This window comes from Undibacterium sp. TC9W (assembly GCF_049339865.1).
Classification (GTDB): domain Bacteria; phylum Pseudomonadota; class Gammaproteobacteria; order Burkholderiales; family Burkholderiaceae_D; genus Undibacterium.
In genome coordinates this window covers 229,675-287,345 of record NZ_JBMPPJ010000002.1, presented here as the reverse complement: position 1 = coordinate 287,345, position 57,671 = coordinate 229,675, and the positions used below count along the sequence as shown (strand labels likewise).

Here is a 57,671-nt window from a genome sequence, read left to right as displayed (position 1 = left end):
GTCAAGGTCAGGTTTTCTACATTGGCGGCCAGTGTATAGGTAACTGAGCTCTGTACCAGGTCTGTACCTTCACTGGCGTTTTCAGTAACGATGTCAGCGGTGTTATCTACCACATAGGTATCATTACCTGCACCACCGATCAAAGTATCAGCACCTGCGCCTCCATCCAGCAGGTTGTTAGCGCTGTTGCCTGTGAGGGTGTTAGCCAGTGCATTACCTGTACCATTGATTGCTGCAGTACCTGTCAGTGTCAGGTTCTCCAGGTTTGCTGCCAGGGTATAGGTAACCGAGCTTTGTACCAGGTCAGTGCCTTCATTGGCATTTTCAGTGACAACATCGGCTGCATCATCGACTACATAGGTGTCGTTGCCCGCACCACCGATCAGGGTGTCTGCTCCGGCAGCACCGTCGAGAACGTTATTGCCGCTATTGCCGGTGATGGTATTAGCCATAGCATTGCCGGTACCGTTGATGGCTGTCGTGCCGGTCAGGGTCAGGTTTTCAACATTGGCAGGCAAGGTAAAGGTGACTGAACTCTTTACAATATCTGTACCTTCACCGTTGTTTTCAGTGACGACATCAGTTGCACTATCGACGATATAGGTGTCGTCACCAAGACCACCAACCAGGGTGTCATTGCCGGCACCACCGTCCAGGGTATCGCTACCTGCATTACCGCTCAGCTTGTCATTACCAGCCAGACCATTCAATGTGTCGTTACCAGCACCACCATTGAGTGTGTCTGCACCACTGGTACCGTTCAGTGTCTGGTTCTGAACATTGACGGCAAGATCGAATACATCTGAAGTACTCAGACTACCCTTGTCTTTGACGGTGACTTTGACACTGATCGTACCTGTTGCCGTTGGCGTACCGCTAAATACCCTGGTACTGGCGTTGAATTGCAGCCAGGCTGGCAAGGCACTGCCGTCAGCCAGGGTAGCGCTGTAAGTCAATACGTCGCCACTGTCAGTATCGGTAAATGCATTGGCAGGAACGGTGTAATTGAACGCAACGCCCTGCCCTGCAGTTTGATCAGCCAGAGGTGTAGCCAGAACTGGCGCATGATTGACCGGGCCTGCTGTCATAGTTTTGATGGTTTCTGCATTCCAGACGGTGCCATCGGCGAATTGTATGCTTTGCGCCATACCAGCATTAAGCTCTGTGCCATTGAAGTAAGAAGCAATCCGCAAGACATTGCTTACACCTGCAATAGACAGCGCCAGGGTGATATTGGCTCCGGTTCCTTCGCGTTTAAGAGTGACATCGGCTGGTTTGATACCGGTCTCAAGCAAGACCACGTCACGTTGCACCTTGTTTGCACTGTCACCATCGGTAATGGTGTCATTCCCAAGGTTTTTACCGAATTTGTAGGTATCAAATCCGGCACCGCCACGCAATTCGTCGTCGCCAGCACCACCATCAATGACGTCGTCGCCGTCACCGCCGATGAGGGTATCATTACCGGCGCCGCCGATAAGCGTATCTGCACCGTCACCGCCATCAAGTACATTATTGGCGCTGTTGCCAGTCAGGGTGTTGGCGATATTATTGCCAGTACCATTAATCGCGTTAGTACCTGACAGCGTCAGTGCTTCAACATTGGCGAGCAAGGTGTAACTGACAGAACTCTGTACAGTGTCATTACCTTCACCGGCCAGTTCTGTCACCACATCAGCTACATTGTCAACAATATAGGTATCGTTGCCTGCACCACCTATCATGGTATCGGCACCTGCTCCACCGCTCAGCGTGTTATTACCGGCATTACCGGTAATGACGTTGTTGAGCGTATTGCCCGTGCCATTGATTGCTGCAGTGCCGGTGAGCGTCAATTTTTCTACGTTGGCTGGCAGGGTATATGTGACCGAACTCATGATCGTGTCAGTACCGGCTTCAGAACCTTCTTTGACGATATCGGCAGTATTATCAACCACAAAAGTATCGTTGCCGTTTCCACCGATTAATTGATCAATGCCACTGCCACCATCGAGCGTATCATCACCATCGCTACCATCGATGGTATCGTTGCCGCCCAGGCCCATGATGACATTGTTGTTCATGTCGCCGGTCAGTGTATCAGCCTGTTCGGTGCCATTCATTACCTGGGCACGTTGCAACAAGTCTGCCGCTGTCCAGACAGTGCCGTCAGCAAATTTGACGAGTTCTACGCCATTTGCATAAGTAGAGTACTGTGTCCAGGCAATCTTTTTGTCGCCAAACATCTGATCACGCAAAGTGATCTGGTCGCTGGTTCCCTTGATTTTAATGATGATGGTAGATTCGCTGGCATCGACACCTTTTTCTACAGTGACGTCTGCCACGGCAATATCAGCACCAAATTCGATGACATCAAGCTCTGTGGCAGATGGACTTCCGACTTCTTCGATAATATCAACGCCAAAACCACGCGAGAACTTATAGACGTCTGCACCGGCACCGCCAATGAGCAGGTCGTTACCAGTGCCGCCAGTCAGTGTATCGTTACCTGTGCCGCCGAAAACCAGATCATTGCCGGCACCGCCGGCAAGTTGGTCGTTACCAGCGTCACCACGAATTACATCATCTCCAGCAAGGCCATCGAACGTGTCGTTACCAGCATTGCCAGTCAACACATCACCGTTGGCAGTAGCCGTGTTGACGTTCCCCCCCTGGACGCGCGCCAGAATGGATGTCAGATCCCAATAGCTACCGTCGGCAAATCGCAGGCCTTCAATAGTGTTATTGGTTGTCCAGGCAGTATCATCAGTAAAGAAATTGGCGACTTCAATGACGTCTTGCGTGCCACGAATTTGCAGCTGCAGGGTCTGGCCTGAGCGGTTCAATTGCAGATCTGTTGCAACAATATCCGCCTTGAGCAATATTTCATCGTCATCATATTGGCCTGCCCAGTCTCCTGCGTCACTGGTAATGACGTCGTGACCGTAACCAAGGCCAAAGACAAACTTGGTTGGACCTTTACCACCAATCAACTCATCATCACCTGCACCGCCATCCAGCGTGTCCATACCACCGTAGGAAACCAGCTTATCGTTACCCAGACCACCAGACAGCAGATCTGAGTCGTTCACCAGATAGCTGGTATCACGCTCGCCACGGCGGCCGCCATTTGAGTTGTCGTAGATGATGTCATTACCATCGCCGCCGAACAACTCATTGTTACTGGCATTACCGGTGATCGTATTGCTGCCAGCATCACCTGTCAGTTTCGATGCACCACTACTGTCTTCCAGAGCGATATTCTCTATGTTCTGATAACTGGCTAATGAGAACATGCCTTCAGGTGTATTGGCGATGGAAACAGTATCGCTGCCTTCACCGGCGTTTTCATGCACGACATCGCCAACACCGACGATATAACGGTCATCACCTTTTCCACCATAAAGATGGTTAACAGAACTGTTGACACTGCCATCAAGGACGTTATTGAGATCATTACCTGTGCCATTGATTTGCGCAGTACCAGTCAACACCAGGTTCTCTATGTTTTTACCCACGGTATAAGAGACGCTGGCTTCAACAGAGTCTGAAGGGCTGATATTGTCTGCATCGGTGGAGTTGACCAGACGGTCAATGACAACATCACCGATATTGTCCACAATAAATATGTCATTGCCGGTACCACCAATCATGGTATCGGCACCCACACCGCCATCAATTCTCTGAATGCCACCGGTAATACCGGACGCATCAATGACATTGTTCAGGCTATTGCCGACAATTTTATTTGTCACGTATTTAAAGCTGATGCGATTATCGAAGTAAGCATTCCCGGATACCGTCAGGTTCTCAACATTGTCTGGCAGATCAACGTGATACGCATCAGTAACGATAGTATCCGTACCTTCATTCGCATTTTCTATCACCGTGTCGGCAAGATTATCAGCATTGAGATCATCCAGCGTGAAGCGGTCACGTGTCATTCTACCTTTGACAATATAGGTATCGTCACCAGCTCCGCCTATCAAAGTATCAGGGCTAGGATTAATCTGCGTTGAATATCCACCGTACAAGGTGTTGTTACCCGAGTTACCTTTGATGACATTAGAACCAGCATTACCGGTAGCATTAATATTGAAACTACCCGTCAACTCAAAGAATCTTACGTTGGGTACATAGGATAAATCCGGCAAAGTATAAGTAACGGAACTGACTACCTTGTCATTGCCGCCAACAACACCAGCATTGATTTGATCAAGAGGATGATCGATTACAAAAACGTCATCTCCGGCGGTACCCACCATTGTCGAAGGTGTACCTGTGCGATCGACCAGACGGGCCAGGATAGCTGCTTTATCCCATGCAGTGCCATCTTGAAAAACGATGTTTTCAATCGCCATATCTTCGGTGGTACTGAAGTAATCGCCAACACGAATTTCCTGGCCAGTTACTGTATTGACGATAAGCAGGTCATCAATAATATTGGAGTTCGGTGTAGTTGTCACATCGGTAGGTACCCGGTGCAAGCGGATGTCCCCAGGTTTTGTATTAGCATCAAATACTATACTGTCATTGCCACCATTATTGTTTTGAAATGTGCTTTCAAAAATATAGTCATCGCCACCGTCACTGCTTATGAGATACGTATCGTCTCCCAGGCCACCTCTTAAAATATCATTCCCGAGGCCACCGACAAGTGTGTCGTTACCGGCTCCGCCAGTAAGTGTGTCAATTCCGCCATTACCAAGCAAAACCTCGTCAAGTGACGTGCCAGCAATGTAGTTATTGCCATCATCTCCACGCAATCTTTCTTGCAAGATCGAATTAATATCCCAGACCGTTCCGTCAGCAAATTCGACTTGAGTCAAAGCCAGGCTATTGTCACTTCGTCGTCCTTTGAAGATCGAACTGATTTCAATTTTGCTACCGATTGAAAGTTCTTCCAGAAACAGACTGTCGCTAGAAATACTTAATCTTATTCCTGATGGTGAAATATCTTCTGCAAATTTGATAACATCACGACCTGTACCGTCTGTGCCGTCAATGATATCACTGCCCCAATTACTTGCAAAAATATAAGCGTCATCGCCCTCTCCGCCTGATAGTAGATCATTGCCTGCGCCACCGATGAGCGTATCGGCACCAGTACCGCCAAACAATCCGTCGTTTCCTGCGGCCCCCAGAACATAGTCACTCCCACCACGGCTATAAATAGTATCGTTTCCATCTCCGCCATCAATAGCGTCGTCGCCGCCAAATCCATATATGATATCCCTGCCATTGGTTGATCGCAGAGACTCATTTTCTATCACGGTTGTGTTCCAGATGGTGCCATCCGCAAAACGAATCTGCCCTACCATTTGAAGCAAATCAGTACCCTCCTGAGTGAATGCGTCTGGGATGCTTAAAGTGTCATCCGTTCCTTTTATCTTCATTGTAAGATTGACGCCATCATTTGAAACAATAATATCTTCTGGGCGGACTCCTGGTCCAATCTGGATAACATCGAGCTCGTCACCTAGTGGAGTAAAATTGTAGATTCGATCTTTACCACTCCCTCGTCCCCAAATATAAGTATCGTTGCCCTTTCCACCAACGAGGACATCGTTGTCAGCCCCACCGTCCAGGATGTCATTGCCATCACCACCATACAAAGTGTCGTACCCAGCTCCTCCATGTAAATAATCATTCCCTTGATCACCGTTCAGCAAATCTTCACCACTACCAGCAAAGAGAATATCTTTGCCATCATTCCCATAAATGACATCGTTCCCAGCAGTGGCAACAATAATTTCATCCGATTGGGTTCCATTAAATATACCAAATAGTGTCTTCTCAAACAAAACTGCTTTGTCAGTAAACAGCGCTTTTAAATCAGGTGTCAAAGTGACTGATTGCAAATACTGTCCCAACAGTTCAGAACCATCCCAACTAGTTCCTGCCAGGCGGGGTGAAATAAGCCTGTTGAAATCGATCAAATCGGCAATCGCATCGATAGAGCCAGTGGCTAATGCACTTTCAAAATAATTTTTTGCTTTCAGACTATCTAAATGCGCCGTAGCACCATCTTCGACAAAATCAAATTGTGCAAGCAAAGTCTTCATACGTGTTTGCAACAACAAGACTTCGTAAACTGAGCTACTTAATGCAGACCATGAAGCATCCAGGAATGCAAGCCTTTCATTTTCAAGAACAAGGTTGTAGCCACCACCTGCGACACCAGTAACACGCTGAGTCAGTATATTGCTGCCATTGAATTTTTCTAATGCATCAATTTTTTGGAAAGTATTTGCCTGATTATTGGCAAATTGCTGGATAACGGACCCACCTTTGAAATTGGGATCGCTACTTAGCACAAAACTTGTAGCCATATTGCTGGTCGCGGCCCAGGCAACAATCAAATCCTGCAGTAGATTTTTTTGTTCTGTATATGTTTTTGCATTGGCATAAGCCGTAAACTTCGCTTTTAAAGCACGGCCTGCATCACTATCAATACTTGCCGCCTCTTGTATACTTCTGACTTGCCCGGAACCGTTCATGCCCGGCAATGCATCAACACCTGGGGCAAGGGTTATGTGATCGGTAAATTTACTGGTAAATGTGTCTTCAATCAGATTCACATCTGCAACCTGACCAACTTCGCCCAGGGTTCCGGTTTTTCCATCAGTTCTGGTAAAAGTACCCAGATCCGCTACCTGATTGCCATTAGGGAGGAATACACTGTTTGCTTTTTTTGTGACATCAAAGCTGGTGATGCCAATTTGATCCAGACGGAATAACTCATCAGCCTGTGAAATGCCATCCTGATTCAAATCACGCCAGACGCGCAATTGACCCCAGGCGTTGTCGCCTTCATCAACTTTTCCATCATTATTGCTGTCCAGATCTTTAAGTGCGGCGAAACCGTCAGCAGCTTTTCCACCGGAAGACAAAGGGGTGGAATCTCCAAAAAGCTCGGCACCACTATCAATTGTGCCATTCCCATTCCGGTCCAGAACCAAAAACCCGTCTTGCGGCGCTACCCATCCGGTAGCTGTCTTAATACCGTCATTATCGTGGTCAAACAGAATTGGATTATTCGCATTAATGCCTATGGTATCCAGTCCATTTCCATCCAGATCCAAGATGAGTGGATCCCGGCGAGGCTGCCATCTCTGGGCGTTAGTAAATGAAGTTGAGGTTTCTTTTTTCGGGTCTGAAGGTGTGATCCAGCTTAATTTGATCCCCAAGTCACCATCTTTGAAGTGCTTGATTTTCAAATTGCCATTAATAGTCAGGCCAGTTGAATCTATTTCATAGACAAATTTTTTGTCATCACTAACCCAATAACTTGCGCCTATCTGAGCCTTTCCACCAGTCAGAACTGTCCCGTCAAACCTAACTTCACCCTTACCGTCTGAATCCAGAATGACGTCTTTGCCCTCTCCAGTGTTATAGACATAACTATCCTTGCCATCGTTACCTTCAAGATAGTCGTCACCCTGACCGCCAATGAGCGTGTCATTTCCACTACCGCCATATAGATGGTCACTACCGACACGTCCAACAATTGAATCATCTTTTTCACCACCAAAGATAATGGTCAATGAATTTTCTGGACGAGAGGCCCCTATAGGATTATTGATAACAGTGACATTGCTTGCTGTATCTTTGATGACTGTCGTTTGACTAAAGCGAACACTGTTTCTACTAAAAATATATCCGCCAACACCATCATCCGACTCACTCGTAAAATCAACACCCTGAGATACGTCTAGAACAGTTTGCAAAGCCATCGCACGGTCTTCAAGCCACTTATCGCTAAAGTTGCGCTTACTCAAATTACCTTCTTGAGTAAAGACTTGATCTTGCTGCCATTTACTGTATAGATTAGCCTGATTTGTTTGTAATAACTTTAGCGATTCATCACCAGTAAAACTAAATATGCTCTGGCTATTTAGGGCAACCAAACTTCCAAAATCTGACCTTGCTTTAGATCGCAAATCAGTGCTGTTCACAACCTTTTCCAATTTCAGATTTTGAATATTGCCAATTTTCTTGAAAAACTCAGTTGAATTTGCGTTGAAATCAGCTTCAGTTTTTGAGTTCTTTATATCTTGACCAAAAACACTACGACGCAACATATCCAACAAAGCGTTGTCACTGGCTTCTCTCGTGCTATGTACTATGCTATATGCTGGGCTACCAGAGGGAAACAAGGCAGCAAAGGCATTACTGGATTTCATTCCACTAAAATCGAAATACTTGATTGTGTCCCATGCCACGCCCATGTCAATATACAGTTGCAATGCATCTTGTGACTTCTTGGGCATTTGAGAATAGACAACAGCGGTACCAAATTCACGTATTCCCTGCTCGACAGATGCTTTCAAAGCGACAAAAAAAGCCTTGCGTGCGAAAAGAAGATTTCGAAGATCATCGACGGTGTCAAATTTTGCAATACCTTCGTTTTCAGGTATGTCAAGGAGTCGATATGTCTGATCTGAACCAAGCCCCGAGAACAAAGTGGTACCTGCCCAACCCGAGTTCTGCTGCTTCTTATATGCGCTATCGTTTGGTATGGTGACAAACAAAGTTTCACCTACACCAACTGCGTCCGCATTGGCAATATCATTAATGTTTGGGGCAAGGACACTACCATCAGACCGAGCAGCCCGCACTCCAGCAGTCGTTCGATTCATACCGAGAATATCTTTAAACGCATTTGTTGCGACTGCATTTGAAGCCTGTTGCATTAAGGAGTCATTGAATGGCACCCCTCTAAGTTCCATTTGCTTTTTGCTGTATTCCCTAATAAAAACCGAATACACTCCAAGACCGCCGTTTGCCAGAGATGCAACATAAAACCATCTCTGCTCACTTGTACCCTGGGGCAGAATTCCTGAAATGTAGCTATAGATATGGCTAAAATTGCCATCACTATTCGTACCAGCAGCAAACATTGTGCGAATTGTTTGAATTTGTCCTGCTGTAAAATAAAAAGCCATCTAAATTTTTCCTAAATTATTGAACTACTAAACGATCTGTAACGTTGTTAATTTCCGAGAGAATTTCATGCCAATATGGCAGTAATCCAGAGTCAAACGAATAGGTAACTGACAATCCACCTGCGCGCCTAATATGACTGGCACAACTGGATGGTCTTTGGTTATTAAGACTCTTAGCGCCACCGACATGACAACCTATCAATATTTTTTCGCCCTCAAATCCTTTGATATTTTTGTCCAAAGGAACATATAAATACCCGCTAATATCCCCATTAGCTGTTAACTGCGTGTACTCTCTTAACTTAAGTTCTGGTTTGTCTTCGAAAGGACGTGTGTTGGCAATCGATTCTTTAAAATTGGCTTCTATATACTCAGGTGTAGGAATGCCACCATTAGCAGAAAATTGCACGCCTAAGCCTCCAAGTAGTTGATCCTCTGCAATACTCTTTTTAGGGACTAGTTGCATTTTTTTAGTTAGATCGAGTCCAATCCTTGCATTATTTGCGTACCCTTTTCTAATCAAGGTTGGCTGTTCCGGCGCATTCCAGCCTAAAGTTTCGACTACTACAGAAATCTCAGGTGGAAACCTTAACTTAGTTTGAAAACTATTGATGTCATTGAAAAGTACAATTTCATTTGTAGTTTTTCCATCATTGACTATCCCATGTAACTCGTTATGTGCCCGTGTTCCAGAATGCGGTAGTTGATTTCTTTTGCACGCATACAAATTCAGGGCGATCAAACAGAAAGCCATGACTTGTAATAATTTGATTGAGTTTCGCAAGTTATTGACTCCATATCGTTAGATTTATCACCACATTAATCTTCTTCACTCTTCTTCATTTATTCTTCTTTCAAGCTGCGTATCTTGTAATACAAAATCTCTTTTTTCTTTCGACGTTGTACTTCCAAACTCATCAAAATTTACCTCTCCCGCCCCGCCTCACTAACTGCCTTCCTCACTGGAGACAACAAGTACTCCAGCACGCTACGCTTGCCCTGATTAATCTCCGCCACCACCTGCATGCCTGGCGTCGTGCTGAGCTTGTTCCCTTGTCCATCAATCAGTGTTTGCTGGTTCAGTTGCACTCTGGCTTTGTAGGTCGCGATGCTGGTGTTGTTACTTCCATCAACAAAAGGGGTCAGCATCGCTTTACTTTTCACATATCCCATTACTTCAATATCTCTCTCAAAATCCAAAATCCGTTTGCTCCTTCAAATTTACTTCTTTAACCAGCTTGACTGGTCTTCCACGTTTTGGTTGTGTTCTTCTCACTCCGCTTGCTGCACTCATTGCATCTTTAAATTTTTCATTTCCAAATGCTTGCCCTTGTACCAGCGCCACACGTAAATCGGCTATCGCTGCCTCATCAAGCTCATAGCGAAATAAATCTCTATACGCTTGCATTCTGGTTTCTGCATCCAGTCCCAGCGCCAGATACTGGGGATGTTGACATAACCGTTGTTCTGTCTTGCCAAGTGCGTGATGGCGATAACTTGACCACTGATACATGGCAGGGTCATCGACCATCCTTGCCCTGACCGGGTTGAGTTCTATATAACGCTGGCACAACAAAAAGTAGTCTTCTGTCTGCACCAGGCTTGATTTAAAACGCCCTTCCCACAAGGTGCCGCTTCGCTTATAAAACCGGTTCACATACTGCACATACCGCCGCCCTATCGATTGCATCATTTTGGCTAAGGCATCTGGTGTCGCTGGTGTCACCAGCAAATGCACATGATTCGTCATCAACACGTACGCATGTACCTGACAATGCCAATCGGCAGCCGATTTAAATAACCAATGGAGGTCACACTGACAATTCTCATCGGCAAAAAAACACGGCTCTCGATTAACACCTCTTTGTACGATATGCTGCGGAATTCCTGCTAGCTTGATTCGTGGACGTCGTGGCATGATTTATTCGCGTTCTCAGTTTAAAAACAATGCGATGCTGACCCCTTTAGTTAATTCAACGACTCTCGAACCCCAAAATGAGTTGACCTACCGAGTCCTGCATTTGCTTCCACTCAGACAAAAGGCCACGGCGGTAAGAAAGCGTGATCTTCGCTTTTGCCCTTGGCAGCAAGAAAAAAAATTGCTTACATGGCGCAGCATCATGATTGATATTTGTGCATTCTATATAGGTTTGAACAACGCCATTTTCATCTCGAAAAATGTATAAATCTTTGTCGTCATCAATATGCTTTTGCGGATTGCGTGTTTGCGGATCTACACCTATAGGTGTGTAAACTTCGAGGCCAAACTGCTTTTCTTTCTGTTTTTCAAACTGAAGAGAACCCATTTTCCCCATTGATTCGCTCATACGCTGCAAAAACCCCCCGTCGCCAAAATTGACTCCAGTTGTAACAATGCCCCTTAACCACGGTGTATTGAAGATAGAAAATGCTTCCTTATTTTTTCTGAGATCCGGGCTCGACAGACCAGCCATATCTGGGTAACGAATATCAAAACCAAAGCTAACTAATTTTGATTTAGTATCTCTAATAGGTGTAGGGCCTATCCGCTTTCCACTCCACCCTGGATCACCTTCATATTCAGCATATTTGGCAAAGTGAGATGGAATACGCACAGAAATACCCCCCAAATCACCCACAACTTCGTGCTTCGCTAGACTAGGATGAGCGCTTGAGCTTGCTAGTGCTAATTTTTTATTTTCATTCTGATTCGTCTTGCTCAAGAAAATAAAGAAGATTACTCCAGTCAACAATGGGAAAAAAACTGCAAGCGCAGTCATGGCAATTGCTGCTTTCTTCGGATTTTTTTTTGAATTACCTTGATTTATTTTTTTCAATTTTTTCACTTCCAGAATCAAAATTTTCTATATCTTTCATCTTCACCAGACTTTACTGAAGTCAATAAGATTAGGATGAAAAATTTTGAGCAATATCATTTTTTAAACTAAAATCATGCAAAAGCTAATTTGCATTTGTTCGATATTTTTGATTAGCATTAAATTTCACCTCTCCCGCCCCGCCTCACTAACCGCCTTCCTCACTGGCGACAACAAGTACTCCAGCACACTGCGCTTACCCTGATTAATCTCCGCCACCACCTGCATGCCTGGCGTCGTGCTGAGCTTGTTTCCTTGCCCATCAATCAGTGTTTGCTGGTTCAGTTGTACTCTGGCTTTGTAGGTTGCGATGCTGGTGCTGCTACTTCCATTACTGCCGTTGCTGTCTGCGTTTTGATTGCTGTTTTGCTTGTTGACTTCCGTCGCATCTGCACTGACATGTATCACCTTGCCGTGGAGCATGCCGTAACGCTGGAAAGGGTAGGCAGCAAGTTTGATCTGGGCTTCTTGCCCGACTTGTACAAAGCCGACATCTTCATTCTTGATTTGTACGTCGGCATACAGTTGCTCGTCTTTGGGGACGAGGGTCAGTACCACGCTGCCGGGTTGCACGACTGCGCCGGGGGTTGTCGTGGCGAGGTCTTTGATGATACCGTCTTGCGGGGCTTTGAGTTCCATCAGGCCTTCTTTGTAATTGCTTTTGTCCAGCGTTGGCTGGAGCTGGGCGATGCGTGCACGGATGTCGGCCAGTTCTTTTTGCAGTTCAGACTGGTAGTTGCTCTGGATCTGGCTGAGCTTTTTTTGCTGGGCATCAATGGTGGCATTGAGTGCCGCTACGCTGGCGTGCTGGGCGTCAAGGTCTTTGGATTTTTCCAGTGCTTCGCGTTGTTTGTCGGCGCTGGCGAGGTTGCCGACATAGCCTTCTTTTTCGAGCTTGCTGTAAGCGTCTGCAGTCTTTTTATAAGTGGGCAGGGTTTGTTCGAGCTTGCTTAAAATTTCTGTGGCGCTTTTGCGTTCGTGCTCTGCACGGCTCAATAATGATCTCTCCTGATCAAGGCTGTCGAGATAGGCTTTGCGGTGGGCGTGGTACTGGCTTTGCACTTGCGCGAAACGGGTAGCGTCATCCCCTGCCTTGATGAGCATGGGCTGGTTGCTGAGTTCTGCTTCTATGCGGCGCACTTGCAGTTGCTGGCTATTAAGGTCGCTGCTGATGCTGGTTTTGTCGGCACTGGCGAGGGTGGTATCGAGCCTGGCGAGGACTTGTCCGGCTTTGACGCTATCACCTTCTTGCACCATTATCTCTTTGAGCACGCCTGCCTCTGCCGGTTGCACGATCTTGACCAGGGTCTGGGGCGTGAGTTTGCCTTCAGCTGTGGCGATGATGTCGAGCTGGCCTATGGCTGCCCAGACCAGCAGGATGAAGACGAGTGCGCAGACTGCCCACAAGACGATGCGGCCTATGTGGCTGGGCTGCTGGGTTTGTATGAGATGCAGAGGGTCATGCCAGCGGCTGGGTGGGCGCAGGGGGATGACTTTGGCGGTGCTGGGAGCGGTCTTTTCTGGTGCTGTGGTTTGTGCCGCTGATGCCGCATTTGGCGTTGTCATGCCCTGGTCGGGCTGGGGTGTTGGTACTTGCTGCATGGGTGCTTACCTGTCTTATTTTTTACTTGCTCAATTTTGGATTTTTTTGTCGGGCTTGTCTTATTTCTTTGCCCTGTTTGCCTTGCTCTATGCGGCGGTACTAGCCTGCACCGCTACTGGTGCCGGGTGCATTTGCTGGGCACCGTCATGGGTCAGGCGATAGACAGCATCGACCTTGAGGCCCTTGGGCAAGCCATGGGTAATGAAGAGCATGGTGACTTTGCCTTTGAGGGCATTGATCGTTTGTGCGAAGTGTTCTGCCGTGGTGGTATCAAGGGCGCTGGTGGCTTCGTCAAAGATGAGGATGCTGGGGCGTTTGAGCAGAGCACGGGCGATGGCAATGCGCTGCTTTTGACCGCCTGAGAGACCGGCACCGCGTTCACCGATTTCTGTCTGGTAGCCTTTGGGCAGGGCTTCGATGACGCTGTGGATTTCTGCCATCTTGCAGGCGGCGACGATTTGTTCAAACCCAGCATTGGGGCTGGCCATTTGCAGGTTGTCGTAAATAGTGCCTGAGAACAGAGTGGTCTCTTGCGGCACGACGCCAAAGTGGCTGCGCAACTCATTGGCAGACAGGTAGCGTATATCAACATTGTCGATGAGGATGCGGCCCTGGCTGGGTTGGTAGAAGCCTTGCATGAGTTTGGCAAGCGTGCTTTTACCGCAGCCAGACGGGCCCATGATGGCGATGGTCTGGCCTTGTGGAATATGCAGATCAAGGTTTTGATACACAGTGGGCAGGTGTTCGCCATATTTGAAGGCGAGATTGTGGATTTGTATGCTGCCTGCCTTGTTGCTGTCGCGCGCAGGAATGACCGAATAAGGTTCTACCGGTGCGTTCATAAGGTCGCCAAGACGGTCTATGGAAAGGCTGGCTTGCTGGAATTGTTGCCACAGGCCGACCAGACGCAACATGGGTTGTGACAGACGGCCTGAGAACATCTGGAAGGCCACCAGCATACCGATGGTAAAAGCGGTGTCATGCATGACAGTGTAGGCACCAATTGCCAGTATCAACAAGCTCATGATTTGCTCAAGCAGGTTGGCGAATGTGTTGTAGGTGTTGGCCAGTTGTTTGGTAGCGAAACCTGCCTGCAGGTAGCTGGCGAGGAAGCCGCTGTATTTGCTGTTGAGTTGAGGTTCCAGCTGCAGCGATTTAACGGTTTCCAGGCCAACAATGTACTCGGTCAAAAATGCCTGATTGCGTGCGCCGAGCTGGAATTGTTCTTGCAGCCTTTGCTGGAACAAGGGGGCGACAACAGTACTGAGTATGACGATGGTAGTCAGTATGGCTAAAGCGATCAGGGTCAGGGTGACGCTGTAGTAGAACATGATGCCGACAAAGATCAGCAGGAATGGCAAATCAAGCACGAGAGTAACGCCAGCGCTGGCGATGAATTCGCGTATGGTCTCTACACCATGCAGACGGGCGGCAATGACGCCTGTGGGCCTGTGCTGGAAGTACATGGGTGGCAGTTTGAACAGACGCTCAAACACGGCGGAACCGAGTACGGCATCGACGCGGTTACCGGTGTGCAAAATCAGATATTGACGCAGCCATGACAAACCCGCTGAGAACAGCATGAAGACCGCCATGCCGATGGCAATGACGATCAAGGTGCTTTGGGTGTGATGCACCACGACCTTGTCGATGATGGCCTGGGTGAACAAGGGAGTGGCCAGGGCAATCAGTTGTATCACCAGAGAAGCCAGCAAAATTTCTTGCCAGAGCTTTTTATGCTTGAGCAATTCAGGGATAAACCAGCGAAAGCCGAATTTGCGTTGCTGGCTGGTGGCCTGGTTACTGTCCGGGTCTGCCGCCGGATCAGCTTGCGGGGTAATACGGGTAATCTGCCCCTGGTATCTCTGCTGAAATTCAGTCAGAAGTATGCTGCGAGGGCTGGTGTCTGAAGGTTCTACGATGAGGACTTGGCTGGTATCGGCTTGCAGGATCAGGGCGGGGACTAGCGTAGGGCCAGGTGCGGAAACAGGCTCTGACTTGTCCGGTCGTTCACCCGTCGCCGGACTTCGCTCTTCGGTTTGAAAGGCGACATCGCTGATATCGCTTGTTGTTTCTGGTACAGGACTGAGCCAGGCGATGAGGGGAAATGATTCGTGCTGTAATTTGCCAGCCTTGCATTTGCGCGTGTCGGCATTGAAGCCATAAGCCTTGACGGCTGCCAGCAAACCATCACTGGTGTAAGGGGCAGCAAACTGTTGTGCCGCCAGTTCAGGGGAATATGGCTTGCGATGGAGCGCACAAAGCCCCTGTAATGCCCAGAACCAGGCATTACGGTCTAGAGAATGGGAGATCATGAAGGATGGATAAAATGAGAAATTGGTTTATGCCGTAGGATAGAACCTACAATATGTATCGTATTGTATCTTTATATTCAGAACAAATGCAATATTTTGTTAATTTCTTGCGCGAAGATCAATTTCTGCATAGAAATTTCCATTAGGGAACTTTTCACTCTGCTTACTCCTGTTCGTATTCTGCGTTTACCGCACTACCAGCCCCAAATAGCTTCGCGCTGCCGGTCAAAATAATTTCATAGAAGCTGTAAATTTTTCTTATCCCCTGCGAATAACAGAGCAAGGGTTTAGCGAAGCTGTGCATCAAGCTCGCTAGACATGAACTCATTATTCCTGGGAGATATCATGTACGGGTTGATTTTAATGCGCAGTTTTATACTTGTCTTATTTTATGCATGCTGGTTTTGCAGCGCATTTGCGCAGCCTGCCAAAGCCAGCTTGCCAGCGACTGCCAATGTGACGCTGGAGCGCGTGATGCAAGCGCATCTGGCGGCGCTTGGGGATGTGGGCAAGTTGCAGTCGCGCCGCGTTAAATTGCGCATCATAGGGATGGCGCCGTTTGAAATACCAACGACAGTAGAAGCAAAACGCCCCAACCTGTTACGGCGGGATGTGCTGGTGCAAGGGCAAACACAGGTATCGGCTTATGATGGTAAAGATGCGTGGAAGATAGACCCATTTCTGACTAGCGGCAAAAAGGCGGTTGATTTATCAGCCGAAGAATTGCCTGCAATGCTGGAAGAAAGTTATTTTGACGGCATACTAATGGCGGCGCAAAAGCTCGGCTTTCCTTTGCAATATGCGGGGATGGAGAAGCTTGATGAGCGGCGTGTGCATGTGCTGAAGGTCAGCATTCCTGCTACGGGTGAATCGACTATCTATCTGGATGCTGACAGTTTTTTGGAAATCAAGCGCCTGCAAAAGCGCCCTGTCATGGGCCGCATGACTGAGCTGGAAGTCTATACCAGTGACTATCGCCTGCATGATGGCCTGATGGTGGCTTATCGTTTTGAGATAGGTACCAAAGGCTCTGCGCAACGCATGAGCATGGTGGTGGATGCGGTGGAAAATAATCCGGTCATTGCCGCCAGCCGTTTTCAACGCGCTGCTAATTTGGCGAACTGAGCCATCATGCAAAACGATGCCACTATTAATGCAGGTAATGCAGGCCTCTCTGCAATCGCACCCGCGCATGCCCAAGCCACGCAAACCGCAGCAACTGGCGAACGCCTGCATGGACTGGATGCATTGCGTGCCGGGGCCCTGCTGTTGGGCGTGTTTTTACATGCGAGCATTTCTTTTTTGCCTGGCGCCAAATTCTTTTGGATGGTCAGCGACAATCAAAAAACCGCAATGCTGGGGCCAGTGTTTTTTGTCATCCATATTTTCAGGATGCCTTTGTTCTTCATGCTGGCCGGTTATTTTGCCCATCTGGTTTTGCAAAAGAAAGGCTGGGCTGGTTTTATCAAGGACAGGCTCAAACGCATCACCCTGCCCTTGCTGCTTGGCTGGCCTGTGATATTTGCAGCGATCGTTGCCGCCATTGTACTGGCTGCCTGGGTGCGCAATGGCGGCAGCCTGCCGCAAAAGTCACCGCCTCCACCGACCTTTACGGCTGACAGTTTCCCGCTTGCGCACTTGTGGTTTTTGTATATGCTGACACTGCTGTACGCGGTGTATCTGGGCCTTTGGGCGGTCTGCAGGCAACTGGGTATCCTGCCCCAACTGAAGCGTTGTGCAGACTGGCTCATGCCCGCAATGTCAGGCTGGTTTGGCCCCATGTTGCTGGCACTGCCGGTGGCGCAGGCCTTGTTTTATACGCCTTACTGGGTGAGCTGGTTTGGCGTGCCCACGCCAGATCAATCACTCTACCCTGGCCGGGCAGCCTGGGTCAGTTTTGGCATGGCGTTTAGCTTTGGCTGGATGTTGCAGCAATCAACCGCTACATTGCCACGGTGGCAGCAACGCTGGCGCTGGCACCTGGGCTTTGCACTATTGATGACGGCTATCTGTCTGTATCTGGGCGGTCTGGTACCAAGACTGGTGCCGGCAGTGCATGATGAAAGCAAATTGATTTTTGCCTGGCTATATGCGGCGGCTGCATGGCATTTTTGTTTTGGCCTGACTGGTCTGGCGTTAAGCTGCATGAGAGAGGCAAATACCAGGGTACGCTATCTGGCTGACGCGTCTTACTGGATTTATCTGGTGCACCTGCCTTTGGTGATGGCTTTGCAGGCCTTGGTGTCGCGTAATGAGTGGCATTGGGCCATCAAACTGGCAGCAGTCTTGCTGGGGACACTGGCTGTGGCTTTGCTCAGCTATCGCTATCTGGTCAGATTTACCTGGATAGGCAAGCTCTTGAATGGCCCGCGACCTGCGCAGGCCCAGGGTGTATGAACGAGTATATGAACGGGCATATGGACGAAGAACTCTTCTTGCAGCAACTCGCCGCACATAAACGCCTGCTATATAAGCTCGCCTATAGCTATTGCCGCCAGGCAGAAGACAGGCGTGATCTGGTGCAGGACATGGTCATGCAGTTATGGCGTTCTTTTCGCAGCTTTGATCAGCGTGTACTGTTTTCTACCTGGATGTACCGCATTGCCATGAATGTCGCTATCTCACACTACCGCAGTGAGACGCGACAGGTGCGCGATACCCTGCCGCTGGAAGAATTTGGTCTGGACATTGCCGAGGCAGACCAGCTCTACAACGCCCAGAGCGACAATATGCGCACACTGGACAAACTCATCAGCGAGCTTGATGAACTTAACCGCGCCCTGATCCTGCTGTTTATGGATGGCCACAGCAATGACGAAATCGCCAGCATCATGGGGCTGAGTGCCGCCAATGTTGCCACGCGCATGACGCGCATCAAACAGAAATTGCAAACCCGTTTTGCAGAAAGTAGCTGACATGAATCTCGATCTCTTGAAAGCCGAATGGCAAGCCCGCGACCAGCGCCTGGAACAAGCCGTCAGAATGAATACCCAGATGCTGCGCCTGTCCTTGCTGGAACAGCACAGGCGTGACATTGCAAAATGGGGCTGGGTCGATAAATATGAAATCATCGCAGGCACCCCGGTTTTTATTTATCTGATCTGGTTCCTCGGGCATTACGCCGGCGTATGGCAATTTGCCCTGCCCGCCTTTGCCCTGCTGGCCTGGACTATCGCCCTGCCAATTCTCAATCACAGGCTGCGCCATGTCCTGCAGGATATGGATTTTGGCCAACCCGTGACCGAGGTACAAAAGCAATTGGCCGTGCACAAGGCCAGACGCCTGCACCTGTTCAAATGGGCGTTCTTGCTGGGCCAGATAGTCTGGTTCATTCCTTTTCTGCTGGTATTTTTTAAAGGCGTGTTCGGAGTTGACTTGTACCTGAAAACCGAGAATTTCATAGGCCCCAGCCTCATCGGTGGCGTCTTGTTTATTCCGCTGGCAATTGGCATTTCCAAACTACTGTCAGGCCGCTTGCAGCACTCTGCCCGCTTCCAGGCTTTTACCGATACGCTGGCTGGCAAAGACATTATCCAGACACGCCAGTTCCTGGCCATGATCGCGCAGTTTGAAGAAACGCCGGATGAAGCCAACACCCCGGATAGCAATTAAAGTGTTTAAATTTTTTGTGTCAGTTTCTCATCACCAGTGCAAAGCTTGCCGCCGCCCTTAATCTGATCAGGCACCGCCGCGCACTTTGGGTATATGAGTCCTGGGCAAGAGCAGGCTATGCAAGAATTTGTTCTTTTTGACCAGCATCAATAACAACAGCGGTAGCAATAGTCCAGCCACAAATGCCAGGCTGGCATTCAGGTAGGCATTTGTGCTCACCCGCGACAGCAGGCCAAATATTTTCCACTCTATCCATGAGTGAAAAATCATGATGAATAAACTGCAGGTACCCAGATAGGCCAGCGCTTTGCCCGGCTGGCCAGCGTACTGCAGACAGCTTGATAGCGACAGTACCAGGTATATACCGAGGATAGCCTGGGCGGTCGAAATCCACCAGTTGCCATACAGGCGCATATTCAGGTCTATGGTTTCGTCAAAAAAGAAATGCAAGGCAGCAAAAAGGAGCAAGGCAATTGCAAACACCCAGGGCTGGAACCTGAAACGCATGACATGCTCATGCATGACATAACCAAGCAGGATGAAAGCCGTACTGATACCTGCCAGATCCAGGCTCCACGGCAAGCCGGGGAAATTATGCTGCCGGTTACCCAGCACAAGATTGAGGCCTTCAAACTTCTGGGTTTCCATCCCGGCAAATTGATGAGTCATGATGATGCCCAGGGCTAACAGGATGGCAATACCAAGAGCGGGCAACAACATGCCGGGCCGCAGACGGTGCATCAGACGCAAAAGTATCCAGGCCAATATGATGACCAGAAACAAATGCGGCAGATACCACAACGGCACCCATTCTATGGTACTGCCTGTGCCATACAACATACCCAGAAAATAGCTGCGGGCATCGATACCCGACCAAAGTATGCGCGCCAGACCCCAGGCTGACAGCACGACGAAAAAGGGTTTTAACAGCGCATCAATCTTGAAGGCCAGGAAGTCTTTGAAACCAGTATCCTGGTGCAGGACGGCCCCGGACAAAAAGAAAAACAGGGGCATGTGAAAAGAAAAAATAATGCGGAACAGCTCACCATGATCATGCGCGATGATCCAGTTATGTCCAAAGACAACCAGGATGATGCCTATGCCTTTGGCAATATCGATGCTGGTGTTGCGTTCTGACATGGATCTCCGTAGAGGGAAACAAGTGGGCTGAGGGCTGCGAGCTACTTCCCGCTTGCTTTTATTTTTGTACCAGATAATTCAATTCGGCATGCCAGTCTTGCGGCAATAATGCGTGCACGGCAGCAGTCACTGGCACACCGCCGACCACCAGGCGGTTACGTGCCATGCATTCCAGTTGCGCACCAACTTTTTTTGCAACGGCAATGCTGGCAACATTGCCTTCGGCAGCGACGATCTCTATGCGGTAAAAACCCAGTTGCTTAAAGCCTGCATCGGCCAGTAATATCGCCGCCTGACTGGCAATGCCCCGCCCTTGCGCAGACTGCCTTATCCAGTAACCGAGATTGCAGTAATTATGCAGTTTGCTGATCATGTTCAGGCCTGCACCACCGAGCAATTCCTTACCATCTTCGCTGAAGATACCAAATTCATAGGCTGTACCTTCTTCCCGCCCTTTGTCGCATACCGCAAACCATTCACGTGCATTATCACTATTAAAGTCAGCATGACACCAGCTCATCCAGCGACCAACGCTCGCTACCGATTCACGTACTACGGCAGCAAACATGTCAGCATCGTCAGCTTCATAAGCACGCAGGCAGATACCGGGGGCAGTGATTTTTTTCATTATAAATCGTTAATATATACACAGCACGAGTATAGCCTGAGCAAGACACCCGGATGAATTGGATCAATGAAAAAAGCCCTGTTGTTCAACAGGGCCTCAATTTATATCCAGACGGCGAAAGAAAGCAGCAGTAGGAGCAGCATCCACAGCAGCAGCGCCCGCCACACCAGGCCGACTGCGCTTTGCAGGGCGCGTGGCGAAGCTTCTGCACCTGGCTGGCTTTCCAGTTCGAGGCTATCAACATCGACTGCCGTTGCATCAGCCTGCAAGACCATGGCTTTTTCTTCTGGCTCGCCCAAACGCACGCCAAGGGCACCGCCACCGGCAGAGAGGATGATACCGACCAGCTCATCTGACCAGCGGTCAGCATAATTACGCCAGGAGTAAACCGCATCTTCAAAATTGCCGACCACGGCAAAGGCGACGGCGGTCAGGCGGGCTGGCACCCAGTCTATCCAGTAAAAGACTTTGGCTGCATAGATACCAAATTCTTCGTTTTTCATGTGTTCCGGCTCGTTCCAGGCACGCGACAGATATTCAGCCGCACGGTACATGACTGCACAAGCGGGGCCGACAGGCATGAGAAACCAGAAGAACACGCCAAATACATTGCGGTGGGTGGCGATCAACGAACGTTCGACGGCAAGGCGGGAAATTTCTGAGACTTCCATGCCAGTGGTATCCAGATGCGTCCACTCAGCCAGGTAACGTCTGGCGGTATCTTCATCGCCTGAACTCAGGGCCAGTTGTATCGAAGTGAAATAATGGCTATAGCGACGGAAACCCAGGGTCAGATAGACGATGAGCACATTCCACAACAAGGCGGCAATCGGGTTCAGGCGCAGGCACAGCCAATAAATCAGTGCGGTTGGCAAAGTCAGCGAAGCAATGACTATCCACCAGCCCAGCCGGCCATGCTTGACCTTGCCTGCATTGAAGGAGGCTTCGATTTTGTCAGCCAGTGTCTGGATTTGCGTATAGATGGGGTTATCTGCCCGCAAGGGCTTGAGCTGCTCAATCAACAGCGCCAACAGAATGGAAATAAAGGTCATGATAGACTAGGCTTATGTTGCAGCGCAATGCTGCAAACAATCAATTTGCAAATGCGGCAAGTGTAAACCGATTTGCCCAGATTATGAAGCTTTGTTCTGTCAGGCAAGTCTATAACTGTCATGCACGCAGGAAATGAAACAGATTGCGCAGCATGCCCGCCGTTGCACCCCAGATAAAATGCTGCTCGTACGGCATGGCATAAAAATGCCGTTTGCCAGCATTGTCGGGTAAATCAAAGCTGCGGCGCTGGTGATTTTTGCCATCCATCAAAAAATCCAGCGGCACTTCAAAAACCGAGGCGACTTCTGAGGGATCGCTACGAACCGGAAAACCAGGCATGATCAATGAAACGATGGGACTAACCTGATAGCCAGTACCTGTCTTATAGTCTGGCAGGCGACCCAGGATTTCAACATAGTCGCGTTGCAGGCCTATCTCTTCTTCTGCTTCGCGCAGGGCCGTGGTCACCGGATCAATATCTTCTTCCTCAAAACGCCCGCCAGGAAAACTGATTTGCCCGGGATGATGGTTCAGGTGCGCAGCTCGTTCAGTGAGAAGCACAGTCAGGCCGTCATCATGCATGACGATGGGTATCAAGACCGAGGCCAGTCTGAATGGCAGGTTTTTGGAGAAAAAACTTTCATCGACAACTTCTGGCGTCCATTCATGCTGTTGCAAGAAGCGTTGGCGCAGCCAGGCTGGTGACAGATGTGCCGCAGGCACAGCCGTTTCTTCACCCAGGGAATGGATAGGGAAAGTCTGGGGGTCAAAAACCGGTTTACTCACAATGACAATTAACTTTATTGTTGGTCTGGCTATTTTGGGCAGGCATCGCAAAAAGCATTTGTCGCCTATTTTCCAATAAAAAAAGGATGCCGGAGCATCCTTTTTCAGTACGGCTAAACCAGATATTACTCTGCTTTTGCTGCAACAACTTTACGTGCTGGCAATTTCTCTTTGATACGAGCAGATTTACCAGAGCGTTCACGCAGATAGTACAGTTTTGCACGACGTACATCACCGCGACGTTTCACTTCGATAGAAGCGATCAGTGGGGAGTACAACTGGAATGTACGCTCAACGCCTTCGCCGGAAGAAATCTTACGGACGATGAAGTTGGAATTCAAACCACGGTTACGACGGGAGATAACTACACCTTCGTAAGCCTGTGCACGTTTGCGAGTACCTTCAACAACGTTGACGCTCACAACTACTGTATCACCTGGCGCAAAGTCAGGGATGTTCTTGCCGAGGCGAGCAATTTCTTCTTGCTCTAATTTTTGGATCAGATCCATTTTTTACTCCTATGACCATCTTGCCGACGCTGCAGAATCTGATTCTGGCTGATGCCCGGTAGAGGATGGGGTTTAACATGTGAATCATTGAAGATTCACGCTTATATATTTCAGCTCAAGAGCTGAAATTACTACAAACTGCTTAAAAACTTTTCGTCAGCACGGCTTAACAAGCCTGCCGCACGCGCTGCGATGATTAAATCCGGACGCTTTAACTGACTGGCTTCCAGTGCTCGCTGACGCCGCCACTTTTCAATTTCAGCATGATTACCACCCATTAACACGGCTGGCACAGCCTGATCTTCAAAGACTTCTGGCCTGGTGTAATGCGGGCAATCCAGCAAACCATTGACAAAACTGTCCTGCACTGCCGAGGCGTCATCATGCAAGACGCCAGGAATTTGCCGTATGACAGCATCCATCAGGGCCATGGCTGGCAATTCACCGCCAGACAAGACGAAATCGCCGAGGCTGATTTCTTCATCGACGTAATTATCCAGCAGACGCTGATCTACCGCCTCATACCTGCCACACAACAAGACCAGACCCGGCGCTGCCGCCAGTTGCATGACCTTTTCATGTGTCAATGGCTTGCCCTGTGGTGACAAATAAATCACTTTGGGTGTCGCTGCAGACAAAGCAATCTGGCGTGCCTTGGCAGACTCGATTGCGGTTTGCAAGGGTTTTGCCAGCATCACCATACCAGGGCCACCACCATAAGGCCGGTCATCCACAGTACGATGCCTGTCAGTCGTAAAATCACGCGGATTCCACAGCTTTAATTCGCATTTTTGTTGCTCGAAAGCCCGCCTCGTTACACCTGATTGTGTAATGGCAACGAACATTTCGGGGAACAGCGTAATGACATCAAATTGCATGCTTATGCCTTCTGATTGCATCACGTTAATAATCACTACCCCAGTCGACCTGGATTTTGCCTGCTTTTTGATCGACTTCCTTGACGAAAGCTTCTACAAAAGGGATCAGGCGTTCGTGTTTCGCCAGTTCATTTTCATGTACATCCGCTGCCGCCACCCGTAAAATCGGATGCGCACCGTTGTCCATCAAATCCCTGACCACACCTAAATTCTCACCCTGAAGATTTTCCACCTGCAAACCTATCAGATCGAGCCAATAGAATTCACCGGATGCCAAAGCAGGAAAATGCTTGCGAGAAATTTGTACAGTTGCACCTTTCAGTGCTTCTGCGGCATTTCTGTCAGGCACACCCACCAGCCGCGCAACTACGTCTTCGCCCTGGATTTTAACTTCCAGACGATCGACATCACGCAACTCAGGCTTATCCAACCACCAGGTTTTTACTGACATTAATGCGTCAGCATCAGCAGAATAAGGACGTATCCTTACCCAGCCGTGAATACCAAATGCTCCCGAGATATAGCCAACCAGGACCAGATCATCAGGAGCATGGACTGCAGCAGTCATGATACAGCTTGCAGCGATTAAGCTGCTGCTTTACCGGACTGAGCTACCAGGCGAGCAACTGCTGGAGACAATTGAGCGCCAACACCTTGCCAGTAAGCCAGGCGATCAGCTGCAACGCGTACTGTTTCTGCATTGCCAGTAGCTACTGGATTGTAGAAACCGATGCGCTCGATAAAGCGACCATCGCGACGATTACGGGAATCAGTTGCAACGATGTTGTAAAAAGGGCGCTTTTTTGCGCCACCACGAGCTAAACGAATAACGACCATAATATTTCCAAAAAATGTCTGAACGCGGAAAAAGCTGTAGATTATAGCCCGCTTCTTGAGGAAGTCGCAAGGACTATCCCACTTTTCCCTTGCCGAAGGGTGATTTTATTGATCAGCGTGACTATTGAGACACACTATACCGTCATCGCATACAATCACAGCTTCAACTTTGATGGTTTTTGCAATGACACCGACAAATACAAGCAACGACATAAGCAATCATATAATGCCACATAAAAATAAAACCCTGGCAACGTTACTGGCCGCTTTATTTGGCGCCGTAGGCTTGCACCGCTTTTACCTGGGTGGCAAAAAAGACAAATGGGGCTGGCTGCATTTCATCACGCTGCCGATCAGCATGGTCATCCACTATTTCTATTTTGGCAAACCCGAGATTGTGCAATACGGCTTTTTACTGCTGTCTTTTCTGATTGCCATACTGGAAGCATTAGTGATGGGTCTGACGCCAGATGAAAAATGGGATGCGCGCCATAATAGCAAATCCGGCAAAACCAGCGAATCCAACTGGCCGCTGGCATTGCTGCTGGTATTGACATTGGCTGTAGGCGCGTTTGCACTGATTGCGGCTATCGCACGTACCTTTGATTTGTTATATACCGGAGGTGCCTACGGTTGATGAGCGCGTAGTCCGTTCTAGTACCTTCTCTAATACCTTCAAAAGAAAATGGCTCATCATAAAGATGAGCCATTTTTATTTGAACGCCTGTAATCACATTACAGGCGTTTTTTTAACGCACAAACAAGGCAATCAAAATAACGATAGGAAGAGGTATGCCGAGTAACAAAAGCAGGATTGAACGCATAATAGGCTCCAGATAATAATAATTTGTTGTTTGCCCCTGCTCCGCTATGGAGCAGGGATGAGTTTTAAGCAGATGTTTTTACTGGCTTATTTGTACTGACTTATACAATCACATGTGCTTCGTCACGTTGACGACCACCCAGTGTTGCTGCCAGGCTGGCGACGAATGCACCCAGCAGTAAAGCCACGAACATCCACAGCGCAGAGTTTGCAGCGGCTTTGCGGGCCTGGTCAGCGGCGGTTTTGGCCGTATTTTTTGCGTCGATAACTGACTGGTTCAATTGATTAAATACAGTATCAACGCGTTTTGTCGCATCTATCTGTGTCATGTCGGTGCGCTTGGCAACCAGCTTGGCCAGGTAATCACGGTCACCTGGTGACAGCGAACCGTTGGCGATACCCGTCGCCAGGATGCGACCAACTTCCATGCGAGCTCCGCTGCTATTGCCCGTACCAGTACTGGCACCATCGGTCGGTGCGGCCGTCGTTTGCTCAGTACGCAAAAGCATATCCGTAAAATAATCTGCCGGATTGACCTTGGCATTACCCACTACGGCTGCTGTTGCAGTCACTGCAGTGCCTGCGGCATCTGCTGCACCACTGAGCATGCTTTGCGCTGCACTGGCGAGCAAGCCCACCGTCAGCAACGAGGCAACCGCCCATGCCAGCATGCCGTGCGCTGTGTCACGGAAGTACACTTCATTGTCGTGCACATTGCTCCATTTAGTGCGCAAGCGGCCTGCAATGTAACCACCAATGCCGGACGCTGCAAGTTGCGTAAAGCCTATCCAGGCGATGGTGGAAATACCCATCACCGTCGCGTTATAAGACCACGGTGATACTGCGGACAGGCCAAGGCCGGCACCCAGCATTAACAAAATCAGCGACAGCGCCGCTGCCGCCACCGCGCCACCAATCACTGCCCCCCAGGACACACCAGAAGTGCCTGTACGGGACGCATTTTCTTGAGTGACTACCAACATGTTTGCTTCAGTAGTATTGTTATTCATATAGGTATCCATCTGCTTTCAATTGGTTAGGACATAAGCAATAAAATCTCTGGCTTTTTTCTCGATTAAAAATGACCAGAGAACAGTTTCAGAATAGGCCACGCCAGCTATTACGTCTGTGTGTTGCTTAACACTGGGAAATGATTTTTTGCAGATAAAAGCAGGAGATGTATTTGCACAACAGCGATCAGAATTGATCAGGATGAATAAGCAAACTGCTTGCTGGCAAAAGCCCAGATCATGGCGGTGGCATCTGGCCCTTTAGGATCACTGTAAGCAAACCCCTTAGCACCGCCACTCCAGGCATGCTCCAACCCATTTACTTCACACAAGCTGACCATGACTTGCCCCTGCGCACGATAGTCAGTCATCGTGGATGGATAACGCGCACCACGTTGCACAGTACGCGGTTTGCCTGCTTTCGCACCGGCCTGCATGGCCCATTGCTGCGAGACGAGCCTGCCATTGACAGGAAAGACTATGTGGTCCTTGCTACCCTGTATCACCAGCAAGGCAGGCAGCTTGGTACCAGCAGGCAAAGGCGCTGGATGCAAGCGCCGCCCACGCATTGCCATGATGGCAGTCGCAGAAGAATGTGCAAGCCCTGTGGCTATGCCTGAATGCATGATCAGCGCGCTAAAGCGCCTGGGGTGGTTCACCGCCAGCAAGGCTGCCATGCTGGCACCGGCAGAAAGCCCTGCTATTGCAATACGTTGCTGATCTACAGGCTGCAACAGGCATACCTGATCAATCACGGCATCAATGGACGCCGCCTCGCGTTGCGCGCGGCCAGAACGGGTGTCATACCAGTTCCAGCATGCCTGGACATTCGAGAGTTTTTCTTGCTCGGGATAAAGCACGAGAAAGCGCTTGCGGGCAGCAAGCTGATTCATCTTGCTGCTGGCCGCCAGTGCTCCGGCATCTTGCAAACAGCCATGCAACATGACCATGAGCGGCAGACGCTCCGTACGCGTGATGCCGGGTGGCCGGTACAGGTAATAGCGCCGCAAGCCAGCCATGCCTGGTGTCATGCCAAAGGTCAAGCTGGCACTTTGAACTGCGCCTGAGCTTGGCACAGACTTTGTGGTTTTTGTGCTTTTTTTTGTTTTCGCTGATACACGTGGTTTGGCCATCTTAAGCAAGCTGGCTGGCTTGCGTTTGGCCGCCTTTGGCACAACTGCTGCCAGTGTTTTTTTGATCGCACTGGCACCAGTCCGCGTTGCCGCTTTTGTCATCTTGTTCAAGATGCTTTTGAAGGATTTACTCCATGCTGTCTTGCTGGTGCGCTTGGTCATTTATCCCTTAGTGGCCTGATGGCTTAGTGACTCAGTTACTCAGCCACCGCGCAAGGCGAGCAAGGCTTCTTTAACCCGCGCAAGGCCAAACCGCCAGATCTGGTCGAGATGAATATGCGGCATGGATGGCAATTCAGAAGGATCGATGAATACATTCAATACCGCAGGTCCGCTAGCCGCCAGCAACTGGCGCAAGCCATCTTCCAGTTCACTTGATTTTTTCACTGTAAATCCATATGCACCACAAGCGACGGCAAAGGCAGAAAAATCCATATTCGGAAATGTACTGCCCTTATGCGCAGGCAAGCCAGCCTCTTCCATTTCAATATGCACCAGGCCCCATTGCTGGTTATTGAATACCACCACTTTCACAGGCAGACGATGTTCTACGCTGGTCATGAACTCGCCCAGCAACATGGTAAAGCCACCATCCCCCACCGCGACGATGACTTGCCTGTCGCGGTTCAGGGCCTGCACGCCATTGGCCTGGCCAAGACTGGTGCCAACTGCGGCATTATTGAATGAAGCAAGTATCCTTTGCTGGCCGGATTGTTGCAGCCAGTTGCCGCACCACAGCGTCACTTCACCAGTATCAATAATGATGGCAGCATCGGCTTTCGCATGCCTGCTGATGCTACGTGCCACGGCCTTTGGATTGACAGGCTCATTGCCGTTTTCCAGCTCTGCTTTCTTGTCCAGCATCTCATCCCACTTTTTGCGGGCTTCTGTCACAGTTTGCAAAAAATCCTGGTCTTCGCGCTGTGGCAACTGCTCAAGAAGCTGCATGAGAGTGGGTTTGATGGCACCGACTATGCCGAGTTGCACGCCAGTGCGGCGCCCCAGTACTTCAGCACGCAAATCGATCTGTATCACTTTGCCGTTCTTGGGCAGGTATTCGGTATAGGGATAATCCGAACCCAGCATCAGTACCATGTCTGCATTTAGCAGGGCATCGACCCCAGGTGCGCCGCCGATCAGACCGACTCCGCCTATCCACAGCGGATGATTGTGCGCCACCATATCCTTGCCGCGAAAAGTGTGCATCACAGGTGCCTGCAAACGTTCTGCCAGTTGCAGCACTTGCGTGACCGCCGAGCGGCAACCAGTACCGGCAAAAATCGCGATTTTTTTTGATTGCTTGATCAGGTGCACTGCCACGGCCACGTCTTCAGGATCAGCCGCCATTTCTGGCGAGGCGCGCAAGGTGGCCAAGCTACCCATTTTGGCATCGGTTTTTGCAGAAAATACGTCTGGCGGAATATTCAGGTGAGCCACGCCGTGCATGCCATAAGCATGCGCAATTGCCTGGTGAAATATATGCGCTGCCTGTTCGGCATTGGTCAGCGTTTGGGTATACACCGCAACATCGCGGAACAATAAATCAGGAGTATTTTCTTGCAGATAGTCATTACCCCGCTGGGCAGCAGGAACGCCACCAGAGATCGCCAATACCGGCGCATGGTCTTTATGCGCCTCATACAAACCGGCAATCAGGTGATTGGCGCCTGGGCCGGTAGTGCCACAACAGACGGCCAGTTTGCCAGTCAGCTTGGCCTGGCCTGCAGCAGCAAGGGCAGCGCCTTCTTCATGCCTTACGCCTATCCACTCTATGTCTTTGTGGCGGCGTATGGCATCAGTAAATGGATTGAGCGCATCACCCACCACACCAAATATCTGACGTACGCCAATATCATATAAGGTAGCGACCAAAAATTCAGCGACAGTTTGTTGCATGGGATACTCCTTATCAGGGCCAGCCACACGATCTTGGCGGGCAGCATTAACAATGGGCAAAACATGCCGATTACTGATAATAGAGACGAACACGACAATGCTCTATGCGCTAACGCACACAGAACTTGGGGAATATATAACAAGGAAAGAAACTAAAACGGGTGCCGCTATAAAAAATGGCTCATTCAGGTGATGAATGAGCCATTTTTATTTTTTTTCAAAGACTGCTTAATTTACTACAACAACCATCAGAACTGATCTTCAGGCAAGGCCATGACACCGGCACTGCCATCGACTATCGCAGAACGCAAACCTTGAGATGCAGACAGGATATGGTCAGCAAAATAACGTGCAGTAGCAATCTTGGCTTTATAGAAGGCCGCATCGCCCTCGCCTGCATTCATTTTTTGCTGGGCAACAATGGCAGCACGTGCCATTTGCCAGCCGCCGAAAACGATTCCTGCCAGTTTCAGATACAGGACACTGCCGGCAAACACGCCCTTGATGTCTTGCTTGAAGTTGGTGACGACATAATCAACCACGTCTTCCAGCGCTGCAGTACCTGCTGCCAGTTGGCGCTGTATCGCCAGCGCATCGACAGAACCGATCGCCGTCAGTTGTGCTTCTGTTGCGCGCATGTCCGCGATAAAGGCTTTGGCAGTGGCGCCGCCATCGCGCGAAGTCTTGCGACCTACCAGGTCATTTGCCTGGATGGCTGTGGTGCCTTCATAGATGGTCAGGATCTTGGCATCACGGTAGTGTTGTGCAGCACCAGTTTCTTCGATGAAGCCCATGCCACCATGTACCTGCACGCCAGTAGATGTGACATCCAGCGACATTTCAGTTGACCAGCCTTTGACGATAGGCACCAGATATTCATACTTGGCCTGGTTGGCCTTGCGCACCGCTGCATCTGCATGATGATGGGCAAAGTCACTGATACCAGCGGCGACGTAGGCCAATGCACGTGCACCCTCAGTCTGCGCACGCATGGACATCAGCATGCGGCGTACGTCAGGGTGATTGATAATGGCAACCGGGCCAGCAGATCCTGCCAGGTCACGCGATTGCACACGGTCTTTGGCGTATTGCACTGCCTTTTGGTAAGCGCGTTCTGCCACGCCTATGCCTTGCATGCCAACGCCAAAACGGGCCGCATTCATCATGATGAACATGTATTCAAGGCCACGGTTTTCTTCGCCAACCAGCGTGCCTATCGCGCCACCGTTGTCACCGAATTGCAATACCGCAGTCGGGCTGGCCTTGATACCCAACTTGTGTTCTATCGATACGCAGTGCGCGTCATTGCGTGCACCCAGTGTGCCATCAGCATTGACCAAAAATTTAGGCACGATGAACAAGGAAATACCTTTGACGCCTTCTGGCGCATCAGGTGTACGTGCCAGCACCAGGTGGACGATATTTTCTGCCATATCGTGTTCACCATAGGTGATGAAAATCTTGGTACCGAATACTTTGAACGTACCATCGCCCTGCGGCACGGCACGGGTGCGCACCATCGCCAGGTCAGAACCGGCTTGCGGCTCGGTCAGGTTCATGGTGCCTGTCCATTTTCCGGAGATCAGGTTTTCCAGGTAGATGGCTTTTTGTTCGTCGCTGCCTGCAGTCAGCAAGGCTTCAATCGCGCCATCGGTCAGCAATGGGCACAGGGCAAACGAGATACTGGCCGCATTCAGCATTTCTATGCACGGCGTTGCCACCAGCTTGGGCAGGCCCTGGCCACCAAATTCCTGCGGATGCTGCACACCCTGCCAGCCTGCTTCTCCAAACATCTTGAAGGCTTCTTTAAAGCCCTTGGTGGTGAAGACTTCACCGTCTTTCCAATAACTCGGTGCCTGATCACCTGGCCAGTTCAGCGGCGCGACCACTTCACCCGCAAACTTGGCGTTTTCTTCCAGCACGGCTTCTACCGTTTCTGCCGTTGCATCTTCACAACCGGGCAAGGCGTTCACTTCCGCCAGACCAGCCAGTTCGTTGATGAGGAACAGCATGTCCTTGACAGGGGCAACATAGCTCATTTTTGTATTCCAAAAAAAAGAAAAAGGGGCAGGTCAGGAAGATCGCCAGAAATAGTGCGATAAACCGCTTACCTGCCCCAATCAGGCCGCCGTGACGACCAACAAATTACAGTACCAAGCCTGATTAGCCCAGCTCAGCAACCAATTGTGGAACGATATCAAACAGATCACCCACGATGCCATAATCAGCGACCGAGAAGATCGGTGCTTCTGGGTCTTTATTGATGGCGACGATGACTTTGGAATCTTTCATACCGGCCAGATGCTGGATCGCACCGGAAATACCAACAGCGATGTACAGTTGCGGAGCAACGATCTTACCGGTCTGGCCAACTTGCCAGTCATTCGGTACAAAGCCAGCATCCACCGCAGCGCGGGATGCACCCATGGCTGCACCCAGCTTGTCAGCCAGCGGTTCCAGAATCTTGAAGTTGTCACCAGAACCCATGCCACGGCCACCGGAAACAATGACTTTGGCAGCTGTCAGTTCAGGACGGTCAGACTTGGCCACTTCGCGGGAAACAAATGCAGATTTGCCAGAATCAGCAACAGCAGCAACAGTTTCCACAGCAGCAGAACCACCGTTAGCAGCAGCATCAAAACCAGTAGTACGTACAGTGATGACCTTGATCGCATCTGTCGATTGCACAGTCGCGATAGCATTACCAGCATAGATAGGACGCTCGAAAGTGTCAGGGCTGTCTACTTTGGTGATTTCAGAGATTTGCGATACGTCGAGCTTTGCAGCTACACGTGGCAAAATGTTTTTGCCGTAGGCAGTTGCAGGAGCCAGGATGTGAGTGTAACCAGAAGCGATTGCCAATACTTGCTCTGCAATGTTTTCTGCCAGGCCATCGGCAAAATGCGCTGCATCTGCATGCAATACTTTACTGACGCCAGCGATTTGTGCAGCAGCCTGTGCAACTGCGCCAGCATTGTGGCCAGCAACCAGTACGTGTACATCTGCGCCGCATTGTGCAGCAGCAGTGACGGTATTCAATGTGCTGCCCTTGAGGCCAGCGTTGTCGTGTTCAGCGATGACGAGTGTAGTCATGATGTCTTCCACTTGATGTGTTGTCAGGATCAATATTCTGGCAACAAAAATTATTCTTAAATTCTGTCTTTATGAAAGCTGGAACCAATCAGCCAATAACCTTGGCTTCATTGCGCAGCTTGGCAACCAGGGTCGCTACGTCAGGTACCTTGATACCGGCGCTGCGTTTTGGTGGCTCAGTGACTTTCAGAGTCTTGACGCGGGAAGCAACGTCCACACCCAGGTCTGCTGGTTTGACATTGTCCAGTTGTTTTTTCTTGGCCTTCATGATGTTAGGCAAAGTCACATAACGTGGTTCATTCAAACGCAAGTCTGTGGTGATGATGGCTGGCAGTGTCAGGGACAATGTTTCCAGGCCGCCATCGACTTCACGGGTTACTGTGGCTTTACCATCTGCAACGGTGACTTTGGAAGCGAAAGTCGCTTGTGGCCAACCCAGCAGGGCTGCCAGCATCTGGCCAGTCTGGTTGCTGTCATCATCAATCGCCTGTTTGCCGAGAATGATCAGTTGTGGTTGTTCTTTGTCAGCCAGTGCCTTGAGCAATTTGGCCACTGCCAGCGGTTGCAGTTCTGCATCGCTTTCGACCAGGATGCCACGGTCAGCACCAATCGCCATTGCTGTACGCAGGGTTTCCTGGCATTGCGCCACGCCGCAAGAAACAGCGATGACTTCAGTCACGACGCCAGCTTCTTTCAGACGGGTCGCTTCTTCCACCGCGATTTCATCAAATGGGTTCATGGACATTTTGACGTTGGCGATATCAACGCCAGAGCCATCAGATTTAACACGTACTTTGACGTTGTAATCGACGACGCGTTTGACTGGTACCAGGACTTTCATAGTTCTGCCTTTATGAGCTAATTGGGGAATACCGAATTTAATACCGATTTATACGAAACTTGCTACGAATGTTAAAGCTTAATACTGAAAACTTGCTGCCTGACGTACTTTTACATTGCGGGCGACCTGGGCGGCGTGCACCGCACTGCTGCACCAAACATCTCATCTTACTGCGCTTTCGCGCCCGCAAATTGACGTATACGTAAATTCTATTGATTATAAAACGAAAACATCAAGATTTTGCACAATTTAGCACGAGCGTTCTTTTTAATCCACTTTACCACTAGAGCAGAATGCCTAATCCACCCATGCTTGAGACTGGGCCAGAGATGCGTCAAATATGAAAAGTGCATTCCTGAATACAAAAAACCCGCAACAGGTTGCGGGTTTTTATTTGCTGCTTTGCCGATGGGTATATGCAGACTGGACAGACTTATTTGCGCTTGATGAAATACTCAAACTCTTTACTGCCTTCCTGATGCGACAACAGTTCATTGCCGGTTTGCTTGGAAAAGGCCTTAAAGTCCCTGACCGAACCAGGATCAGTCGCCAGCACATGCAACACTTCACCAGTGAGCATTTCGGCCAGCGCCTTTTTAGTCTTTAAAATTGGAAGAGGACAGTTCAGTCCGCGCGCATCCAGTTCTTTATTGAATTGCATGATTTCCCCAGAAATACAAATTGAGTAAGCTAATTCGCCCGACAATTGATGCACCAATTCTACCGGAATTTTCATTCGCATGGTGCATCGCAGCAGACTAACAACAAAAGACCAAATATTTTAAAAAGTTTCCGCACGAAAATGGTGCAAAACCAAAGAATCTTCGTTTAAAGCCTACATTCTCATCTTAGACAATAAACTTACTGCTGACTTACTTAATGGAGATATTTCACCAAAACAATTGTTAAACTGGTTTTTTTATTGGCAATTACGTATGGAGCCGCGCTCTTCTGAACTTTTCTGGATCATCGTCGTTTTGCATTGCAAAAGACTCAAGCTATTTGCTTTCCCATTCTCGGTAAACAGGTTCCAGGCCTCGCGTACGCATCCAGTCTGCCATAGCATGACCAGTACCGGCATTCCAGGGCCTGAGTTTTTCGGGTTCGATGAGACGGTATTCCAGCAATTCTGGCGACAGGCTGACTGTGCCGGATGCCTTGACGTGATAGGCGATGATGAGTTCGTTTTTACGGATGAACTCATAGACACCGATCAACTTCACCTCGTCGGCATCAAGATCGGTTTCTTCCTTGAGCTCACGGGCTATGCCCTGCTCTGGCGTCTCGCCGCGCTCCATGAAGCCGGTAATCAGGGCGAAAGTATTTTCTGGCCAGGCAGCATTGCGCGCCAACAGTATCTTGTCTTCAAACTCGACCAGGGCAGCCAGTACAGGCAGGGGGTTGTCCCAATGGGTCCAATGCCCTTCAGGGCAGGCCAGCCTGAGCTTGCCGGCTTCCTGTTCATCGGGACGTTCTATGAGAGATGTTGCACATACAGGGCAAAACTTCAATTCCATGCTGACCTCAGGTTTCCCGCAACGGTATCATCGCCTGCTTGGGATGCAGGCGCGCCATGGCATAACTATCAACATACTGGCCATTGCGAAAAGCATAGGCACGCATGGTGCCCTCTTTTTCGAAGCCAAATTTTTTATACAGATGGATGGCGGCAGTGTTATCGCAAAACACCGTCAATTCCAGACGCAGGAGATTGAGCCAATTGTCCGATAAATTCAGCAGCTCGGTCAACAGCGCCGTGCCTATTCCGCGTCCGGAAAAAGAGTCGGCCACACCCATGCCAAGCGAGGCAACGTGACTACGTCTTTGCTTTTTTTCCATATGCAGGCTGGCCATACCCACCACCACGCCATCATAGATGGCAACCAGGCGGGTATCATTGGGGTCAGCCTTTTCCAGCCTCTCTTGCCATATCTCTGTTGTTGGATGTGGCAATTGCAAAGTACCTGCATAGGTGCCGCCACTGGCGAACACCCTTTGCAGTTGGGCCGCATCTGAAACTTCAGCGCGGCGTATATGTATCATAGACGTGAAGTTACCCATTCAGTCACACCCTCCAAGGCTTTTGTCAGACCACTGGCATCCGTGCCACCCGCTTGCGCCATGTCAGGACGGCCACCACCTTTGCCGCCGACTTGCTGCGCCACGAAATTGACCAGGTCACCCGCCTTGACTTTGGATGTAGTATCCGCTGTCACACCGGCAATCAGGCTGACCTTGCCATCATTGACTGCTGCCAGCACGATGGCGGCTGTTTTCAGCTTGTCTTTGAGCTTGTCCATGGTTTCGCGCAGGGCTGTCACGTCAGCGCCTTGCAGCGTCGCAGCCAGCACCTTGATACCTTTGACATCGACAGCCTGGCTCACCAGGTCATCGCCCTGGCTGGAAGCTATTTTCGATTTCAGTGTCGCCAGTTCTTTTTCCAAAGCCTTGACATGATCCTGCACCTGGCCGATACGCAGCGTCAGTTCTTCTGGCTGGGTTTTCAGGGCGGCAGCAGCTTCATTGATACGGCTATTCAGATTTTGCACCAGCGCCAGCGCCACCTCACCCGTCACGGCCTCAACACGGCGGATACCGGCAGCAACACCACCTTCAGCAACGATCTTGAAAAGACCGATATCGCCAGTACGGGATACGTGAGTACCACCGCAGAGTTCGCGGGAAGAACCGATATCCAGCACGCGCACTTCATCACCATATTTTTCGCCGAACAAAGCCATCGCACCATGCTTGACCGCGTCGTCATAGCCCATGACTTGCGCCTGGGTTGCGGCGTTCGCCAGAATTTCACGGTTGACGATGGTCTCTACCTGACGGATTTCGTCCGCAGTCATGGGGCCATTGTGGCTAAAGTCGAAGCGGGTTTTTTCCACATCCACCAGAGAGCCTTTTTGTGCGACATGGCTGCCCAATACTTCACGCAGGGCCTTGTGCATCAAATGCGTGGCGGAGTGATTGCGCATGGTTTGTGCGCGGATTTCTGCATTCACTTCAGCCTTGAGGCTTTGTGCCACACTCAGGCTGCCGGACTTCAGGACGCCATGGTGAGCGAATACATCGGCCTGCACTTTCAGCGTATCACTGACTTCAAACACGGCACCGTCCACTGTCACCAGAACACCGGAATCACCAGCCTGACCGCCGGATTCAGCATAGAAAGGCGTGGTATCAAGAACGACGATTGCCTTTTGGCCTGCCTTGATTTCATTGACAGCAGTACCATCAACATACAGGGCTATCACTTTGGCTTCATGTTGCAATTGATCGTAACCAACGAATTTTGTTTTTTCACCGGAGTACTCGACACTTGCACCCATTTCAAACGTACTATTTTTGCGAGACTTGTTTTTTTGATCTTCCATTGCTTCCTGAAAACCAGCTTCATCAAGCTCGACTTTACGTTCACGACAAATATCGGCAGTCAAATCAATAGGGAAGCCATAAGTATCGTATAAGGCGAATGCTGTTTTGCCATCCAGATACTTGCTATCTTTTGCCAATGCAGCTTCCAACAACTTCATACCATTTTCCAGCGTTTCACCAAAGCGCACTTCTTCTTGTTTGATTACATCCGCAACCCGCTCAGCAGCTTCTGCCAACTCTGGATAGGCAACACCCATTTCCTTAACCAGATCAGGCACCAGCTTGTAGAAGAAAGGCTGGCTTTGGCCCAGCTTGTGACCATGACGCAAGGCGCGGCGGGTAATGCGGCGCAACACATAGCCACGGCCTTCATTACCTGGGATGATGCCATCAACGATCAAGAAGCAAGCGCAGCGGATATGATCGGCAATCACGCGCAGGGAATTGTTTTCCAGATCGGTACAGCCAGTTTCACGCGCAGCTGCCTTGATCAGGTTCTGGAAAGTGTCGATTTCATAGTTGGAATGCACATGTTGCAAAACTGCAGACAGGCGTTCCAGGCCCATGCCGGTATCGACGCATGGCTTAGGCAGAGGATGCAGCACACCTGCCTCATCTTTATTGAACTGCATGAACACCAGGTTCCAGATTTCAATGAAACGGTCGCCGTCTTCATCTGGCGAACCTGGAGGGCCACCCCAGATTTCCGGACCGTGGTCATAGAAAATCTCGGTACAAGGGCCGCAAGGCCCTGTGTCGGCCATTTGCCAGAAATTGTCAGAGGCGTAACGTGCCCCCTTGTTGTCGCCGATGCGGATGATACGTTCTACCGGTACGCCGATTTCGTTTTTCCAGATATCGTAGGCTTCGTCATCTTCCTGATAAACGGTGACGGTCAGCTTGTCTTGTGGCAAACCATAGACTGTCGTCAGCAATTCCCAGGCATAGTGAATCGCATCTTTCTTGAAGTAATCGCCAAAGGAGAAATTGCCCAGCATTTCAAAGAAAGTGTGGTGACGCGCGGTGTAACCGACGTTTTCCAGGTCATTGTGCTTGCCACCGGCACGTACGCTGCGTTGCGCTGTCGTGGCGCGGGTGTAGGCACGCTTGTCCTGGCCGAGGAACACGTCCTTGAACTGCACCATACCGGAGTTGGTGAACAGCAGGGTAGGATCATTGCCGGGTATCAGGCTGGAAGAGCGCACACGGGTATGGCCCTTGGATTCGAAAAAGCTAAGGAATTTATCGCGGATTTCTGACGAGTTCATAAATGATGGTTCTAAGCTGAAAAATGGGTGTAATAAGGGTTGTAACCACCGATTATACGGTATAAATTAAGCCGGATAGGCTAGTGAGGTGATGGTAAGTAGGCAAGCTTGCCTGAAAATGACTTCAAAACTTCAAGACCTCTCAACACAGAGACACAGAGTCACAGAGAAAACCAGAAGAGGACGTAGAGAATAAGCAGAAAAAAAGCCATGGTAGCAGTGTTGCAAAAACACCATCCAACTACGTCTAGCAACTGTTAGATAACACCACAATCCGCACCGCAGCAAAGAAAAAACCGCTGGTATCTGCCAGCGGTTTTGCTTGCCTGTTCAGCTTTGGCTCTTAACTTAGTTAGTCGTCGTTGCTGCACTGGCATTGTGCTTTTTATTACGGATTTTTTTGCTGACACGGTTTTCTTCGTGCTCAAGTTTGGCGCGCTCTGCCGGTGTCACTACGCCATCTGCCTTGGCCGCCTGTTTGTCACCTTCTATCTTGGCTTCACGTTTTTCAAGATTGCTGGCTTCTTTAGCTGTCAAAGCGCCGCTTTCAACGCCCTTGGCGATGCGTTTTTGTTGTCTGTCCTGGCGTTTTTCTACATTTGGCGTTGCCGGGTCCTGGGCAAAAACGGAACCGGTGATCAGTGTCAGAGCAACGGTAGTAGCCAGGGCGGCGGCGAGCTTGATGGATTTCATGAGTATTCCTTTGTTAAAAGTAGGCTTCCTGGGTCGATATGAGCACGCTGCCCATGTACTTATAACGAAGTCGCTGCTTTTTCCGATGACGGCAAAAAATGTAATCGATGTAAGTGCTGGTAACTACTACCGCTGTCTTGTAACAGACTAAAAATCCTTGTAACAGGCTAGAAATAATAACGCGCCAGCAATTGCCAGCTTTGCATTTGCGGTGCAGCGCCGTAATTGCTCCGGCTCTTGCCGCTGTTGCGCTGCCATTGCAGCGCGAACTCTGTATGCTTCAGGTGGTAGCGCGCCTCCATCCATGACATGCGGCTGGAATCGGCCATGTCATAGCGGCTCATCGCCGCCAGGTCCAGGTGGTTGATCAGCGCATCTTGCCAGCTTGCATAGACAAAGACAGTGCGCTTGGCCGGTGTCTCTTGCACGCCCTGCAAAAAACGGCGGTAGATACCATAGCTTTGCAGGGAAGCCTGCCCGAGGTTATTCCATTTTTCCTGGTCCAGGCCACCGCCGTTGTATTCGAGTTCGGCTGTCAGCGATATCTTGTTACTGGTGGTGTAGGTCAGGCCGGTCGCACTGTGATTGCGAAACGCACTGTCATCAGGATAAGTTATTCCGATTTGCCGCATGGCTTGTGTAAAGCTCGACAGGCTGCGCCCGCCCGACCATTCGGCAAACACGACCGTGGAATCATTGAGCAAGGACGTCAGGTTCAGGCCGATTTGCACTGGCTGCTTTTCTGCCTTGTACAGCAAGAGCTGTGGCGTAATGCCGTCCGTCACTTGCTGGCTCAGGGCCAGCAACCAACGGTTCTGATCATTGGTTGCGGCGACATCAGGATTGAAGCTGGAATAGTTGCGCGCATCAGCCAGCTTGGGTGAATACAGCGCGGTCAAAGAACCGCCATTCCACAGTTTTTGCCCACGCAGCATGATGCTACCCTGACGGTTTTCCTTGAGGCTCGCAGGATCTACCGACACCACAGACCGCAAGGCAGAAGTACGAAAATAATCGGTAGGGTTATAACCCAGCGCCACGCCATTGCGTGCGTTGATGCGGCCCAGGTCCAGTATCTGATCAGTCTGCACTTGCCAGCTCAGGTAGGCTTCTTTAATGGTATTGATGTCACGCGACATCCCGGTGGCCTGTGGTGGCCAGCTCACATCCAGGCGATCAGATAGAACCGCACGCCAGCCTGGCGCGAAGGAGTTGTCATATTGCAGGTCCAGCGACAGGCGCTGAAATTGCTGGCTGACGCCACCAAGACGTGCACGGTTTATCCCTGCCCCGGCCTCAACAAACAGACGCCAGTTACTGGGCAGCTCAACCGTATTGGGCATCTGGTCTGCGACTTTCAGAGCATCAAGATCAGGGTCTTGTTGTGCCTGGCAATTCAGCGTCAGCAAAACCGTGCAGGCGCAGATAAGGGCTTTGCATGAAAATGATTTGCGGCGCATCGTCATTCCGGTTTGAAACGCGGCAGATAATCGCGCTGCAACCACTGATCAGGCACTTCACGCCTGACCAGGTTGGAATAACGCATGACCGTAACCCAGCTTGGATCCAGGCCGTCAATGATGACCGTTTCTGTCGGCCTGTCTATCCCTAACTGTTTTTCATAGCGGCGGTAATAGGCAGTCTTGAGCAGCTTGCCGCTTTCGGTATAAAACTTTGCCTTGACCGGGTGATTATTGCCCACCTCTATCCACATGTCGATGTGATGATAAGTAGCATCCGGCGTGCTGGCATTCATGCTCAACTTGTTGCAATGTTTGGTCTGACGGTCACCGTCCTGGGTGTCTTCTTCTACCGCGCTCACGGCCTGGTAATCCTTGGCCAGGTTGACTGTCACCACATCGCCATTCGATGCCTGGCCCAACAGGCGCTGTTGCGGTGACATGCGTATGCTGGCCTTGCTGCTGGGGTCGTAAAACCACAAGTCCTTGCCGCTGAAGAGGATGAGCTTGTTGGCGTCCCTGGCTGGTGCAACATAGCGTATAAGACTGCGGAACTGGCCGCTATTGGGGTCAGCCTTGGAGTAGATAGACAGGGTGCTGGTATCCGTCTGTTTGCCTGCACGGTATTCGATGAGGGTATTGGTCAGGCCAAACGGATGATCAGGATTGCGCACCACATCACTGGCAGCCAGTATCTCTTGCGGGCTCTGGGCTGCCTGGGCGGCCTGCGCAGTTCCCATGAACAATCCAGCGATGGCGAAACAAACTACGGACAACTTTAAATAGTTCATGATATTTCCTTATACATGTCTCAAAGCATCGACAATCATGAGCCTCGATGCCCGGTTCGCAGGCAACCAGGCCGAGATCACCGTCACCAGCAAAAGACCAATGATACTGCCTATCAGCAAAGGGATATCTTGCCATACGCGCACCTGTATCAGGTAGGCATAGGAATAGCCTGGCGGCGTCCACGCTGCACCACTGTTGTTGATCAGATAGGCGATGAGCAGCGAGCCAAGCAGACCGCATACCGCACCTATCGCGCCCAGCAACACACCTTCACACAGGAACAGCCTGCGCAAACCGGAACGGCGCAAACCCATGGCGCGCAAGGTGCCTATCTCTACCGTGCGTTCTACCACGGCAGTGCTCATGGTATTGCCGATAGTGAAGAGGACAATCACGCCTATCAGTATGGAGATAAAGCCGAACATGGAATTCATGAACTGCACCGTCTGACCATACATGGGGTTGAGTACCTTGAAATCGAGCAGTTCCAGCGTTTGTCCCTTGACGTTCTGATCCAGCAACTGTTGCAGACGGGCGCGCGCAGCCTGCATCTGCGATGTATGTTTCAACTGTATCTGTATCGCTGTTACCTGTGCCGTGCCATTACCATAAATCAGCTTTTGTGCCTGACTCAAATGCATGGCCATATACACGTCATCAAGGGCCTTGATACCCATGTTCCTGGCGGTGATGACACTGAGGCTGGCGACATTCGGCGCACCATGTGAAGTTGCCGCCAGCATTTCTATGCGGGTGCCCTCTTCCTTGACGGTATTACCCTGCTCCAGTGCCGACAGCGCCGCAATATCGCCGGGTGCCTGAGTGCTATTGTCGGCGGGAGCGACAACTGTGTCGTCCTGCTTGCAGTCAGGTATCTGCAAGGCCTTGCACAATTTGATCTTGCGCGCCACGCCCTCGCCTATGACCACTGCATCGGGGTTGCTGCCATTCAAAGGGAGAGGCTTGGCATAGCTTTGCATGCCGTAGTCATTCCAGTTCAGCATCTGGTTGCGCTCGGGTACAACGACGCCTAAAGCAAGTACTGAGCGTGAAACACCGGCAGAAAAATTACCTGCGAGGCCACCAAGCTGCAAGGTTGGCGTCACCACCACCAGCATGGAGGCCAGTTCCTTGTCCTGTTTGACGAGGTCAATGATGTGCTGATAATCAGCGATACCATAGGCGGTAGGATTATCGCCACCTTCGAGGAAATATCCCTGACGCTGGATTTGCAAGTGGCCGCTGCCCTGGATAAAACCGGTTTCCATGCCATAGGTGATATTGGAGCGATAACCGCCAAACAGCAGGATGGCAGTCAGGCCTACCACCATGGCCAGCAGGGTTGTCAATGAACGGCGACGGTTTCTGAGCAGGTTGCGCAGGGCTAAGGAAAAAGTTTTCATGCGTTCAACTCCACCTCGTTGTTTTTTTGTTCTGCCTGCCGTTCTATGCTCACGATGCGACCATCCCGGATGAATATCGTGTCATCGGCCTCGGCCTGCACTTGCGGATCGTGAGAAGAAAATACGAAGGAGACATGGCGCTCACGCTGCATTTTACGCATCAGGCTGATGATGGCAGCACCGGTCTGGCTATCGAGATTGGCAGTTGGCTCATCGGCCAGTACCAGCCTGGGTTCAGTCGCCAGTGCACGGGCAATCGCCACACGCTGACGCTGGCCGCCGGACAACTGACCTGGCAGGTTTTGCGCCCGGTCTGCCAACCCTACCGCGTCCAGCAAGTCAAGCACACGCTTCTTGCGCTCCCCTGCAGCGACCTTGGCCAGGATCAGCGGGTATTCGACGTTTTCATAGGTATTCAGAACAGGCAGCAGATTGAAATTCTGGAAAATAAAACCCAGGTGACGCGCCCTGAAGTCTGACAAGGCATCATCAGACATTTGATGTACGGCCTGGTCAGCGACGATGACTTCGCCACTGTCTGCCCTGTCTATGCAGCCGATGAGATTCAGCAATGTGGTTTTGCCGCTGCCGGAAGGGCCAGAAATCACAGTAAAACAATTAGCCCGCAATTGCAGGTTGATATCGACCAGTGCAGGCACATCTACCGCATCGAGGTGATAGGTTTTCATGACTTGCTTCAGTACTACGGGATACATAGTTACTCCAGTATGAAAATATAAATAATGAAACTCTTGTGGTGTGCTGTCAGCCGGCTGCATGGTCCGGCAGATTGGCAGACATATCGCTGACCATCAACGCCAGCATGCCTTGTTCGACAAATTGCTTCATGTCTGCGGTGTAGCCACTGCCAGCCAGCATCTCTGGATGCTGCTCGTGAGCAGTCTGCACTTTCGCATGCGTAGCGGGGTTCGTACCCCAGGTGTCAGCAATCAGCCATTGCCAGTGGCGCATGAGCTTCATGATGTCGGGATGGCCAGGTGCGGGCTTGCTTTCCATCAGTTGCCGGGTCTGTGCAAATGTGTTCAGCCATTCCTGCATATTCTGCTGGCCATGTTTGCGGTAATGCTGCAACTCATCCTGATCCAGGTAGTTTGCAAAGACATCGCAGCGTATTTCATGCAAGGCCTGTAAAATAAAATCGAGCAATTCACCGTCAATGCCGGTGATAGCCTGGGCAGAAAAATCTGTCCTGTGCATATTGCTGAGTTTGGCGAAGAAACGCGGATCATCCCCCATGCTGGTCTTGCACAAATCTATCCACTCGCGCGCCAGATTTTTGGCCTGTATATCAGTGGCAGGTATGCCGTTCTCCATGAGGCTGCGCACGGCGGTCACCAGTTTGGGCCATTCCTGCCTGAAATCGTTTTGTGCTGCGCGTTTTTGGAAGATGGCAATTTCTTCTGCACTGAAATACTGGCGCTGTGTCGCCATCAGGCGCAAGGTATTGAGCCACTCATCAAGCTCCGGCTCTTTTTCTGAAGACAGTTTTTCTTCCAGTGTAGCCAGGCGATCGCGTAAATCATTCGCATCCGAAATTTGTCTGTCTATTGCACACATCTGCTGACGTATCAACTGACGCAAGTCTGCGCCGCCACCATTGAGCATATCGCGTGTCTCTGCCAGTGACAGCCCGAGGCCACGCAGTGCCTGCACGCGGTGCAGACGGGCGACATCATCTCTATTATATAAACGATAACCTGATGCCGTGCGCGAAGACGGCTGCACCAGCCCTATTTCTTCATAATGATGCAGCGCACGGATAGTCAGGCCTATGCGCTTTGCCAGTTCGCCTATCTTGAGTAACATTGCTTGCCCTTGTAGAAAGGCCTATCTTAAAGTCTAACGTAACGTCAGAGTCAAGTGATTTCAACAAGATTTATTGGGTTTTCTACAAATATACTTATTGGCAAGCTAAAAATCTGCCGGTATCAAGTCAAGCCTGTCTGTACAAAAGGCATCGACACCCCAATGCAGTATTTCCGTCGCCCTTTCAGGTGTATTGACGGTATAGCAGAACAGGCCATATCCGGCATCCTTGATCTCCCGAGCCGTGTCTGCAGTTAAATGTTTGTGATTTGTATGCAGGGCTTTTGCGGCCAGCTCTTGCAAGCTGGCTTTCCAGTCTGGAGTCACCTTGTCCATCAAAAAACCGCGCGGGATGGTGGGTGCGGCATGCTTGGCGGCCATCAGGGCTGTAAATGAGAAAGAAGAAAACAGGGGCAAATGCAGGGCATCGACTACGGCAACATCAGCGAACAGGGTTTGCGTCTGCTCTGCCACTACCCGCCCGGTTTCTTCTTCCGATCCTGGTGATGGTTTGATTTCGACATTCATCCAGATCCCATGCTGGCGGCAAAAGCGCACTACATCTGCATACAGGGGCACTGGCTCTCCCTTGAAATTATCCGCGAACCACTTACCGACATCCAACTGCCGCAAATCTGCTGCCAAAGTATCGGCCACACGGCCACTGCCAGCGACTGTTCTGCCAAATTCAGGATCATGCATGAGCACAGGGACGCCATCCTTTGATAACATGACATCAAATTCCACGGCAGCAAAACCGTGTTCTTGTCCGCAACGCATCGCAGCCAGGGTATTTTCTGGCGCCAGGATTCCACCGCCACGATGGGCGATGACTTTAGGATAGGGCCACATATACGCTCCTCACAAGCTAAAAAATAATGTTAATAGGATAATCGAAGATGCCGACACCGTCGCTACAAAAAACCTCTCTGGGCCATATCCGCGTGCTGGACTTGACGCGGGTACTCGCTGGCCCCTGGTGTGCACAAAACCTGGCGGACCTGGGAGCAGAAGTCATCAAGGTCGAGAGACCAGGCAGTGGCGACGATACCCGCAGCTGGGGGCCACCTTATTTGCGCGATGCGGAAGGCAATAACACGACAGAGGCAGCTTATTACCTTGCCGCCAACCGTGGCAAACATGCCATTACGGTGGATATTGCAACGCCCGAGGGCCAGAATATCATCCGTCAACTGGCAGCAAAATCTGATGTCGTGCTGGAAAACTACAAGGTCGGTCAGTTAAAAAAATACGGCCTTGATTATGAATCACTGAAGCTGGTCAAGCCCGATCTCGTCTATTGTTCCATCACCGGCTTTGGCCAGGACGGCCCCTACGCCCACCGCGCTGGCTATGATTTTATCGTGCAAGGCATGGGCGGTTTCATGTCACTGACGGGCGAGCGTGATGATTTACCTGGCGGCGGCCCACAAAAAGCCGGGGTCGCGATTGCCGACCTGATGACGGGCATGTACGCCACCATCGCCGTCATGGCCGCCCTGACACACAGGGACAGGACAGGCGAAGGCCAGTACATAGACATGGCCTTGCTGGATGTGCAGGTCGCCATGCTGGCCAACATGAACATGAATTACCTGGCCAGTGGCAATGCACCCAAACGCTGGGGCAATGCACATCCGAATATCGTGCCTTATCAGACCTTTGCGACTTCTGATGGCCATATCATTGTCGCTGCGGGTAATGATGGTCAGTATAAAAAATTTGTACAGATAGGTGGCCTGCCAGAGCTTGCAGATGACCCTCGTTTCAGCACCAACCCAAAGCGAGTAGAACACAGGGATGTGCTGGTGCCGATACTGGCAAACATGGTCAGACTCAAGAGCAAGCAGGAATGGATAGACCTGCTGGAAGAGGCCGGCGTGCCTTGCGGCCCGATCAACCGCCTGGACGAGGTATTTGCCGACCCACAGGTCGTAGCGCGTGGCATGAAGATCAAGGTTCCTCATCCTGCTGCTGGCAGCGTTGATCTGCTGGCCAGTCCGATGAAGCTTTCAGTCACCCCCGCAATTACCCCCGGCGCCCCGCCCCTGCTGGGCCAACATACCCAGGCCGTATTGGGTGAATTGCTAGGCTATGGGCCAGCGCAAATTGAGGAATTGAAGGGCAAGAACATCATATGACGAATGGCAGCAAGGCAGCAGGCGTCGTTTTTGCAAACCCTGGCGACAAAAAACCGGGGCTTCATCCTAAAGCGCTCCGCAGCCTGCGCCAAAGTCGCTAAGCTTATGCCCATCAATATTTCCCTGGCAAAACAATGATCAAACAGTATTATTTGCGCACAGTATCCGCCCTGTTATCAAGCCTGACACCAACATGGCGCGAGCGCATGTACAAGATTTTGTCGGATATGCCGCGTCTGCTGGGCATCAATCTGGCCTGCGGCTTTGCTGTCACCTACGTGTTGCGCACTGGCGGCAGTCTGTTCGATAACGTTACCGTTTCCATGTTCATAGGCTTTTCTGCCTATACCCTCATCAACGGTACAAAGCAATTGATCTGGAGAGGCAAGGAGCCCCATGTCATCGGCTTTTACCTAATGTGCCTGCTGGTTGCGCCACTTGCTTTTTTCGTCGGTCTGCTGATAGCGTCCTATCTGCTCAATTTTTCCATCAATGCCTTTTCCCATTTCCAGTGGAACCATGTGAGCAATTTTGTCATCATGACCTGCATCGTCAGTCTTGTGGCAGCCTGGTCTTTCTGGAACAGGGGGAAAATGGCAGAGCTGGTCGCCGCTGCCGAGGCAGAAAAAGCCAAGAATGCCGCCATAGAGAAGCAGGCCCTGCAAGCGCAATTACAAATGCTGCAAGCGCAGATAGAGCCGCATATGCTGTTCAACACCCTGGCCAATCTGCAGGGCCTGATAGCGATCGACCCTGACCGTGCCCAGCACATGCTGGCGCAACTGATCATTTACCTGCGCAACACTCTTAGCTCTTCGCGTGCAGAACAAACCAGCCTGAAGCAGGAGTTCACCCTCATTCAAGCCTATCTGGAACTACTCGCCATCCGCATGGGCAAACGCCTGCGATACACGCTGGACTTGCCCGATGCATTGCAGCAGACCAGCATTGCCCCCATGCTCTTACAACCTTTGGTAGAAAACGCCATCAAGCATGGTCTGGAGCCAAAAATGGAAGGTGGCAGCATCCATGTCGTCGCTGAAGCCGTGACAGGACAATTGCACCTGAAAGTCATAGACACCGGCCTGGGCCTGCCTTTCAATTACGATGATAGCCATGTTGCGAGCTCCGACGGACTACACGTAGGCAATGCCAACATCCGCGACCGCCTGCTTGCCCTGTATGGCCCACAAGCCAGCCTGACACTGACGGCCAACGCGCCTGAAGGGGCGATTGCTCATTTGATTATTCCTTTAGCACACTTAGCACAATAACCATGACAAGCAAACGCGCCCTGATCGCCGAAGACGAACCCATACTTGCCCTGACCCTGCAAAAAATGCTGGGCAAACTCTGGCCGGAACTGCAAATCTGCAGCCTGGCTGAAAATGGCGTTGAGGCAGTGCAGGAAGCCCTGACACAGTTGCCCGACATTCTCTTTCTCGATATCAAGATGCCAGGAAAGACCGGGCTCGAGGTGGCGCAGGAACTGGCGGAGGAATGGCCGGACCAGAAACCCTTTCCCCTCATCGTCTATGTGACTGCCTACGACGAGTACGCTGTTGAAGCATTCGAGCACTCTGCTTCAGACTACGTCCTCAAGCCCATCAGTGAAGACAGGTTGAACAAAACCGTACAAAGATTGCAGGCCCGCCTCGCTGATGGCCCGCAAAGACCAAATGAACTTGAGCGCGTGCTTGAGCAACTGCGCCACCTCGTACCTGGCCAGACGACCCAGCCTGCCAACACTGCGCAGCCAGAACGCCTGCGCATCATACGCGCCGCTGTCGGCAACCAGATACGCATGATCAATGTCGATGACGTGCTGTATTTCGAAGCGACCGATAAATACATCAATGTCGTCACCAGGGAACATTCTTCCCTGATACGCAGCAGCCTGCGAGAACTCTTGCCACAACTCGACAGCAGCATCTTCTGGCAAATCCACCGCAGCACGGTGGTCAATACCCTGCACATACAGATCGCCAACAAGGATGACACGGGCAAGATCACGCTGAAGCTCAAAGGCAGTGAAGACAAGCTGCAGGTTAGTAGAGTCTATGCACACTTGTTCAGACAGATGTAAGCTAGCGTTTTGACACCCATCAGGCAAAGACAGGCATGAGTACAGACAAAGATGTAAACAATTTACAATGGCAATGCGCGAGCTTCGATGAATTAAGCAATTTGCAACTGCATGCCATCTTGCAGGCACGTTCTGCCGTATTTGTCATTGAACAAAACTGCGTTTATCAGGACGTCGATGGCAAAGACCCAATTTCACATCACCTGACGGCCTGGACGCCAGAGGGCGAAGTGGCGGCCTACCTGCGCATCGTCCCTGCTGGCATCAGCTTTGACGAAGCCTCTCTTGGCCGCGTCATCAGTACTCACGAGTGGCGTGGCGCCGGTGTTGGCAAAGCTTTAATTGCAAATGGCATCAAGGCTTTGCATGCACTCTACCCTGGCGCCCCTATACGCATAGGTGCCCAGGCTTACCTTGAAAAATTCTATGGCAGCTTTGGTTTTGAGACGGTTTCTGACATCTATCTGGAAGACAATATTCCCCATATCGAGATGCTGTTGGTCGCAAAAGCCTGATTAAATCGCTTATAATGCTGCCAAATCAATGACTTACTGAATTTCATCATGCCCGCTGCAATACAAACACCCGATAAACCCTACGTCAATATTTCTGCCTACAAGTTCATCACCTTCGATGACACCGCTGAAAAACGCCAGGTCTTTCTGGACAAATGCAAGGAACTGAATCTGAAAGGCACGGTACTGCTGACGCCAGAAGGCATCAATATGTTCCTGGCCGGTTTGCGCCATGAGGTTGATGCTTATATGGACTGGCTGCACCAAGACCCGCGTTTTGCAGATGTGGTCGCCAAAGAGAGTTTTTCTGATCACCAGCCGTTCACCAAAATCCTTGTCAAGCTGAAGGCAGAAATCATCACCATGCGCATGCCGTTGATCAAGCCTGAAGAAGGCCGCGCACCTGCAGTAGATGCTCACACGCTGAAGCGCTGGCTGGACCAGGGCCATGACGACAAGGGTAAAGCCGTGGTCATGGTTGATACCCGCAATGATTTTGAAGTTGATGTTGGCAGTTTTGATAATACAATTGATTACCGCATTGCCAAGTTCACAGAGTTCCCGGCTGTTATCGAAGCCAACCGCGATGCATTGAATGACAAGACCGTCGTGACCTTCTGCACTGGTGGCATACGCTGCGAAAAAGCCGCTATACACATGCAGAATGTTGGCTTTGACAGTGTCTATCAGCTCGAAGGCGGCATCCTCAAGTATTTTGAAGAAGTCGGTGGCGATCACTATCACGGCGACTGCTTTGTGTTTGACTACCGCACTGCACTGAACCCACAACTGGAAGCTACAGACACCAAGCAATGCTTTGCCTGCCGTGCCGTTGTCACACCGCGCGAGCAATTGTCTCCCTGGTATATCTCTGGCAAGTCTTGCCCGCATTGCAAGAAAGAATCGACAGGGGCAACAGAGGCCGAAACCACTATTGCCCAATAGTCAAACCTGCTCAAATAACTCTTTCAGATAAAAGCATTACTGTTTACAGCAGTAATGCTTTTTTTGTTTTCTGCGATGAACTTCGCCAGTTTCAATCAGTCTATTATTCCGCTAGTTCTATAACTCTAGAGCGCCTGCTCAGACAAAAAACATCCTATCCAGAGACTTCCTATGAAACGCTTACTACTCAGCACTCTCGCCCTCAGCCTGCTGGCCAATGCTGCCCAGGCAGCAGACCCCAGCGCGACCACAGTCGTTGCCAAAGCGACTGCCCTTGGTTCTGGCATCTATCCCGAAAACATGGACAAGGCGGTGCGTGCTCAGGATGATTTTTATCGCTATGCACAAGGTGCATGGTTAACGGCCAATGAAATCCCGGCAGACAAATCAGACTGGGGTACGTTCATGAAAGCGCGTGAGGATGTGCAGCAGCAATTGCGCACCATCGTTGAAAGTGCAGCCAAAGAAAGCAATAAAGTAGCAGGATCAGATACACAGAAAATCGGTGATCTCTACAACAGCTTCATGAATGAAGAAAAACTCAATGCCCTTGGTATTGCAGCGCTGAAGATTGACCTGAGCAAGATTGCAGCAATGCAAAACAAGAAAGCAATACCAGGCCTGATTGCGCATTTTCATGAGATAGGCGTCAACACGCCTATACGTGTGGGTATTGGCCAGGACAATAAAAATTCCAGTCAATATGCCGTCGATGTCAGTCAAGCTGGGCTAGGCTTGCCAAACCGTGACTATTACCTGAAGCTGGATGATGCGAAGATGGCAGACATCCGCGCAAAATACAAAGCACACATAGAAAAAATGCTGACGCTGGCTGGTGAAAAAAATCCTGCAACACAAGCCGACCATATCATCGCACTGGAAACTGCTATTGCAAAGGTACAGTGGACAGCAGTAGAAAACCGTGATCCGGTCAAGACCTATAACAAAATGGCCGTCAGCGATTTGAACAAGATGACTCCGACATTCAACTGGACAGCCTATCTGCAATCCGCTCACATGCATGGCAAAGTCAATGCCCTCATCGTATCACAGCCAAGTTATATCAAGGGTTTTGGCGATAATCTGAACAACTTCACGCTGGAAGTCTGGAAGTCATATTTCACCTGGCAACTGATCCGTGCCTACAGCCCCTTCCTGTCGTCTGATTTTGTCAATGAAAACTTTGCATTCTATGAAGCCACGATTGCTGGCACCAAAGAAAACCGCACTCGCGATAAACGCGGTATAGCACTGACAGATCAGGTATTGGGTGAAACCGTAGGTAAAACTTATGTAGAAAAATACTTCTCACCTGAAGTCAAACAGCGCACAGAAAAAATGGTGGGCTATTTCCTTGAAGCCTTCAAACAAAGCATAGACACACTGGACTGGATGAGCCCGGAAACCAAGAAGCAGGCGCAAATCAAATTATCCAAGATCAGCGTCAAGATAGGCTATCCAAAACAATGGCGTGATTATTCCAGTCTGACGATAAAGAGCGATGACCTGGTTGGTAATCTCATGCGCGCACGCAAGGCACGTTATGACAGGGAAGTTGCCAAGCTCGGCAAACCCATAGACCGTGAAGAATGGCATATGACACCGCAAACGGTGAATGCCTATTACAGCCCTGAGATGAATGAAATCGTCTTCCCTGCTGCACGTTTGCAATCACCCCTGTTTGATGTGAATGCAGAAGATGCATTCAACTACGGCGCACTGGGTATTTCCATCGGCCATGAAATCAGCCACGCTTTCGATGACCAGGGCGCGCAGTATGATGGCGACGGTAACTTGCGCAACTGGTGGACCGCGGAAGACCAGGAAAAATTCAAGAAAAAAACCAGGGTGCTGGTGGAGCAATACAATGCCTACAGCCCCTTGCCTGGCCACTTTCTCAATGGCGAGCTGACCCTGGGTGAAAACATTGCCGACAATGCAGGCATCGTCATGGCATTGCGAGCCTACAAACTGTCACTGCAAGGCAAACCTGCGCCTGTGATTGATGGCTGGACTGCAGAGCAACGCCTGTTCATGGGCCTGGCACAAGCCCGACGTGGCAAGTCACGCGAGCAACGTGCGATTACCCTCATCAAGACTGACCCGCATTCCCCAGGAGAATTCCGTGTCAATGGCAGCCTGGTCAATCATCCTGATTTTTATACTTCGTTTGACGTCAAACCTGGCGACAAGATGTATCTGACGCCGGATAAGCGTGTCAGTATCTGGTAAGCAGTTATCAATTATCTGTTTAACCCCTTCCCCTTCAAGGGGAAGGCTGGGATGGGGATGGGTTTCTGAGGTAAATTCGTTTGCCGCTGATTGACCGAAACTCATCCCCACCCTAACCCGTCCACTGCGCCGCATGCAAGCGGCTTAGATTCTATCGGCACAAAGCAATGCTTTGTGAAACCCCGACGACACCCCCTTGAAAGGGAGGGAATTCAGTATCCAATTTCCTCAAAAATCGTGATACTGGTATCAAATTCCACTACCTCTTCTGTAACTATTTGCTACTGATGACAAATAGCTTGCGATTCTATGGTCTTATATTATTGTAGAGTCACTTTCTACATTTAAGGACACATGATGACCACACCAATTCGCAAAATCGCCCTGATTGCCGCTCTGTGCGCCAGCAGCCTGTTGCCACTTTCTGCACATGCTGGCCGCGGTCGCATTTCTTGCGGCCCCTCTGGCGGCTCCGAAGCTCTGTCCATGGGTGTAGGCATCATCATGCTTGGTGGTTTTTCCATGGTGGCTGGTTCAGGTGAGATGATCGTTGATACCGTCAAGGCGGGTGCCGATGGTGTGACAGTGGTGCTCAAGGGCTCAACCCAGGCAGTCAGCACTACAGTCAGATTGTCCGGCAAGGGCATAGAAAAAGTTGGTCTGGTCAGCGGTGCCGTGGTGGAAGTCAGCGCAACGACAACTGGTTATCTGCTGGTCAGTGCAGGCAAGGTGCTGGCGTTTATTCCCAATGAAATCGGCACTGCCCTGATGCATCACAACAAGGTCTGATCAAATTTAATATGCGCACACGTTCACTGGCTTCCTCCAAGGTTCTGATAATAATTCAGCGTCTATTCATCGTCTTCGCTCTCGCCTGTACGGCACCGGCTTTCGCGGGTCGCCCTTGCGAGGAAAATAGCTACGATCCCAAGAAAGTCATGCAAGCCCTTGAGTTTGCGCACAAGACCCAGATCAGGCTGGACGAAAGCCAGGCTAATGTTGCCATCATCGCCCGCGTTGGCCAGGATTTGTCCAAGTACAATTTGCGCTATTCCCACCTGGGTTTGATAGAGCGTCTGCCAGATGGCACCTGGTCCGTCATGCACGAGCTGAACCAGTGTGGCACAGCCAATTCGGAATTATTCAGGGAAGGTCTGGGTAATTTTTTCATGGACGACATGTTCGCCTTTGAAACCCTGGTACTTATTCCCAACACTGAGTTGCAACAAAAAATACAACAAGTGATGGCCGATGGCCGTGCGAAGAACCTGCATGCAGCGCGCTACAACATGCTGTCCTATGCCTACTCCACCATGTACCAGAACTCGAATCAGTGGGCACTGGAAGTTCTCGCCGCAGCGCAAGCCAATGATGTGCGCATAGAAAACCGCACGCAGGCCCAGGCATGGTTAAAGTCCGCATCCTATAAACCTGACACCATCTACATACCCTCCCTTACGCGCCTGGGCGCCCGCATGTTCCGCGCCAACGTCGCCTTCGACGACCATCCATTTGACCGCCGCATGGCCGGGCAAATCGATACCGTCACGGTTGAATCCATAGTTCGATTCATGATGTCTCGCGATGGCAAGGCTGAAAAATTCGTGCTGAAGCAGTAAAGTAATTTGCAAAACATTCTTCAGTCGAACTCAAAAATACTTGCCGGAGCAGCACAGAACTGCTCTCAAAAAACCACAAAAGCATTTTTTAGAAGACTTATTCAAATGTCATGAATAAGCCTTGCCTCCTGCTGCCACCTGCATTTAGCATGGTCAAAAACAATAATAAGTTTGCCAATATCAGTACGCAGACGGTATCTGCTACCGCCATGCGTCACCCGATTTTTATAACAATGAGACAAAAGGTAAAGCATGGAAAAGTTTTGGCTGCAATCCTATCCCCAAGGTGTGCCCGCAGAAATCGACTACACCCAATACACCTCCCTCGTGCATCTGCTGGAAGAGTCTTTCCAGAAATACGCTGACCGCAAGGCCTATGTCTGCATGGACAAATACCTGAGCTATGCAGAAGTGGATGACTTGTCGAAGAAATTTGGCGCATGGCTGCAAAACCGGGGCCTGGAAAAAGGTGCGCGCATTGCGATCATGATGCCTAACATCCTGCAATACCCTGTCGTTATCGCTGCAGTCTTGCGCGCAGGCTATACCGCCGTCAACGTCAACCCTTTATATACACCGCGTGAACTTGAACATCAATTGAATGACTCTGGTGCTGTAGCCATCATCATCCTTGAGAACTTTGCCACTACCCTGCAGCAGGTACTCAACAAAACCAGGATCAAACATGTGGTCGTGACCAGCATGGGTGACCTCATGGGTGGCGTCAAAGGCATGGTCGTCAATTTCGCCGTGCGCCATATCAAAAAAATGGTGCCAGAATTTTCCTTGCCGACTGCTGTCAGTTTCAAGCAGGCACTGGCAGATGGTTCGCGCCAGCCGTTGAAAGCGGTAACGATTACACACGATGACATCGCTTTCCTGCAATACACTGGTGGTACTACTGGCGTCTCCAAGGGAGCAACGCTGTCGCACCGCAATGTCACTGCCAATGTCCTGCAAAATGATGCCTGGGCACAACCAGCGCTGAACAAGGCTCCAAAAGTAGAGGCCATGACTATCGTCTGTGCTCTACCCCTCTACCATATCTTTGCACTGACCAGTTGCTGCCTGATGGGCACGCGCCTGGGTGGTTTGAATATCCTTATCCCCAATCCGCGTGATATACCCGGGCTGGTGAAGACGCTTTCCAAACATAAAATCAGCATGCTGCCGGCAGTGAATACGCTCTACAACGGCTTGCTGAATAATCCTGATTTTGCAAAACTTGATTTCTCTGAACTCAAGGCCTGCAATGGTGGTGGCACGGCAGTACAGCAAGCAGTTGCCGAGCGCTGGAAAAAAATCACAGGCTGCGCTATCGTTGAAGGCTACGGCTTGTCGGAAACCTCACCTGTCGCGACCTGCAACCCATCCAATGCAGAAAACTTTAGCGGCACCATAGGCTTGCCATTACCATCGACAGAAATAGCGATACTTGACGATAGCGGCAAGCGTGTACCATTGGGTGAAGCAGGTGAAATTGCCATACGTGGCCCGCAAGTCATGGTGGGTTACTGGAACCGCCCTGAAGATACAGCCAATGTCATGACTGCCGAAGGATTTTTTAAGTCAGGTGATGTCGGCATCATGCAGGAAAATGGCTATATCCGCGTAGTCGATCGCAAGAAAGACATGATACTGGTGTCAGGCTTTAATGTTTATCCGAATGAAATTGAAGGCGTAGTGGCGGCTCACCCCGGCGTGCTGGAATGCGCCTGCATAGGCGTGCCAGATGCCAATTCTGGCGAAGCAGTGAAATTATATGTCGTCAAAAAAGATGCGCAGTTGACTGATGAAATGTTGATGAGTTATTGCAAGGAACAACTGACTTCCTACAAAAAACCCAAGTACATAGAGTTCCGTACCGAGTTACCAAAGTCAAATGTAGGCAAGATCTTGCGCCGTGAATTAAGAGACGAAAAGAAAGTGGAAAAGATTGATATCAAGCCAGACGAGAAGAAAGCGGCTTGATGGCTAAGCCAATCTGAATTGGCGTTAAGTTGAACAAAACAAGGCCTGCATTGTCAGGCCTTGTTTTTTCGGGTTTGATTAAATTACTTAGAGGCTGAGGAGAAATTAAGATGGCTAGGCTATCGCTTTGGGAAACATCCCTGGCAAGGGATGATCGTTTCATCGGCAAGCAAGGTGTTGCTTGAAACTCCGATTACACCGTCAGCGACGAAGACAGTACTTTAGTACGCGGCTCCCAGGAGAGGAGCTGCAACGCAGCTGGGGCGGTTTTGCGTAAGTCCTATTATTCTGATTTGAGCAAAGCCTGCCAACGAGCCGCCTGCCGTGTCAAACGTTTGCTGCGGCCTATATAAGACCAGGGATTGATAAAGCGTGTCAGGTAGCGCCATACCATCAATGCAGTATCACCATCACGGCGTGGTATCACATGCAGATGCACATGGGCCACATGCTGGTTGGCTGCCTTGCCATTATTGAGCAACACTGCAGTGGCATTGCTTTCACCACCGAGGCGTAATGCAGATGAAAAACGGCTTGCCATGGCAAACAGGTAAGCGACCGTTTCTTCTGGCAAATCTTCTATATGCTGTTGGTGTTGTCGCGGTATCACCAGCAAATGCCCGCGCGTCAGGGGGAATGCATCGAGTATGGCTATACACTGTTCATCACGATAGACGACCGATGCGGCGCTGCGCCCGTTGAGGATTTCGCAAAATACGCATTCATGCTTTCTGGCCACATTGCCTCCTGTCTTGCAGATTACATCATATACATAAAAAAACCCGCCACACAGGACGGGTTCATCTCCTGCCGCACCTTCCAGGCATCATACGCCAGGAATAAGCTTTTCCACTTGCTGGCCATCACTTTCTTTTACCAGTTTTTGCAAGGCTGGATAATCGATCTTGCCATTCGAATTGAAAGGCATCTTGCGCAATTCAATCACATCCTGCGGCAGCATATAGGCAGGCAAATGCAGGGTGCAAGCCTTGAGTATATCTCTTGATGATACGGTAAAGCCACAGCCATAGGCAAGCAAGCCCTGCACGCTACCATCTGCAGCCAGTGGCCAGGGCACTACCGCCACCAGGTCAGAACCACCCAGGCGGCGTATCACCGCCTCAACCTCCTGCACTTCAACCCGGTAGCCACGTATCTTGACCTGGTTATCGATACGCCCGCAATACAGCAAACCCACTTCTGCATCGACGCAGGCCAGGTCACCGGTACGGTACCAGCGCTGCGCCTGCCTGCCCTCAAAATGCAGGTTCAGGAAGCGCTGGCGCGTTAATTCAGCATTTTCCCAATAGCCATGTGCCAGTTGTGAACCGCCCAGATACAGCTCGCCAATTTCACCGTCAGCAACAGGATTAAAGTGCTCATCCAGCACCATGGT

Annotated in this window: 48 protein-coding genes (2 of these 48 only partly in view); 14 read left to right on the top strand and 34 right to left on the bottom strand. The window is 50.4% G+C overall.

Annotated features, from left to right (window positions below; genetic code table 11):
- The 7 genes from ACO0LN_RS03560 to ACO0LN_RS03530 all read right to left on the bottom strand — a co-directional run.
- Positions 1-7,526: the 5' portion of a calcium-binding protein gene (locus ACO0LN_RS03560; RefSeq protein ID WP_422971036.1), read on the bottom strand. It extends 1,072 nt beyond the left edge of the window; 7,526 of the gene's 8,598 nt are visible here — the first part of the coding sequence; it begins with the start codon at positions 7,524-7,526; its stop codon lies off the left edge, out of view.
- A 1,417-nt stretch (positions 7,527-8,943) separates the two neighbouring features.
- On the bottom strand, positions 8,944-9,711 hold the full coding sequence (locus tag ACO0LN_RS03555) for a hypothetical protein (protein WP_422971034.1): 768 nt from the start codon (positions 9,709-9,711) through the stop codon (positions 8,944-8,946).
- Between the two features lie 140 nt (positions 9,712-9,851).
- Positions 9,852-10,076, bottom strand: coding sequence for a hypothetical protein (locus ACO0LN_RS03550; RefSeq protein ID WP_422971032.1), 225 nt, complete (start codon positions 10,074-10,076; stop codon positions 9,852-9,854).
- Positions 10,077-10,116: 40 nt separating this feature from the next.
- Complete coding sequence (locus tag ACO0LN_RS03545) at positions 10,117-10,845, bottom strand: transposase (protein ID WP_422971030.1); 729 nt, start codon at positions 10,843-10,845, stop codon at positions 10,117-10,119.
- 55 nt (positions 10,846-10,900) lie between these two features.
- On the bottom strand, positions 10,901-11,752 hold the full coding sequence (locus tag ACO0LN_RS03540; protein WP_422971028.1) for a hypothetical protein: 852 nt from the start codon (positions 11,750-11,752) through the stop codon (positions 10,901-10,903).
- 156 nt (positions 11,753-11,908) lie between these two features.
- On the bottom strand, positions 11,909-13,384 hold the full coding sequence (locus ACO0LN_RS03535; protein WP_422971026.1) for an HlyD family type I secretion periplasmic adaptor subunit: 1,476 nt from the start codon (positions 13,382-13,384) through the stop codon (positions 11,909-11,911).
- An 87-nt stretch (positions 13,385-13,471) separates the two neighbouring features.
- Positions 13,472-15,700 carry a peptidase domain-containing ABC transporter gene (locus tag ACO0LN_RS03530; RefSeq protein ID WP_422971024.1) on the bottom strand — a complete coding sequence of 743 codons (2,229 nt, stop codon included), beginning with the start codon at positions 15,698-15,700 and terminating at the stop codon, positions 13,472-13,474.
- Between the two features lie 345 nt (positions 15,701-16,045).
- Here ACO0LN_RS03530 and ACO0LN_RS03525 point away from each other — a divergent pair, with 345 nt between their 5' ends.
- Genes ACO0LN_RS03525 through ACO0LN_RS03510 form a run of 4 tightly spaced genes read left to right on the top strand, consistent with a single transcriptional unit; the run spans position 16,046 to position 19,312 of the window.
- Entirely contained in the window at positions 16,046-16,825 is a 780-nt protein-coding gene (locus tag ACO0LN_RS03525; RefSeq protein ID WP_422971022.1) for a hypothetical protein, read from the top strand.
- Between the two features lie 6 nt (positions 16,826-16,831).
- Entirely contained in the window at positions 16,832-18,097 is a 1,266-nt protein-coding gene (locus ACO0LN_RS03520) for an acyltransferase family protein (protein WP_422971020.1), read from the top strand.
- A gap of 20 nt (positions 18,098-18,117) precedes the next feature.
- Positions 18,118-18,615: an RNA polymerase sigma factor gene (locus ACO0LN_RS03515; RefSeq protein ID WP_422971018.1), complete on the top strand. Its 498-nt coding sequence runs from the start codon at positions 18,118-18,120 to the stop codon at positions 18,613-18,615.
- A 1-nt stretch (position 18,616) separates the two neighbouring features.
- Positions 18,617-19,312, top strand: coding sequence for a hypothetical protein (locus ACO0LN_RS03510; protein ID WP_422971016.1), 696 nt, complete (start codon positions 18,617-18,619; stop codon positions 19,310-19,312).
- Positions 19,313-19,378: 66 nt separating this feature from the next.
- Here ACO0LN_RS03510 and ACO0LN_RS03505 read toward each other — a convergent pair whose 3' ends face one another.
- The 8 genes from ACO0LN_RS03505 to rpsP form a co-directional block, all read right to left on the bottom strand.
- On the bottom strand, positions 19,379-20,452 hold the full coding sequence (locus ACO0LN_RS03505; protein WP_422971014.1) for an acyltransferase family protein: 1,074 nt from the start codon (positions 20,450-20,452) through the stop codon (positions 19,379-19,381).
- A 58-nt stretch (positions 20,453-20,510) separates the two neighbouring features.
- On the bottom strand, positions 20,511-21,080 hold the full coding sequence (locus tag ACO0LN_RS03500; RefSeq protein ID WP_422971012.1) for a GNAT family N-acetyltransferase: 570 nt from the start codon (positions 21,078-21,080) through the stop codon (positions 20,511-20,513).
- 101 nt (positions 21,081-21,181) lie between these two features.
- Positions 21,182-22,132 (bottom strand): CobD/CbiB family protein, encoded by a 951-nt coding sequence (locus tag ACO0LN_RS03495; protein WP_422971010.1) that lies wholly within the window; start codon positions 22,130-22,132, stop codon positions 21,182-21,184.
- 118 nt (positions 22,133-22,250) lie between these two features.
- A complete protein-coding gene (locus ACO0LN_RS03490) occupies positions 22,251-22,919 on the bottom strand; it encodes a CoA pyrophosphatase (protein WP_422971008.1) in 669 nt (222 codons plus the stop codon).
- Between the two features lie 125 nt (positions 22,920-23,044).
- On the bottom strand, positions 23,045-23,428 hold the full coding sequence (rplS, locus tag ACO0LN_RS03485; RefSeq protein WP_186947495.1) for a 50S ribosomal protein L19: 384 nt from the start codon (positions 23,426-23,428) through the stop codon (positions 23,045-23,047).
- Positions 23,429-23,559: 131 nt separating this feature from the next.
- Positions 23,560-24,306: a tRNA (guanosine(37)-N1)-methyltransferase TrmD gene (gene trmD, locus ACO0LN_RS03480; RefSeq protein WP_422971006.1), complete on the bottom strand. Its 747-nt coding sequence runs from the start codon at positions 24,304-24,306 to the stop codon at positions 23,560-23,562.
- Positions 24,307-24,331: 25 nt separating this feature from the next.
- Complete coding sequence (gene rimM / locus ACO0LN_RS03475) at positions 24,332-24,874, bottom strand: ribosome maturation factor RimM (RefSeq protein ID WP_422971004.1); 543 nt, start codon at positions 24,872-24,874, stop codon at positions 24,332-24,334.
- A gap of 17 nt (positions 24,875-24,891) precedes the next feature.
- Positions 24,892-25,143 carry a 30S ribosomal protein S16 gene (gene rpsP / locus ACO0LN_RS03470; RefSeq protein ID WP_110255824.1) on the bottom strand — a complete coding sequence of 84 codons (252 nt, stop codon included), beginning with the start codon at positions 25,141-25,143 and terminating at the stop codon, positions 24,892-24,894.
- A gap of 226 nt (positions 25,144-25,369) precedes the next feature.
- On the opposite strand from rpsP, the gene ACO0LN_RS03465 reads away from it, so the two are divergent.
- On the top strand, positions 25,370-25,780 hold the full coding sequence (locus ACO0LN_RS03465; RefSeq protein WP_422971002.1) for an NINE protein: 411 nt from the start codon (positions 25,370-25,372) through the stop codon (positions 25,778-25,780).
- A gap of 287 nt (positions 25,781-26,067) precedes the next feature.
- Here ACO0LN_RS03465 and ACO0LN_RS03460 read toward each other — a convergent pair whose 3' ends face one another.
- The 17 genes from ACO0LN_RS03460 to ugpQ form a co-directional block, all read right to left on the bottom strand.
- On the bottom strand, positions 26,068-26,976 hold the full coding sequence (locus ACO0LN_RS03460; protein WP_422971000.1) for a hypothetical protein: 909 nt from the start codon (positions 26,974-26,976) through the stop codon (positions 26,068-26,070).
- Between the two features lie 197 nt (positions 26,977-27,173).
- Positions 27,174-28,271: an alpha/beta hydrolase family esterase gene (locus tag ACO0LN_RS03455; RefSeq protein WP_422970998.1), complete on the bottom strand. Its 1,098-nt coding sequence runs from the start codon at positions 28,269-28,271 to the stop codon at positions 27,174-27,176.
- 39 nt (positions 28,272-28,310) lie between these two features.
- Positions 28,311-30,005 carry a thiamine pyrophosphate-binding protein gene (locus ACO0LN_RS03450; RefSeq protein ID WP_422970996.1) on the bottom strand — a complete coding sequence of 565 codons (1,695 nt, stop codon included), beginning with the start codon at positions 30,003-30,005 and terminating at the stop codon, positions 28,311-28,313.
- A gap of 248 nt (positions 30,006-30,253) precedes the next feature.
- Positions 30,254-32,044 carry an acyl-CoA dehydrogenase gene (locus ACO0LN_RS03445; RefSeq protein ID WP_422970994.1) on the bottom strand — a complete coding sequence of 597 codons (1,791 nt, stop codon included), beginning with the start codon at positions 32,042-32,044 and terminating at the stop codon, positions 30,254-30,256.
- Between the two features lie 124 nt (positions 32,045-32,168).
- Positions 32,169-33,098 carry an electron transfer flavoprotein subunit alpha/FixB family protein gene (locus tag ACO0LN_RS03440; protein WP_422970993.1) on the bottom strand — a complete coding sequence of 310 codons (930 nt, stop codon included), beginning with the start codon at positions 33,096-33,098 and terminating at the stop codon, positions 32,169-32,171.
- Positions 33,099-33,186: 88 nt separating this feature from the next.
- Entirely contained in the window at positions 33,187-33,939 is a 753-nt protein-coding gene (locus ACO0LN_RS03435) for an electron transfer flavoprotein subunit beta/FixA family protein (protein ID WP_422953018.1), read from the bottom strand.
- 433 nt (positions 33,940-34,372) lie between these two features.
- A complete protein-coding gene (locus tag ACO0LN_RS03430) occupies positions 34,373-34,600 on the bottom strand; it encodes a sulfurtransferase TusA family protein (RefSeq protein WP_162042138.1) in 228 nt (75 codons plus the stop codon).
- 337 nt (positions 34,601-34,937) lie between these two features.
- Positions 34,938-35,456 (bottom strand): NUDIX domain-containing protein, encoded by a 519-nt coding sequence (locus ACO0LN_RS03425; RefSeq protein ID WP_422970991.1) that lies wholly within the window; start codon positions 35,454-35,456, stop codon positions 34,938-34,940.
- Between the two features lie 7 nt (positions 35,457-35,463).
- On the bottom strand, positions 35,464-36,000 hold the full coding sequence (locus ACO0LN_RS03420) for a GNAT family N-acetyltransferase (RefSeq protein WP_422970989.1): 537 nt from the start codon (positions 35,998-36,000) through the stop codon (positions 35,464-35,466).
- Positions 35,979-38,591, bottom strand: a complete 2,613-nt coding sequence (gene alaS / locus ACO0LN_RS03415) for an alanine--tRNA ligase (protein WP_422970987.1) — start codon at positions 38,589-38,591, stop codon at positions 35,979-35,981. Before alaS ends, ACO0LN_RS03420 begins: the two co-directional genes overlap by 22 nt.
- A gap of 348 nt (positions 38,592-38,939) precedes the next feature.
- Positions 38,940-39,284, bottom strand: a complete 345-nt coding sequence (locus ACO0LN_RS03410; RefSeq protein WP_422970985.1) for a hypothetical protein — start codon at positions 39,282-39,284, stop codon at positions 38,940-38,942.
- Positions 39,285-39,451: 167 nt separating this feature from the next.
- Positions 39,452-40,744, bottom strand: a complete 1,293-nt coding sequence (locus ACO0LN_RS03405) for a hypothetical protein (protein WP_422970983.1) — start codon at positions 40,742-40,744, stop codon at positions 39,452-39,454.
- A 2-nt stretch (positions 40,745-40,746) separates the two neighbouring features.
- A complete protein-coding gene (locus tag ACO0LN_RS03400; protein ID WP_422970981.1) occupies positions 40,747-41,535 on the bottom strand; it encodes an outer membrane lipoprotein-sorting protein in 789 nt (262 codons plus the stop codon).
- Between the two features lie 9 nt (positions 41,536-41,544).
- The gene (locus ACO0LN_RS03395; RefSeq protein WP_422970979.1) at positions 41,545-42,939 is read right to left on the bottom strand and encodes an ABC transporter permease; all 1,395 of its coding nucleotides are present in this window, start codon (positions 42,937-42,939) and stop codon (positions 41,545-41,547) included.
- Positions 42,936-43,655: an ABC transporter ATP-binding protein gene (locus ACO0LN_RS03390; protein WP_422970977.1), complete on the bottom strand. Its 720-nt coding sequence runs from the start codon at positions 43,653-43,655 to the stop codon at positions 42,936-42,938. Before ACO0LN_RS03390 ends, ACO0LN_RS03395 begins: the two co-directional genes overlap by 4 nt.
- Before the next feature lie 49 nt (positions 43,656-43,704).
- Positions 43,705-44,766: a MerR family transcriptional regulator gene (locus tag ACO0LN_RS03385; protein WP_422970975.1), complete on the bottom strand. Its 1,062-nt coding sequence runs from the start codon at positions 44,764-44,766 to the stop codon at positions 43,705-43,707.
- Between the two features lie 105 nt (positions 44,767-44,871).
- The gene (gene ugpQ, locus ACO0LN_RS03380; RefSeq protein WP_422970973.1) at positions 44,872-45,618 is read right to left on the bottom strand and encodes a glycerophosphodiester phosphodiesterase; all 747 of its coding nucleotides are present in this window, start codon (positions 45,616-45,618) and stop codon (positions 44,872-44,874) included.
- Between the two features lie 47 nt (positions 45,619-45,665).
- On the opposite strand from ugpQ, the gene ACO0LN_RS03375 reads away from it, so the two are divergent.
- From ACO0LN_RS03375 to ACO0LN_RS03335, 9 genes are all read left to right on the top strand, one after another.
- On the top strand, positions 45,666-46,907 hold the full coding sequence (locus tag ACO0LN_RS03375) for a CaiB/BaiF CoA transferase family protein (protein ID WP_422970971.1): 1,242 nt from the start codon (positions 45,666-45,668) through the stop codon (positions 46,905-46,907).
- 134 nt (positions 46,908-47,041) lie between these two features.
- Positions 47,042-48,181: a sensor histidine kinase gene (locus ACO0LN_RS03370; RefSeq protein ID WP_422970969.1), complete on the top strand. Its 1,140-nt coding sequence runs from the start codon at positions 47,042-47,044 to the stop codon at positions 48,179-48,181.
- Between the two features lie 2 nt (positions 48,182-48,183).
- The gene (locus tag ACO0LN_RS03365; RefSeq protein WP_422970967.1) at positions 48,184-48,993 is read left to right on the top strand and encodes a LytR/AlgR family response regulator transcription factor; all 810 of its coding nucleotides are present in this window, start codon (positions 48,184-48,186) and stop codon (positions 48,991-48,993) included.
- A 35-nt stretch (positions 48,994-49,028) separates the two neighbouring features.
- Positions 49,029-49,508 carry a GNAT family N-acetyltransferase gene (locus ACO0LN_RS03360; RefSeq protein WP_422970965.1) on the top strand — a complete coding sequence of 160 codons (480 nt, stop codon included), beginning with the start codon at positions 49,029-49,031 and terminating at the stop codon, positions 49,506-49,508.
- A gap of 48 nt (positions 49,509-49,556) precedes the next feature.
- Positions 49,557-50,453: a sulfurtransferase gene (locus ACO0LN_RS03355; RefSeq protein ID WP_422970963.1), complete on the top strand. Its 897-nt coding sequence runs from the start codon at positions 49,557-49,559 to the stop codon at positions 50,451-50,453.
- 171 nt (positions 50,454-50,624) lie between these two features.
- Entirely contained in the window at positions 50,625-52,685 is a 2,061-nt protein-coding gene (locus ACO0LN_RS03350) for a M13 family metallopeptidase (protein ID WP_422970961.1), read from the top strand.
- Positions 52,686-53,042: 357 nt separating this feature from the next.
- Entirely contained in the window at positions 53,043-53,474 is a 432-nt protein-coding gene (locus tag ACO0LN_RS03345; RefSeq protein WP_422970960.1) for a hypothetical protein, read from the top strand.
- Between the two features lie 11 nt (positions 53,475-53,485).
- Entirely contained in the window at positions 53,486-54,304 is an 819-nt protein-coding gene (locus ACO0LN_RS03340) for a DUF2145 domain-containing protein (protein ID WP_422970959.1), read from the top strand.
- Positions 54,305-54,556: 252 nt separating this feature from the next.
- The gene (locus tag ACO0LN_RS03335; RefSeq protein WP_422970958.1) at positions 54,557-56,275 is read left to right on the top strand and encodes a long-chain-fatty-acid--CoA ligase; all 1,719 of its coding nucleotides are present in this window, start codon (positions 54,557-54,559) and stop codon (positions 56,273-56,275) included.
- 283 nt (positions 56,276-56,558) lie between these two features.
- Here ACO0LN_RS03335 and ACO0LN_RS03330 read toward each other — a convergent pair whose 3' ends face one another.
- Together ACO0LN_RS03330 and ACO0LN_RS03325 are read right to left on the bottom strand one after the other, a co-directional pair.
- Entirely contained in the window at positions 56,559-57,014 is a 456-nt protein-coding gene (locus ACO0LN_RS03330; protein ID WP_422970957.1) for an HIT family protein, read from the bottom strand.
- A gap of 87 nt (positions 57,015-57,101) precedes the next feature.
- Positions 57,102-57,671 carry the 3' end of an amino acid adenylation domain-containing protein gene (locus ACO0LN_RS03325; protein WP_422970956.1) on the bottom strand. It continues 1,068 nt past the right edge of the window, so the window shows 570 of its 1,638 coding nt (coding positions 1,069-1,638); its start codon lies off the right edge, out of view — the gene reads right to left on this strand; it ends in the stop codon at positions 57,102-57,104.

Bases quoted from the DNA above. Each gene is read 5' to 3' on its own strand.
- ACO0LN_RS03550 (WP_422971032.1), bottom strand. From the start codon at position 10,076: ATGCTGACCCCTTTTGTTGATGGAAGTAACAACACCAGCATCGCGACC.
- ACO0LN_RS03535 (WP_422971026.1), bottom strand. From the start codon at position 13,384: ATGCAGCAAGTACCAACACCCCAGCCCGACCAGGGCATGACAACGCCA.
- ACO0LN_RS03520 (WP_422971020.1), top strand. From the start codon at position 16,832: ATGCAAAACGATGCCACTATTAATGCAGGTAATGCAGGCCTCTCTGCA.
- ACO0LN_RS03365 (WP_422970967.1), top strand. From the start codon at position 48,184: ATGACAAGCAAACGCGCCCTGATCGCCGAAGACGAACCCATACTTGCC.
- rplS (WP_186947495.1), bottom strand. From the start codon at position 23,428: ATGGATCTGATCCAAAAATTAGAGCAAGAAGAAATTGCTCGCCTCGGC.
- ACO0LN_RS03410 (WP_422970985.1), bottom strand. From the start codon at position 39,284: ATGAAATCCATCAAGCTCGCCGCCGCCCTGGCTACTACCGTTGCTCTG.
- ACO0LN_RS03460 (WP_422971000.1), bottom strand. From the start codon at position 26,976: ATGAATAACAATACTACTGAAGCAAACATGTTGGTAGTCACTCAAGAA.
- ACO0LN_RS03375 (WP_422970971.1), top strand. From the start codon at position 45,666: ATGCCGACACCGTCGCTACAAAAAACCTCTCTGGGCCATATCCGCGTG.
- rpsP (WP_110255824.1), bottom strand. From the start codon at position 25,143: ATGGTCGTTATTCGTTTAGCTCGTGGTGGCGCAAAAAAGCGCCCTTTT.
- ACO0LN_RS03495 (WP_422971010.1), bottom strand. From the start codon at position 22,132: ATGACCTTTATTTCCATTCTGTTGGCGCTGTTGATTGAGCAGCTCAAG.
- ACO0LN_RS03425 (WP_422970991.1), bottom strand. From the start codon at position 35,456: ATGGAATTGAAGTTTTGCCCTGTATGTGCAACATCTCTCATAGAACGT.
- ACO0LN_RS03435 (WP_422953018.1), bottom strand. From the start codon at position 33,939: ATGAAAGTCCTGGTACCAGTCAAACGCGTCGTCGATTACAACGTCAAA.
- ACO0LN_RS03445 (WP_422970994.1), bottom strand. From the start codon at position 32,044: ATGAGCTATGTTGCCCCTGTCAAGGACATGCTGTTCCTCATCAACGAA.
- ACO0LN_RS03545 (WP_422971030.1), bottom strand. From the start codon at position 10,845: ATGCCACGACGTCCACGAATCAAGCTAGCAGGAATTCCGCAGCATATC.
- ACO0LN_RS03450 (WP_422970996.1), bottom strand. From the start codon at position 30,005: ATGCAACAAACTGTCGCTGAATTTTTGGTCGCTACCTTATATGATATT.
- ACO0LN_RS03390 (WP_422970977.1), bottom strand. From the start codon at position 43,655: ATGTATCCCGTAGTACTGAAGCAAGTCATGAAAACCTATCACCTCGAT.
- ugpQ (WP_422970973.1), bottom strand. From the start codon at position 45,618: ATGTGGCCCTATCCTAAAGTCATCGCCCATCGTGGCGGTGGAATCCTG.
- ACO0LN_RS03525 (WP_422971022.1), top strand. From the start codon at position 16,046: ATGTACGGGTTGATTTTAATGCGCAGTTTTATACTTGTCTTATTTTAT.
- ACO0LN_RS03370 (WP_422970969.1), top strand. From the start codon at position 47,042: ATGATCAAACAGTATTATTTGCGCACAGTATCCGCCCTGTTATCAAGC.
- ACO0LN_RS03345 (WP_422970960.1), top strand. From the start codon at position 53,043: ATGACCACACCAATTCGCAAAATCGCCCTGATTGCCGCTCTGTGCGCC.
- ACO0LN_RS03405 (WP_422970983.1), bottom strand. From the start codon at position 40,744: ATGCGCCGCAAATCATTTTCATGCAAAGCCCTTATCTGCGCCTGCACG.
- ACO0LN_RS03455 (WP_422970998.1), bottom strand. From the start codon at position 28,271: ATGACCAAGCGCACCAGCAAGACAGCATGGAGTAAATCCTTCAAAAGC.
- ACO0LN_RS03420 (WP_422970989.1), bottom strand. From the start codon at position 36,000: ATGGGTAACTTCACGTCTATGATACATATACGCCGCGCTGAAGTTTCA.
- ACO0LN_RS03440 (WP_422970993.1), bottom strand. From the start codon at position 33,098: ATGACTACACTCGTCATCGCTGAACACGACAACGCTGGCCTCAAGGGC.
- trmD (WP_422971006.1), bottom strand. From the start codon at position 24,306: ATGCAATTTGATGTCATTACGCTGTTCCCCGAAATGTTCGTTGCCATT.
- ACO0LN_RS03335 (WP_422970958.1), top strand. From the start codon at position 54,557: ATGGAAAAGTTTTGGCTGCAATCCTATCCCCAAGGTGTGCCCGCAGAA.
- ACO0LN_RS03505 (WP_422971014.1), bottom strand. From the start codon at position 20,452: ATGTCAGAACGCAACACCAGCATCGATATTGCCAAAGGCATAGGCATC.
- ACO0LN_RS03510 (WP_422971016.1), top strand. From the start codon at position 18,617: ATGAATCTCGATCTCTTGAAAGCCGAATGGCAAGCCCGCGACCAGCGC.
- ACO0LN_RS03340 (WP_422970959.1), top strand. From the start codon at position 53,486: ATGCGCACACGTTCACTGGCTTCCTCCAAGGTTCTGATAATAATTCAG.
- ACO0LN_RS03350 (WP_422970961.1), top strand. From the start codon at position 50,625: ATGAAACGCTTACTACTCAGCACTCTCGCCCTCAGCCTGCTGGCCAAT.
- ACO0LN_RS03360 (WP_422970965.1), top strand. From the start codon at position 49,029: ATGAGTACAGACAAAGATGTAAACAATTTACAATGGCAATGCGCGAGC.
- alaS (WP_422970987.1), bottom strand. From the start codon at position 38,591: ATGAACTCGTCAGAAATCCGCGATAAATTCCTTAGCTTTTTCGAATCC.
- rimM (WP_422971004.1), bottom strand. From the start codon at position 24,874: ATGACTGCTGCAGTCCATGCTCCTGATGATCTGGTCCTGGTTGGCTAT.
- ACO0LN_RS03385 (WP_422970975.1), bottom strand. From the start codon at position 44,766: ATGTTACTCAAGATAGGCGAACTGGCAAAGCGCATAGGCCTGACTATC.
- ACO0LN_RS03355 (WP_422970963.1), top strand. From the start codon at position 49,557: ATGCCCGCTGCAATACAAACACCCGATAAACCCTACGTCAATATTTCT.
- ACO0LN_RS03395 (WP_422970979.1), bottom strand. From the start codon at position 42,939: ATGAAAACTTTTTCCTTAGCCCTGCGCAACCTGCTCAGAAACCGTCGC.
- ACO0LN_RS03500 (WP_422971012.1), bottom strand. From the start codon at position 21,080: ATGAAAAAAATCACTGCCCCCGGTATCTGCCTGCGTGCTTATGAAGCT.
- ACO0LN_RS03400 (WP_422970981.1), bottom strand. From the start codon at position 41,535: ATGAACTATTTAAAGTTGTCCGTAGTTTGTTTCGCCATCGCTGGATTG.
- ACO0LN_RS03430 (WP_162042138.1), bottom strand. From the start codon at position 34,600: ATGCAATTCAATAAAGAACTGGATGCGCGCGGACTGAACTGTCCTCTT.
- ACO0LN_RS03465 (WP_422971002.1), top strand. From the start codon at position 25,370: ATGCCACATAAAAATAAAACCCTGGCAACGTTACTGGCCGCTTTATTT.
- ACO0LN_RS03530 (WP_422971024.1), bottom strand. From the start codon at position 15,700: ATGATCTCCCATTCTCTAGACCGTAATGCCTGGTTCTGGGCATTACAG.
- ACO0LN_RS03515 (WP_422971018.1), top strand. From the start codon at position 18,118: ATGGACGAAGAACTCTTCTTGCAGCAACTCGCCGCACATAAACGCCTG.